At 40.7% G+C, this 57039-nt stretch carries 63 protein-coding genes and 1 pseudogene (2 of these 64 only partly in view); 12 read left to right on the forward strand and 52 right to left on the reverse strand.

Features of this window, described 5'->3' with window-relative positions:
* Positions 1-215: the beginning of an ASCH domain-containing protein gene (locus tag AOQ32_RS01435; protein ID WP_059393257.1), read on the reverse strand. It extends 232 nt beyond the left edge of the window; only the first 215 of its 447 coding nucleotides appear in the window; it begins with the start codon at positions 213-215; its stop codon lies beyond the left edge, outside the window.
* Positions 216-382: 167 nt separating this feature from the next.
* On the opposite strand from AOQ32_RS01435, the gene AOQ32_RS01440 reads away from it, so the two are divergent.
* Together AOQ32_RS01440 and AOQ32_RS01445 are read left to right on the forward strand one after the other, a co-directional pair.
* On the forward strand, positions 383-994 hold the full coding sequence (locus AOQ32_RS01440) for an ImmA/IrrE family metallo-endopeptidase (RefSeq protein WP_059393258.1): 612 nt from the start codon (positions 383-385) through the stop codon (positions 992-994).
* Entirely contained in the window at positions 991-1398 is a 408-nt protein-coding gene (locus AOQ32_RS01445; protein ID WP_059393259.1) for a hypothetical protein, read from the forward strand. The genes AOQ32_RS01440 and AOQ32_RS01445 overlap by 4 nt, the downstream gene beginning before the upstream one ends.
* A 698-nt stretch (positions 1399-2096) precedes the next feature.
* On the opposite strand, the gene AOQ32_RS01450 is transcribed toward AOQ32_RS01445, so the two are convergent.
* From AOQ32_RS01450 to pepV, 14 genes are all read right to left on the reverse strand, one after another.
* A complete protein-coding gene (locus AOQ32_RS01450; protein WP_059393260.1) occupies positions 2097-2372 on the reverse strand; it encodes a hypothetical protein in 276 nt (91 codons plus the stop codon).
* A gap of 216 nt (positions 2373-2588) precedes the next feature.
* Positions 2589-2765, reverse strand: a complete 177-nt coding sequence (locus tag AOQ32_RS08625) for a hypothetical protein (RefSeq protein ID WP_158531853.1) — start codon at positions 2763-2765, stop codon at positions 2589-2591.
* 281 nt (positions 2766-3046) lie between these two features.
* Positions 3047-3838 (reverse strand): PhzF family phenazine biosynthesis protein, encoded by a 792-nt coding sequence (locus tag AOQ32_RS01455; protein ID WP_059393261.1) that lies wholly within the window; start codon positions 3836-3838, stop codon positions 3047-3049.
* Between the two features lie 168 nt (positions 3839-4006).
* Positions 4007-4798, reverse strand: a complete 792-nt coding sequence (locus AOQ32_RS01460) for a PhzF family phenazine biosynthesis protein (protein WP_059393326.1) — start codon at positions 4796-4798, stop codon at positions 4007-4009.
* A gap of 233 nt (positions 4799-5031) precedes the next feature.
* Positions 5032-5466 (reverse strand): helix-turn-helix transcriptional regulator, encoded by a 435-nt coding sequence (locus tag AOQ32_RS01465; protein WP_242976701.1) that lies wholly within the window; start codon positions 5464-5466, stop codon positions 5032-5034.
* A gap of 227 nt (positions 5467-5693) precedes the next feature.
* Positions 5694-6356 carry an ATP-binding cassette domain-containing protein gene (locus tag AOQ32_RS01470; protein ID WP_059393263.1) on the reverse strand — a complete coding sequence of 221 codons (663 nt, stop codon included), beginning with the start codon at positions 6354-6356 and terminating at the stop codon, positions 5694-5696.
* A gap of 10 nt (positions 6357-6366) precedes the next feature.
* A complete protein-coding gene (locus AOQ32_RS01475) occupies positions 6367-7113 on the reverse strand; it encodes a hypothetical protein (RefSeq protein WP_059393264.1) in 747 nt (248 codons plus the stop codon).
* Between the two features lie 143 nt (positions 7114-7256).
* Positions 7257-7694 carry a peptide-methionine (R)-S-oxide reductase MsrB gene (msrB, locus tag AOQ32_RS01480; protein WP_047975548.1) on the reverse strand — a complete coding sequence of 146 codons (438 nt, stop codon included), beginning with the start codon at positions 7692-7694 and terminating at the stop codon, positions 7257-7259.
* 2 nt (positions 7695-7696) lie between these two features.
* Positions 7697-8218: a peptide-methionine (S)-S-oxide reductase MsrA gene (gene msrA / locus AOQ32_RS01485; protein ID WP_059393265.1), complete on the reverse strand. Its 522-nt coding sequence runs from the start codon at positions 8216-8218 to the stop codon at positions 7697-7699.
* Between the two features lie 73 nt (positions 8219-8291).
* Positions 8292-8876, reverse strand: coding sequence for a ribosome biogenesis GTP-binding protein YihA/YsxC (gene yihA, locus AOQ32_RS01490; protein ID WP_059393266.1), 585 nt, complete (start codon positions 8874-8876; stop codon positions 8292-8294).
* 2 nt (positions 8877-8878) lie between these two features.
* Entirely contained in the window at positions 8879-10132 is a 1254-nt protein-coding gene (gene clpX, locus AOQ32_RS01495) for an ATP-dependent Clp protease ATP-binding subunit ClpX (protein WP_059393267.1), read from the reverse strand.
* 125 nt (positions 10133-10257) lie between these two features.
* Positions 10258-11550, reverse strand: coding sequence for a trigger factor (gene tig / locus AOQ32_RS01500; RefSeq protein ID WP_059393268.1), 1293 nt, complete (start codon positions 11548-11550; stop codon positions 10258-10260).
* A 322-nt stretch (positions 11551-11872) separates the two neighbouring features.
* Positions 11873-12571: a hypothetical protein gene (locus AOQ32_RS01505; RefSeq protein ID WP_059393269.1), complete on the reverse strand. Its 699-nt coding sequence runs from the start codon at positions 12569-12571 to the stop codon at positions 11873-11875.
* Between the two features lie 211 nt (positions 12572-12782).
* Positions 12783-14201 carry a dipeptidase PepV gene (gene pepV / locus AOQ32_RS01510; protein ID WP_059393270.1) on the reverse strand — a complete coding sequence of 473 codons (1419 nt, stop codon included), beginning with the start codon at positions 14199-14201 and terminating at the stop codon, positions 12783-12785.
* Positions 14202-14315: 114 nt separating this feature from the next.
* Between pepV and AOQ32_RS01515 the strand changes: the two genes are divergently transcribed.
* Both AOQ32_RS01515 and AOQ32_RS01520 read left to right on the forward strand, forming a co-directional pair.
* Positions 14316-15149: an NAD(P)H-hydrate dehydratase gene (locus tag AOQ32_RS01515; RefSeq protein WP_059393271.1), complete on the forward strand. Its 834-nt coding sequence runs from the start codon at positions 14316-14318 to the stop codon at positions 15147-15149.
* Between the two features lie 60 nt (positions 15150-15209).
* The gene (locus AOQ32_RS01520) at positions 15210-16028 is read left to right on the forward strand and encodes an exodeoxyribonuclease III (RefSeq protein WP_059393272.1); all 819 of its coding nucleotides are present in this window, start codon (positions 15210-15212) and stop codon (positions 16026-16028) included.
* Positions 16029-16196: 168 nt separating this feature from the next.
* On the opposite strand, the gene AOQ32_RS01525 is transcribed toward AOQ32_RS01520, so the two are convergent.
* The 4 genes from AOQ32_RS01525 to AOQ32_RS08950 form a co-directional block, all read right to left on the reverse strand.
* On the reverse strand, positions 16197-16946 hold the full coding sequence (locus AOQ32_RS01525; RefSeq protein WP_059393273.1) for a helix-turn-helix transcriptional regulator: 750 nt from the start codon (positions 16944-16946) through the stop codon (positions 16197-16199).
* A gap of 669 nt (positions 16947-17615) precedes the next feature.
* Complete coding sequence (locus AOQ32_RS01535; RefSeq protein WP_059393275.1) at positions 17616-17969, reverse strand: GNAT family N-acetyltransferase; 354 nt, start codon at positions 17967-17969, stop codon at positions 17616-17618.
* A 230-nt stretch (positions 17970-18199) separates the two neighbouring features.
* Positions 18200-19225, reverse strand: a complete 1026-nt coding sequence (locus tag AOQ32_RS01540; protein WP_242976702.1) for an MFS transporter — start codon at positions 19223-19225, stop codon at positions 18200-18202.
* Positions 19176-19412, reverse strand: coding sequence for an MFS transporter (locus tag AOQ32_RS08950; RefSeq protein ID WP_242976703.1), 237 nt, complete (start codon positions 19410-19412; stop codon positions 19176-19178). The genes AOQ32_RS01540 and AOQ32_RS08950 overlap by 50 nt, the downstream gene beginning before the upstream one ends.
* Positions 19413-19494: 82 nt before the next feature.
* On the opposite strand from AOQ32_RS08950, the gene AOQ32_RS01545 reads away from it, so the two are divergent.
* Positions 19495-20409: a helix-turn-helix domain-containing protein gene (locus AOQ32_RS01545; protein ID WP_059393327.1), complete on the forward strand. Its 915-nt coding sequence runs from the start codon at positions 19495-19497 to the stop codon at positions 20407-20409.
* A 142-nt stretch (positions 20410-20551) separates the two neighbouring features.
* Here the strand turns inward: AOQ32_RS01545 and AOQ32_RS01550 are convergent, their stop codons facing one another.
* The 3 genes and pseudogenes from AOQ32_RS01550 to AOQ32_RS09180 form a co-directional block, all read right to left on the reverse strand.
* On the reverse strand, positions 20552-20992 hold the full coding sequence (locus AOQ32_RS01550; RefSeq protein WP_158531854.1) for a hypothetical protein: 441 nt from the start codon (positions 20990-20992) through the stop codon (positions 20552-20554).
* Between the two features lie 221 nt (positions 20993-21213).
* Positions 21214-21828 (reverse strand): hypothetical protein, encoded by a 615-nt coding sequence (locus tag AOQ32_RS01555; protein ID WP_059393277.1) that lies wholly within the window; start codon positions 21826-21828, stop codon positions 21214-21216.
* A 51-nt stretch (positions 21829-21879) separates the two neighbouring features.
* Positions 21880-21978: pseudogene (locus tag AOQ32_RS09180) on the reverse strand (DMT family transporter); the annotation flags it as partial.
* 296 nt (positions 21979-22274) lie between these two features.
* Between AOQ32_RS09180 and AOQ32_RS01565 the strand changes: the two are divergent.
* Complete coding sequence (locus AOQ32_RS01565) at positions 22275-22802, forward strand: PadR family transcriptional regulator (protein ID WP_059393278.1); 528 nt, start codon at positions 22275-22277, stop codon at positions 22800-22802.
* 158 nt (positions 22803-22960) lie between these two features.
* Entirely contained in the window at positions 22961-24526 is a 1566-nt protein-coding gene (locus tag AOQ32_RS01570; RefSeq protein WP_083994336.1) for a DHA2 family efflux MFS transporter permease subunit, read from the forward strand.
* 313 nt (positions 24527-24839) lie between these two features.
* On the opposite strand, the gene AOQ32_RS01575 is transcribed toward AOQ32_RS01570, so the two are convergent.
* The 8 genes from AOQ32_RS01575 to tsaE form a co-directional block, all read right to left on the reverse strand.
* Positions 24840-25445 (reverse strand): hypothetical protein, encoded by a 606-nt coding sequence (locus AOQ32_RS01575; protein ID WP_059393279.1) that lies wholly within the window; start codon positions 25443-25445, stop codon positions 24840-24842.
* A gap of 56 nt (positions 25446-25501) precedes the next feature.
* Complete coding sequence (locus AOQ32_RS01580) at positions 25502-26089, reverse strand: hypothetical protein (RefSeq protein WP_059393280.1); 588 nt, start codon at positions 26087-26089, stop codon at positions 25502-25504.
* Between the two features lie 59 nt (positions 26090-26148).
* On the reverse strand, positions 26149-26718 hold the full coding sequence (locus AOQ32_RS01585) for a hypothetical protein (protein WP_059393281.1): 570 nt from the start codon (positions 26716-26718) through the stop codon (positions 26149-26151).
* Positions 26719-28041: 1323 nt separating this feature from the next.
* Positions 28042-28590 carry a hypothetical protein gene (locus AOQ32_RS01600; protein ID WP_059393284.1) on the reverse strand — a complete coding sequence of 183 codons (549 nt, stop codon included), beginning with the start codon at positions 28588-28590 and terminating at the stop codon, positions 28042-28044.
* Positions 28591-29493: 903 nt separating this feature from the next.
* Positions 29494-29598 carry a putative holin-like toxin gene (locus AOQ32_RS09185; protein WP_083994338.1) on the reverse strand — a complete coding sequence of 35 codons (105 nt, stop codon included), beginning with the start codon at positions 29596-29598 and terminating at the stop codon, positions 29494-29496.
* A 231-nt stretch (positions 29599-29829) separates the two neighbouring features.
* The gene (locus AOQ32_RS01610; protein ID WP_059393285.1) at positions 29830-30363 is read right to left on the reverse strand and encodes a 3'-5' exonuclease; all 534 of its coding nucleotides are present in this window, start codon (positions 30361-30363) and stop codon (positions 29830-29832) included.
* Complete coding sequence (locus AOQ32_RS01615) at positions 30363-30899, reverse strand: GNAT family N-acetyltransferase (protein ID WP_059393286.1); 537 nt, start codon at positions 30897-30899, stop codon at positions 30363-30365. The genes AOQ32_RS01610 and AOQ32_RS01615 overlap by 1 nt, the downstream gene beginning before the upstream one ends.
* The gene (gene tsaE, locus AOQ32_RS01620) at positions 30896-31354 is read right to left on the reverse strand and encodes a tRNA (adenosine(37)-N6)-threonylcarbamoyltransferase complex ATPase subunit type 1 TsaE (RefSeq protein ID WP_059393287.1); all 459 of its coding nucleotides are present in this window, start codon (positions 31352-31354) and stop codon (positions 30896-30898) included. The genes AOQ32_RS01615 and tsaE overlap by 4 nt, the downstream gene beginning before the upstream one ends.
* Before the next feature lie 143 nt (positions 31355-31497).
* Between tsaE and budA the strand changes: the two genes are divergently transcribed.
* Positions 31498-32208 (forward strand): acetolactate decarboxylase, encoded by a 711-nt coding sequence (gene budA / locus AOQ32_RS01625; protein WP_059393288.1) that lies wholly within the window; start codon positions 31498-31500, stop codon positions 32206-32208.
* 60 nt (positions 32209-32268) lie between these two features.
* Here budA and queA read toward each other — a convergent pair whose 3' ends face one another.
* The 4 genes from queA to murI form a co-directional block, all read right to left on the reverse strand.
* Positions 32269-33330, reverse strand: a complete 1062-nt coding sequence (gene queA / locus AOQ32_RS01630) for a tRNA preQ1(34) S-adenosylmethionine ribosyltransferase-isomerase QueA (protein ID WP_059393289.1) — start codon at positions 33328-33330, stop codon at positions 32269-32271.
* Positions 33331-33478: 148 nt separating this feature from the next.
* Positions 33479-34537, reverse strand: a complete 1059-nt coding sequence (ruvB, locus tag AOQ32_RS01635) for a Holliday junction branch migration DNA helicase RuvB (RefSeq protein ID WP_059393329.1) — start codon at positions 34535-34537, stop codon at positions 33479-33481.
* Between the two features lie 96 nt (positions 34538-34633).
* Complete coding sequence (locus tag AOQ32_RS01640; protein WP_059393290.1) at positions 34634-35239, reverse strand: XTP/dITP diphosphatase; 606 nt, start codon at positions 35237-35239, stop codon at positions 34634-34636.
* Between the two features lie 82 nt (positions 35240-35321).
* Positions 35322-36155 carry a glutamate racemase gene (murI, locus tag AOQ32_RS01645; RefSeq protein WP_059393291.1) on the reverse strand — a complete coding sequence of 278 codons (834 nt, stop codon included), beginning with the start codon at positions 36153-36155 and terminating at the stop codon, positions 35322-35324.
* A gap of 97 nt (positions 36156-36252) precedes the next feature.
* Here murI and AOQ32_RS01650 point away from each other — a divergent pair, with 97 nt between their 5' ends.
* On the forward strand, positions 36253-37380 hold the full coding sequence (locus AOQ32_RS01650; protein ID WP_059393292.1) for a YslB family protein: 1128 nt from the start codon (positions 36253-36255) through the stop codon (positions 37378-37380).
* A gap of 86 nt (positions 37381-37466) precedes the next feature.
* Here AOQ32_RS01650 and AOQ32_RS01655 read toward each other — a convergent pair whose 3' ends face one another.
* The 6 genes from AOQ32_RS01655 to AOQ32_RS01680 form a co-directional block, all read right to left on the reverse strand.
* Positions 37467-38825 (reverse strand): DEAD/DEAH box helicase, encoded by a 1359-nt coding sequence (locus AOQ32_RS01655; RefSeq protein WP_047974887.1) that lies wholly within the window; start codon positions 38823-38825, stop codon positions 37467-37469.
* Between the two features lie 16 nt (positions 38826-38841).
* Positions 38842-39810: a DHH family phosphoesterase gene (locus AOQ32_RS01660; RefSeq protein ID WP_059393293.1), complete on the reverse strand. Its 969-nt coding sequence runs from the start codon at positions 39808-39810 to the stop codon at positions 38842-38844.
* 100 nt (positions 39811-39910) lie between these two features.
* Complete coding sequence (dinB, locus tag AOQ32_RS01665) at positions 39911-41005, reverse strand: DNA polymerase IV (protein ID WP_059393294.1); 1095 nt, start codon at positions 41003-41005, stop codon at positions 39911-39913.
* A gap of 78 nt (positions 41006-41083) precedes the next feature.
* Positions 41084-41446 (reverse strand): 50S ribosomal protein L19, encoded by a 363-nt coding sequence (gene rplS / locus AOQ32_RS01670; RefSeq protein ID WP_047974884.1) that lies wholly within the window; start codon positions 41444-41446, stop codon positions 41084-41086.
* A 236-nt stretch (positions 41447-41682) separates the two neighbouring features.
* The gene (locus tag AOQ32_RS01675; RefSeq protein ID WP_059393295.1) at positions 41683-43386 is read right to left on the reverse strand and encodes a phospho-sugar mutase; all 1704 of its coding nucleotides are present in this window, start codon (positions 43384-43386) and stop codon (positions 41683-41685) included.
* Positions 43387-43390: 4 nt separating this feature from the next.
* Positions 43391-44071, reverse strand: coding sequence for a DedA family protein (locus AOQ32_RS01680; protein ID WP_059393296.1), 681 nt, complete (start codon positions 44069-44071; stop codon positions 43391-43393).
* A 579-nt stretch (positions 44072-44650) separates the two neighbouring features.
* Here AOQ32_RS01680 and AOQ32_RS01685 point away from each other — a divergent pair.
* The 3 genes from AOQ32_RS01685 to AOQ32_RS01695 are packed head-to-tail and all read left to right on the forward strand — an operon-like array spanning position 44651 to position 46808.
* Positions 44651-45667: a zinc-dependent alcohol dehydrogenase family protein gene (locus AOQ32_RS01685; RefSeq protein WP_059393297.1), complete on the forward strand. Its 1017-nt coding sequence runs from the start codon at positions 44651-44653 to the stop codon at positions 45665-45667.
* A 5-nt stretch (positions 45668-45672) separates the two neighbouring features.
* Positions 45673-46383 (forward strand): DUF6198 family protein, encoded by a 711-nt coding sequence (locus tag AOQ32_RS01690; RefSeq protein ID WP_059393298.1) that lies wholly within the window; start codon positions 45673-45675, stop codon positions 46381-46383.
* 35 nt (positions 46384-46418) lie between these two features.
* On the forward strand, positions 46419-46808 hold the full coding sequence (locus AOQ32_RS01695) for a VOC family protein (protein ID WP_059393299.1): 390 nt from the start codon (positions 46419-46421) through the stop codon (positions 46806-46808).
* Positions 46809-47098: 290 nt separating this feature from the next.
* Here AOQ32_RS01695 and trxB read toward each other — a convergent pair whose 3' ends face one another.
* The 12 genes from trxB to recA form a co-directional block, all read right to left on the reverse strand.
* Positions 47099-48040 carry a thioredoxin-disulfide reductase gene (gene trxB, locus AOQ32_RS01700; RefSeq protein WP_059393300.1) on the reverse strand — a complete coding sequence of 314 codons (942 nt, stop codon included), beginning with the start codon at positions 48038-48040 and terminating at the stop codon, positions 47099-47101.
* Between the two features lie 114 nt (positions 48041-48154).
* A complete protein-coding gene (galU, locus tag AOQ32_RS01705; protein WP_059393301.1) occupies positions 48155-49030 on the reverse strand; it encodes a UTP--glucose-1-phosphate uridylyltransferase GalU in 876 nt (291 codons plus the stop codon).
* A 69-nt stretch (positions 49031-49099) separates the two neighbouring features.
* Positions 49100-50110 (reverse strand): NAD(P)H-dependent glycerol-3-phosphate dehydrogenase, encoded by a 1011-nt coding sequence (locus AOQ32_RS01710; RefSeq protein ID WP_059393302.1) that lies wholly within the window; start codon positions 50108-50110, stop codon positions 49100-49102.
* Positions 50103-51068, reverse strand: a complete 966-nt coding sequence (gene hprK, locus AOQ32_RS01715; RefSeq protein ID WP_047974875.1) for an HPr(Ser) kinase/phosphatase — start codon at positions 51066-51068, stop codon at positions 50103-50105. Before hprK ends, AOQ32_RS01710 begins: the two co-directional genes overlap by 8 nt.
* Positions 51069-51071: 3 nt before the next feature.
* Positions 51072-51425 (reverse strand): phage holin family protein, encoded by a 354-nt coding sequence (locus AOQ32_RS01720; RefSeq protein WP_059393303.1) that lies wholly within the window; start codon positions 51423-51425, stop codon positions 51072-51074.
* 96 nt (positions 51426-51521) lie between these two features.
* Positions 51522-52196, reverse strand: coding sequence for a phosphate signaling complex protein PhoU (phoU, locus tag AOQ32_RS01725; protein WP_047974873.1), 675 nt, complete (start codon positions 52194-52196; stop codon positions 51522-51524).
* Between the two features lie 118 nt (positions 52197-52314).
* A complete protein-coding gene (gene pstB / locus AOQ32_RS01730) occupies positions 52315-53082 on the reverse strand; it encodes a phosphate ABC transporter ATP-binding protein PstB (protein ID WP_059393304.1) in 768 nt (255 codons plus the stop codon).
* A complete protein-coding gene (gene pstB / locus AOQ32_RS01735; RefSeq protein WP_373299326.1) occupies positions 53079-53843 on the reverse strand; it encodes a phosphate ABC transporter ATP-binding protein PstB in 765 nt (254 codons plus the stop codon). The genes pstB (AOQ32_RS01730) and pstB (AOQ32_RS01735) overlap by 4 nt, the downstream gene beginning before the upstream one ends.
* Positions 53844-53928: 85 nt before the next feature.
* The gene (gene pstA / locus AOQ32_RS01740; RefSeq protein WP_059393306.1) at positions 53929-54813 is read right to left on the reverse strand and encodes a phosphate ABC transporter permease PstA; all 885 of its coding nucleotides are present in this window, start codon (positions 54811-54813) and stop codon (positions 53929-53931) included.
* Positions 54813-55736: a phosphate ABC transporter permease subunit PstC gene (pstC, locus tag AOQ32_RS01745; RefSeq protein ID WP_059393307.1), complete on the reverse strand. Its 924-nt coding sequence runs from the start codon at positions 55734-55736 to the stop codon at positions 54813-54815. Before pstC ends, pstA begins: the two co-directional genes overlap by 1 nt.
* Before the next feature lie 8 nt (positions 55737-55744).
* The gene (locus AOQ32_RS01750) at positions 55745-56635 is read right to left on the reverse strand and encodes a phosphate ABC transporter substrate-binding protein PstS family protein (RefSeq protein WP_059393308.1); all 891 of its coding nucleotides are present in this window, start codon (positions 56633-56635) and stop codon (positions 55745-55747) included.
* Between the two features lie 177 nt (positions 56636-56812).
* A protein-coding gene (gene recA / locus AOQ32_RS01755; RefSeq protein ID WP_047974867.1) for a recombinase RecA crosses the window boundary here: on the reverse strand, positions 56813-57039 show its 3' portion. Its footprint extends 892 nt past the window's final position; 227 of the gene's 1119 nt are visible here — the last part of the coding sequence; its start codon lies beyond the right edge, outside the window; it ends in the stop codon at positions 56813-56815.

Here is a 57039-nt window from a genome sequence, read left to right on the forward strand (position 1 = left end):
CCATCCAAAATAACATCGTAGGCACCAAAAGCAGGTAATGGCTCCTCTGTTTCGTACAAATCATAAGCGCTCGCAGTGGCAGTCTTAAAGCCTTTAAGGACTAACTGGGCAAGTTCGTCAGCCGCCACACCAAATTGAAAACTGGATTGCAATTGAGCCCCCAATGGAATCACACCCTCGTCTTTAGCCTGTTGAAAAAATGCTGCTGGCATCATTTGCTGTCCCTCTTCTAATCTTAAAATTTAAACACTCTTGTCCTCATTGTACCAGTAAAATACCTGCCAGTTGTCCCCAAAAGATTGATGCTGAAGTCCGTGACTAGCGCAAAAGTATCCCTTCCCTCAATGCTACAATAATGACGAAAAATTAGCGGAGGATACCAATGATCAGTAACAAGCGCCAAATCGAAATCAAAAAACGTGCCGATAAAGCCCATCAAGCAATCATGGGCCAAAACATCGACAACGAAAATCTTGCCACTTACTTTAAATCAGTCGGCTTGGCTGTGGTCAATGCTGATTTATCGGATTTAGCGGCCACTGCTTACACCCTGTATAACATGGACAAAGATCAGCCACAGATTGTCGTTGAAAATGCCTTGAACCATCGCGACTGGATTTACATGCTTGCAAAGAAACTCGGCCAACTCATTTTAGGATGGGATTATCAGGTTAGCCAAAACAATCCCCAGGTGGTCGAACGTCTCTGTCAAGAGGTCAATCAGGTCGACGACATTGCTATTTTAGATTATCCCTTTTCGGATGGTTCCGGCCAATGCCCGACAAACAATCCAATCGAAGCGGAAGCTAATTTATTCGCAGAACAATTTTTAGTTCCCGATGCCACGGCCCGACCAATCTTGCAGGGCCTTGATTGGCAAACTTTATCCACGGCCCAATTAATCCAAAAATTCTCATTAATCTACTTTATCGATGACCAAATTGCTCGCAATCGTCTAACAACTTTAATCCAGGAGGTTTCCCAAAGCAAATGACCCAAAGTAAAAAAAATAAATTGAAGGAACAAATTATTACCCCAGTAGTCGTCCCTTTTGACAACCAGACTCTGCTTGCACAAGATCAAGCGGAATCTTTGCGCAGCCACATTATTAACAATGACACCGCTTCGGCCATCCAGGGCCAGTTAGTGAAGGAACTTAAATCAAAAGCCGCCATTCGTCGTTGGCTAATCATTTCCATTAGTCTTTACTTCGCACTAGTGACGGTCGCCATTTTAGGCATTACCATCTTTTTAGCGGACATCGTCGCCATTAAGGTGCAAAGTTACCTTATTACCGGCCTCTTTACCAACCTCATCGGCCTCCTGGTCATTATTTACCGCTATGCTTTCGCCGATACTTCAAAACTCATTCATGACCTGTGGACATTAACCAGGTAAGCCAATGATAGATCAGAAGCTTTAACGTGGTTAAAAATTGTTGAAACGCTACTTTTACATCTAAATAAAAGACAAGTTCCTTAAAGAATTCCTTACTTCCTATGGGGTGTTGTCGAGTCAAAAAATCAATACTGCATTATTTTCGTCAATTTTTCAAAAGGAAATCAATTAATTGTTTTAAAAGTTAACAAACAAGAACTTACTCAATATCCTGAAATGAATACAGTTAAAAAAATTATTTTAAAAAGTAAAGTAAAGGCAAAAAGATTAGAATTTCCTATTCAAAAACAGCTATATTCATCATTTGGTTTTTACATCAAGTATTAATAGTACCTTTATATTTTTCTAAAATCTAAACCAACAAAAATCCCTCCTGATTTCATCAGTGAGGGATTTTTATTAACTCACATTTTACGTTAGCTATTTTTTATTTTTAAACACATACTGAATAATTAATACCTCAATCGGGATTAATATCAAAACTAAGATGTCATAAACCAATTCTTGCACATCTAAATGATTTAGTATGATGACAGTGAATGCCACCAAGACCGCATATGAAATAACTTGTTTAAATCGAGTACTCATCTTCTCTCCGTTATTTATACTATATTTTTTGAAATGGCATAAGCAATTGGGGAAACATTCAAACCGATCCAAGTTAAAATGTAAATTATCATATTTTTACTAGTCTTTGATTATAAAAATAAATCAGATATTTGTGAATATTCTTTACTAAAATCTTGTTCAGTTAACTCAAGAGGATTATCTGATTCTATAATCAGTTTAAACGTTGACTGAATAATTTTATCTTTAGCCAGAGGATCTTGAATCCCCATTTTCCAAAGATATAGAGATAAAGATACCGGATTATCTTGATCATCCTTCAAGTGGTTAGTAATTTCCTCAATGGCATTGAAAAGGATAATTTCGTTATCAGTTAGTTGAGCATACTGTTTGCTATTGATATCCATTTTTATTATTTTCTCCTTTCTTGGCAGCAGACCATCCGACGGCTAAAAAGTTAATAGCAAATAGAAAAATTTTGGCATTATAAATCCAAGAAAGAGCAAACATGGCTATTTCTAAAACAATGAATAGCAATACAATTATCATTTTTCCATAAGTATATTTTTGAGAAATATTAATATTAACAGATAAACAACGAATAAATTTTTGCTAAAGTGTAATTAATTTTTTTTAATATCTTTAATAAAATAATAAACAATAAAGCCGCCTATCAGTGCAGAAATAAGGTTGATAATATGCCAATATTTTGGAAGAAACATTTCTGCTATGATAGAAATTCCGACAACTACACCACCATTTATTGCACCAATGATGCCCGCTTTTGTTGATTTTTTCATAATTACTACCAATTCTCCCTTTCCCGTATTAAATAATCAAACTAGAAAAAAACTTACTCCTTCTACATTAACAAAGACTTAGGCGATTTTTGAATAGAACGGTCATAACAAAATATTAACTATTGCTTTTTCTTCGGTAACAAATATTTAATTGCATATAAAGCTGTTTGTGAGCCAATAGTTCCTGATATCATACTTTCGACTTAATCATATCCACTAAAAAAGGTGCACAGAATATTTTTCCCGTACACCTAATAAAATTGGCTTCAATGAGCTATTTTTCAAATCGCCAAATTAACTTCATTTTCAGAATAAAGCACAGCTTCACCACTCAATTTGGTACGGCCACCTTCACTATCACAATAAAGAACACCAGTTCGCGGTGAGGCCTGGTAAGCAGTTATTTGCTGCTTGCCTAGACGTTTTGACCAGTATGGTGCAATATGACAGTGACCGCTGCCACAGACAGGATCTTCTGCAATTCCTAGCTTAGGGGCAAATGACCGTGAAATGCAATCATATTGACCGTCGCCAGTGGCCGTAGCATGTTGCAGCGTCCCGTCTAATTTCTTCAGCTCTTCCATATCAGGGGCCATTTCAGCAATTGCCGTGCCCTCTGGAAAGACACAAAGCAAATCACGGCCTAGATAGGCAGCTTCTGGCTGAACGCCATACGCTTTTACCATGGCATCTGTTACGGGAACCTCCTTCAAATCGTAGGCTGGGAAGTCCATTTCATAAAGGTTCCCTTTCTTTGTCACCGTCAAATCACCACTCATCGTATGAAATACAACGGTTTGTCCATTTTTCGGCGTTGCCTTTTGAAAGACCAAGAAACCGGTGGCCAAAGTAGCGTGGCCACAAAGATCAATTTCGCCTGCTGGTGTAAACCACCGCAAATCATAATGATTGTCATCTTTTTCAATGGCAAAGGCCGTTTCAGACAGTTTATTTTCCATGGCAATATTTTGCATCATTTCATCACTGGGAAAGTCGTCAACAAAGAGAACGGCCGCAGGATTCCCCCTAAAAATTTCGTTTGTAAACGCATCAACAACATAACTTTTGACCATGGTCATTTCCTTCCTAAACACAACTATTATCCCTTTTGATTTGAACCATTCTACCATGATTTAAATTGTTTTACTATATATTAAATTAGTGATTCCCAACATTCGAAGCGTTATGCCATACAAAAGGCCATCCAGAAACTGATTTCCGGGTGGCCTTTTTCACTGCTTTTAAATTGCTAAGTTCACTTCATTTTCAGAATAAAGAACTGCCTCGCCGCTTAGCTTAGTCCGCTTACCCTCATAATCACAGTGAAGGACACCTGACCGTGGTGACGCCTGGTAAGCAGTCAATTGGTGCTTACCTAGTCGTTCTGACCAGTATGGGGCGATATGACAGTGACCGCTACCACAGACAGGATCTTCGTTAATCCCTAACTTAGGCGCAAATGACCGTGATACACAATCATATTCATCATCCACGATGGCTGTAGCATGTTGGGCCATCCCATCTAATTTTTTCAGCTTTTCCATATCAGGATCCATCTCAGCAATCGCTGTTCCTTGTGGGAAGACACAGACCAAATCACGGCCAAGATAGGCAGCATCTGGTCGGGCACCGTAGGCTTCCGTCATGGCTTCCGTTACAGGGATTGCCTTCAAATCGTAAGTTGGGAAGTCCATTTCATACAAGTCACCCTTCTTTGTGACCGTCAAATCACCACTCATGGTGTTGAAAACCACTGACTGCCCATCTTTTGGAGCCGCCTTTTGAAAGACTAAGAAACCGGTAGCCAAGGTAGCGTGACCACAAAGGTCAATCTCACCGGCTGGTGAGAACCACCGTAAGTCATAGTGGTTGTCATCTTTTTTGACAGCAAAAGCTGTTTCAGAAAGCTTATTTTCCATTGCAATATTTTGCATCATTTCATCACTTGGGAAATGATCAACGAAGAGGACTGCCGCCGGATTACCCTTAAAAATCTCACTTGCAAACGCGTCGACAACATAACTTTTTACCATGGTTGCTTCCTTTCCAAACACAATTCGAATTTCTTTAATTTGCACCATTCTACCACGGCCAAACTGATTTAACAGACATCACCTCAGCTTTCCTGACATCAATTAATTGTGTGTTCGAACTCCTGACATCCAAGCCTTTCTGTCACTTAACCTAAAAAGTGGACCGCATATTTGATATGCGGTCCACCTTTATTTTGAAAATCATTTTACCTAAAAACAGATATCCATATCTCTTATTTTTTGCTTACAAACCAGCCAATCATCCCAATTAGGGCAAATAAAATCCAATAATAGCGTGCCAAAAACTCCCAACCATTATTAATCGGTCGATATTGCCACTCGCGCCAGCGGTGATTTTCGTGCCAGTCTTTGTCAGCCTCATCTTCCTCAAAAAACTTTTTGGCACGGTCTTTCACTACACCAGTTAACGTTGATGATTGTTGCTGGCCAAATAGAACCTCTTCAACCGGAACCTGAAAGTAATCAGCAACTGATTGAATCTTAGCCAAATCAGGTGTGACCTCGCCAGTTTCCCACTTTGAAATTGTTTGTCTGGTGACATACAATTCGTTTGCTAAGCTTTCTTGAGATAAATTATGTTCTTTTCTTAAAGATAGTAAGTTCTCGTTAAAGGTAAATTCCATTGCGCCTCTCTCTTTCATTTCCATTAACTTCAGTATACTAATTTACCAAGAAAGCACTAGCAAAAGCGATTAGGATTTGCGCAATTTTAACGGGCATTTCGTCAATTACCAAGCGCAACCCTTCATATGAAAGGCTTTTGCCGTTAATTGAGCACAAAAGGTTCTCCATGTTCATCAAAAAAACGCCGCCCCTCAGGGCAGCGTTTTTCTGTCAAACGAGTAAGAACGTTGTGATCAACTTTGATTAATTTTTATGATGCAATTTCTTTCAAAACATTCTGTAGATCGTCTCCATGATGCATCATAAAGTCTGTCATTGTGCCATCAAAGTCAACTTTTTGATGGGCAATATGCGTTATGTGCGTTCGATCCGGAATTAACTCTTCAAATTGATGAGTTGTTAATAAAATCGTTTTCCCAGTTGCTAATTCTGAATAAAATAATTTCATTAATTGAGATACGTGATAGGGGTCTAAATTAGCGAATGGTTCATCAAACAAATAGAGTTTTCGTGGTACCTGTAACGAAGCCCAAATGATAATAAATCGCCGTTCGCCTCCCGACAAATTGCCAAATCGTGCTTCCATATTTTTAGAAATGATTTCAGGTAAATTCAAATGATTTACCAGGTCAACGCCAGCCATTTCTCCAAATAATTTTAACGTTGTTAAAACAGTCACTTCATCAATAAAGCTTGCACCTTGAGTTTGATAGATAATATCTTTTGCATCCGGAAAGCCAATAAATTCCGCCGGTCGATTTCTATCCAAATTAGATATTTTGTCCAGAATAACTGTTTTGCCAACGCCATTATTACCTATTAATAAATTTAACCGATTCGAATCAACTACAAAGGATCCCTGCCTAATTAATAATCGTTCACCCGCATAAATATCACATTTTTCTACTTTCATTATCTCCCCCTTAACCTCGCACATGAATTGAGGATACTGGAACTTTTTTAACCAAAATCAGACCCACAATAGCGATAACAATTATTGGTAACAAAACAGGCATCACAGTAGCCATGGATACATTGCCTTGATGATAAATTAGACTACCAACATCAATTGTTAGTGTGTACATACTAACCATGTTTAATAAGATATGAAGGAGAAAATTGTTGGTCTGCAGGCCTGATAAAGCCAAACCAACAATAATATAAGTTGTTAAAATCATTGGAATACTAGAAAGCTTCATCCGACTAATTAAAATAATTGTTGAAGCTAAAGAAACAATGATATCCATTACGACAGCAGTGGTCAGTAAAATCAGAATAACCAAACTATTAATTGAATGAGTGATTCCTTGATAAATAGCCACAATAGCTAAAACTTGCAAGAGGTTAGAAAATAAATTGACTACAAAATTAGCAGCAAAAATATATAATTTATTACCAACAATTGAAGTAAAAGTTTTTAAGAAATTTCGCTCTCTACTGATGAGCGTATTCATTACCCAACCATTAAGTACTCCGGTAACAACCATATAACCGACAAACGGTAATAAATCAGATAACTGATTTGCCGAACTAATTTGTCGATGGCTGTTCGACATAGTGTTTACTAATAAATACGCCAGTGGCATAAAAAATGAATAAACTAAGTCCATCTTGTTATCAAGCGCAACTTTAATTTGAAAGAAAATCAAAGCCTTTATTTTCTTTATCATCCCTTTTCTCCCAATAATTATAATGATAATCATCTAATATTAATATCATTATATTATCATATAATATTTGAAAGGGAAATTATTAATATTCATTCTAAAAAAAAACGCCGCCCCTAAGGGCAGCGTTTTTCTGTCAAACTGATTTAATTAAACAGGTAAGAATACTTACCATAGCCTTCTTTTTCCAAGTCTTCCTTGGGAACAAAGCGCAAGGCTGCGGAGTTGATGCAGTAACGCAATCCGCCTTGTTCAGCTGGTCCGTCATTAAAGACGTGGCCAAGGTGTGAGTCGGCTTCCCCTGAGCGAACTTCCGTCCTCGTCATGCCCAAGGAATTATCAGTTGATTCTTTCAAATCAACATCATCAATTCCCTTGGTAAAGGATGGCCAACCACAACCAGAATCATACTTGTCAGTTGATGAAAAAAGCGGTTCACCGGAAACGACATCAACAAAGATGCCGTCGTTCCACCATTGGTCATACTTACCAGTAAAAGCACGTTCAGTAGCCGCATTTTGCGTCACATCGTACTGTTCAGGTGTTAAGCGTTGCTTTAATTCTTCTTGATCATACTTTGCCATGACTACTTGTCCCCCCAATACTTTGCTTGATAATCGTGTCGAGGGGCCATCATTGCTGCTTCACGCAATGGGTCCTTCTTATAGAAGTCTTGGTGGTATTCCTCGGCCTCATAAAATGGCTTGGCATCCTCGATTGACGTCAAGATTGGCTTGTCGAATCGACCTGATTCGTTCAATTCCTTCTTTGACTCCTCGGCAATTTGGCGCTGCTCAGGTGAGTTAACAAAAATTACTGGGCGGTATGAATCACCACGATCAGCAAATTGTCCAGTTGCATCGGTTGGGTCAGCTACTTGCCAATAAAGTTCAACCAAATCCTTGTAAGAGAACTTGTCAGGGTCAAACCAAATCTTTACTGCTTCGGTATGTCCGGTAGTATGGGAGCAAACTTCCTCGTAGGTTGGGTTTGCCACGTGGCCACCGGTGTAGCCGGAACGAACCTTTTCGATTCCTGGCAACGAGTCAAATGGCTCGACCATGCACCAAAAACATCCTCCAGCAAAAATTGCTGTATCTTGTGACATTGCAATTACCTCCTACATAACATTGTAAACAGTAACGAAAAATAGTCAATGGTATAGTTGTATTTTTATAAGTTTAAAGCCGGTCTTCAATCCATTGCCAAACTTCATCTTTTCCTGATTTAGTAACGGAAGAGAAAAATTGGAAATCAGAATTTTCAGCATCAAAATCAACTGCCTTTTTGATAATTGATTCAGATTGGTTTAATTTTCCGCGGGCAATCTTATCAGACTTAGTTGCGACCAAGAGGACCGGAATATTGTAATATGCCAGCCAATTGTACATCATGATGTCCTCTTCGCTTGGCTTATGGCGCGCATCAACCAAAGAAATCACACCACGAAGCTGCTTCCGACAACTAATGTAGGTCTCAATCATCTGACCAAAGGCTTCACGCTTCTTTTTGGAAACCTTCGCATAACCATAACCAGGAACATCAACGAAGTAGAGCTTTCCCTCCACATCATAAAAGTTCAATGTTTGAGTTTTTCCAGGCTGACCGGAAGTCCGGGCAAAATTTTTACGATTAATCAGGGTATTCGTCAATGATGACTTGCCAACATTTGACCGACCGACCAAGGCAAATTCCGCCCGACCGTCCGTAGGATATTGGCTTGGTGAGACCGCTGACATCACCATTTCAACGTTATGAACGTCCATACTTAGTCCTTTTTATCTTTCTTCAAAACCAGCTCGGGTTCCTTACCAGACGTTACAGACGCCTTAGTGATTACAACCTTTTCAACATCATCACGACTTGGGATATCAAACATCGTATCCTTCATGACGTTTTCAATGATTGAGCGCAAACCACGGGCACCAGTGCCTCGTTCAATAGCCAAATCAGCCATAGCAGACAAGGCAGCAGGCTGGAATTCCAACTCAACGCCATCCAAGCCAAGCAATGCCTGGTACTGCTTAACCAAGGCGTTCTTTGGTTGCGTCAAAATGTGGGTCAAATCCTCCACGGTTAACTCATCCAAAACCGTGATAATTGGCAAACGCCCAATAAATTCTGGAATCAAACCAAACTTCGTCAAATCTTCCGGTTCAACATTCTTCAAAACATTTGGCTTATCCAAGGCCTTGGCCTGGTCTGATGTGCTTGAACCAAAACCGATTACTCGACTTCCCAAACGTTCCTTAATCAACGTATCGAGGCCAGCAAAGGCACCACCAACGATAAAGAGGATGTTGGTGGTATCAACTTGGATTAACTCCTGTTGTGGGTGCTTACGACCACCTTGTGGTGGCACGGAAGCAATCGTTCCTTCCAACATCTTCAGCAAAGCCTGTTGGACTCCTTCACCCGAAACATCACGGGTAATCGAAACGTTTTCTGATTTTTTAGCAATCTTGTCAATTTCATCGACATAGATAATACCACGTTGAGCAGATTCCACATCAAAATCAGCGGCCTGCAAAAGCTTGAGCAAGATGTTTTCAACGTCTTCACCGACATAGCCAGCTTCTGTCAACGTTGTTGCATCCGCAATGGCGAATGGAACTTGCAAAATCTTTGCTAATGATTGGGCCAAGTAAGTCTTTCCTGATCCAGTTGGCCCTAGCAAAGCGATGTTTGACTTTTGCAATTCAACATCCGTCGTCTTCAAAGCATTTTCATTCACGCGCTTGTAGTGGTTATAGACCGCCACCGCCAAGGTCTTCTTGGCATCTTCTTGGCCAATCACGTAATCGTTCAGATTCTCAACGATTTCCTTTGGCGTTGGCAAAGTCAACTGCTCAGACTGCTGGTCAACTCGCATCTCTTCTTGGATGATTTGATCAGCCAATGCGATACACTCGTTACAAATATATAATCCATCAGGACCAGCGACTAGCTTCTTGACTTCATCAGCATCCTTACCACAAAAAGAGCAGTGGACTGGAGTGGTTTCATTCGGTGTTTGGACCATAATATCCCCCTCTATATCGTCTTTCTCCGGCATTAGCACTCGCCTGCCGGCTTGTTCAACAAGAACAGCTGCCTAAATCAGTAGGCTATGTAAGAAAAAAAGCCCGACCGGGCTTTTTCACTGGCTTACTTCGCCTTGGCAGATGAAACAATCTTGTCAACGACTGCCTTCATAGCAATGTCGTGCTTCAACAAATCATCTGACAATGATTGCTTAACTTGTTCTTCTGAAATATTGTATTGATCAGCCAATGACTTAACTTCGGCAGCAACTTCATCAGCGCTTGGATCAATCTTTTCGGCCTTAACAATCGCTTCCAAAACCAAGTTTGTCTTAACGCGGTTGTCAGCACCTTCTTCAAATTGCTTGTGGAATGATTCCTGAGTTTGACCAGAAATCTGGAAGAACATTTCTGGTGAAATGCCTTGTTGTTGCAATTGAGCCAAGTATTGTTGCATTTGACGATCAACGTCTTCGTGGATCATCTCTTCTGGCAAGTTGCCACCAACAACTTCAGCATTGTCAACTGCGGCTTGCACAGCAGCATCTTCGAAAGCATCCTTAGCTGCTTCGTCACGTGCTTCTTGCAAGTTCTTCTTTGTCTTTTCCTTCAATTCAGCCAAAGTTTCAACGTCTTCATCAACGTCCTTGGCAAATTCATCATCCAAATCAGGCAATGACTTACGCTTGATTTCGTGAAGCTTTACTTCAAACAAAGCTTCCTTACCAGCCAAGTCCTTAGCTTGATATTCTTCAGGGAAAGTAACCTTAACGTCAACATCGTCACCGGCTACATGACCAACCAATTGGTCTTCAAATCCTGGGATAAATGAGCCTGAGCCCAATTCCAAAGAATAATCCTTAGCTTGTCCACCATCGAAGTGGTCGCCGTCAACAGAACCATCAAAGTCAATGACAACCGTGTCGCCATTTTCAGCCTTTGTGCCGTCTTCTTGCAAAACCAATTCAGCTTGGTTTTCTTGTTGGCGCTTGATTTCAGCATCAACTTCTTCGTCTGATACAGTGGCGTCTTGCTTTTCAACAGACAAACCAGTGTAATCACCCAACTTGATTTCAGGGGCAACGGCTACTTCGGCCTTCATTTGCCAGTCAGCACCCTTGTCCATTGAAACTGGAACGATGTCAGGGCGACCAACAACTGTGATGCCTTGTTCAGCAACAGCTGCGTCATAAGCGGCTGGCAAAACGATATCCATGACGTCTTGGTACAATGCTTCTTCACCAAACTTTTGCATGAACAATGACATTGGTACCTTACCCTTACGGAAACCTGGTACGGCAATTTGGTTCTTGTTCTTGTCAAATGCTGGCTTCAAGGCCTTTTGTACATCAGCTTGAGCAATTGAAAATTCTAGTGTACCGCGGTTTGCGTCCGCAGCAGCTGTCCATTTAGACATGTTAAATCCTCCAAAAATAAGTTCTATATAATTTTAGACCAAATGACTGATTTTATCAAGGCCAGCGACCAATATGCTCATGGCGATTAGCAAGTAATAGCAATGATTGATTGCCCTTCAACCAACTTTTGCTCAAAAACTAGACCAAAAAGACTATCCATCCATATTTTTTCATCCCCGTTGAACTAGCAAGCACCTACCCTCTGGCAGATTCTTCTAAATTGTTTCACATAAAAACCGCTATGTCCCTCTCACAAAGTCTAGCATAGCGGTCCTTTCCCATTCTTTACACCTTTCTAACTAGCCATTGATCTTCTGGCCATCATAATTCGACAAATTCACCTTCATCGTCCACACCCGCATCGTCAAATACGTTCAAATCAAAGACACGATTGAATTCTTCCATGTTGTCTGGATAATCGTTGCTACCCTCGATGGTCAAGACCTCCAATCCGTGATTGAAATAAATGCGCACACTCCACTGAGTCGCATCCATGACACTTTCATCCACGTACTTTCTCTCCCAGCTACCAACTCGAAGATCTTTCAAGGCCCGGAAGAAATCAGTCTTAGCCATCAATCGCTCACTTTTAAAGTTTAAATCATCCGTTTCTTCCGTCCCCATTTTGACAAAATAACTAGAAGCGATGAGGTCATCCCCAACTACAGTAAAGGTATTATTCTGCTGTCCCCACATGTAGTCACCAGTTATAACCTCCATCTTGTCGATCGTCTCAATTTTATGATTAAAGCCGGCTTCACGCAGGTCAGTTTCCATTAGAGGATAGGATCCGCCATGAGAAATCAGTTCCGCCTTTTTCTCAATCAATTGTTCATAAACCTGGTCTGATTCCATTATTTGCCCGTCAGTCCGTAATAGCTCCTCTGGTGCAAAGCCCACAAGACTCCGGCGTGATTGGCGCATTTTTTGCCAGTAATCTTGAATTTCTTCAATTTCACCGACCAGGTCATCGTTTTCATGGCGATGGTTATATTCATGAAAAAAGTCTTCTATTCTCATCTCTCTAACTCCCCTAACTCTCGCTAACTCGAATTAGGTTCATTATATGAGAATCAAAAAACGACTCTTTTATTTTTTACATGCAAAGCGGTTACATTTTAAAGACAATTATTATTGGCCAAAATAAAAAGCCAGACAAAAGTCTGACTTTGATGAGTGCACTCCCTAAAAGATGTTTTAGCTTTCAGAGTGTGCATCGCTTTACTGATTTTTATTCGGGCAAATTAGCTAAGTCCACAATGGCTTGACCGTAGATTCCCATTGAACGAACAAGGTCATCAACCAAGGCAAATTCGCCAACCTGGTGCATCGTATCTGGTGAGTCAGGGAATAAAGCCCCAAAGGCAACCCCGCGGTCCATCAAGCGGCCGTAAGTCCCACCACCAATCACTTGGTCATGTGCTTCTAGGCCAGTTTGGTCGTGGTAAATGTTCAACAAAGTCTTAACAACTGGATCCTCAGGTGAAACGTAGTGTGGCACCTGAGCATGGCCACCAATCTTGGCTGAGTAATCCCAGGCTGGCATTGCCTTTGCTAACTTTTCCTCGATAAATGCTGGTTCGATACCCTTTGGATAACGGAAGTTAAAGTTGATGTAAACGCCCTTTTCCAAATCGAACTTTTGGATTCCAACGTTCATTGACAAGGCACCCATCACGTCGTCAACATGGTTGACACCTAATTTTTGACCAGTTGGATCATCGTGTGACAAATCACCCAAGTAAGCTAGGAAGTGAGTAGCTGTGCCACCAAAGTCATATTGCTTCAAGAACTTTGCCAAGTAAGTTCCGGCGTTTTCACCCGTTTCAGGCAAAGAACCGTGGACCTGCTTACCAAAGACTTCAAAGGACAATTGGTCCCCATCTGTTGTCACCGTTCCAGACACCTGAGGGTTATCAGTCAAGAAGGCTGCAAAATCAGCTTCCACCTGGTCAGCGGCAAGGCCCGATACCGCAGCGCGGGCAACACCCGGCACCATGTTCGTCCGAATTCCTGATTCAAATGAAAGCAACTGGGCATCATCCCCGTTCGTTGCTGGTGAAGTGATGTTCACCTGCAAGTTTCCCTTTTCACCGTTAATAATTGGATATTCGGCATCAGGGGAGAAACCAAAGGCTGGTGCTGGTTCAACTTCGAAGTAGCGCGTCATGCCAGTCCAATCGTTTTCTTCATCAGTACCGAAAATCAAGCGGACACGACGCTTCAATGGCAAGTCCAAATCACGAATCATCTTAAAGCCGTAATAGGCAGCCAAACCAGGTCCCTTATCATCAGATGCCCCACGGGCAATCACCTTACCGTCTTCAATGACGGGATCAAACGGATCTGTTTCCCAACCTTCACCAGCGGGCATAACGTCCACGTGAGAAAGCAAGGCGACATATTCATCAGCATCCTTGGGACCAATTTCAATGTAACCAACCAAGTTATCAATGTTCTTAGTTGTAAAGCCATCTCGGTCGGCCAAGGCCAAAATATGAACCAACGCATCCTTAGGACCAGGTCCCAACGGTGCATCCGCCGTCTTCTTGCTATCGTCACGAACAGAAGGGATTTTCAAAAACTCCTTCAAATCAGCCAAGTAAGCCTGTTCTTCTTCCTTAGCTTTTGCCTGCCAATCAATCATCAAAGACCTCCTTGTGGGAAGTGACCAAAGTCGCTCTCACCTTTTTCATTATTTTCTCATTAAGTTATTTTCATTATACACATCTTAGGCGTAAAATGCTTAGCAGAGAGGTGAAAAATGATTAAATTAACTGAGAAAATCGTGCAAGAAGTCATTCAAGTTCGACCACGCCAATCGCATAAGGGCACTTTCGGCAAAATTTTAATCGTCGCGGGTAACCAAAACCTAGGCGGGGCAGCCATCATGAATGCCCAAGCCGCCATTTACGGTGGTGCTGGTTTAGTCACGGTGGCCACCGACCCCGTTAATAAAACCGCCCTCCACGCCCGCTTACCAGAGGCCATGGTCGTTGACTATCATCAAGACCTATCGGATTTAATTGCCGGCGTGGACGTCGTCCTCATTGGTTCTGGTTTAGGAAATGAATTAACCATTTTAAAGCAAGCCCTAAAAGAACTCACCGACAAGCATAAGGTGATTTTGGATGGATCAGCCTTGACCATGATGGCACAGGAAAATCTGCCCCTACCAAAGGGCCAAATTATCTTAACGCCCCATCAAATGGAGTGGCAACGTTTTGGTCAAGTCGCCATCGCTGACCAAGCAAAAGAAGACAATAATTGGGAGGCCCTTGTTGCCATGAATCCTGAACCAATTTTGGTTTTGAAGTCTGACCAGACTCAGGTATACTTGGAAAATGAGCTTTACCAACTGACGGTTGGTGGCCCCTACCAGGCAACTGGCGGCATGGGCGATACGCTAGCTGGCGTCATTGCGGCCTTTGTAGCTCAATTTCAAGACACAAATAGAGCCGTTTTGGCAGCCGTCTACAGTCATTCAGCAATTGCAGAGCGTTTAGCGGACACGGCCTACGTCACCTTACCAACCGAAATTGCTAAGGCCCTCCCGGCCTTCATGAAGGAAATGGCGGACCAAACCCCAACGCTCTAACCAACATTTACCAAAGTGGGTTCACTCTCAACTAAAATCAGCAAAGGATACTGAGACATAATGAAATTTATTTCGTGGAATATTGACTCCATTAACGCCGCTGTCGAACACAGTTCAGATCGTGGCAAGATGACCTGGGGCGTTTTATCTGATTTGGCTGCGCAAAAGCCAGACGTCCTCGCCATCCAGGAAACGAAACTCAAGGACTCTGGCTTAACTAAAAAGCACCTCGCCGCCTTGACTGAACTCTTCCCGGATTATCACTTTTACACCAACTCATCAACAGCCAGAAAGTCTTACGCTGGTACCATGATGATTGCTAAAGAAGAACCAGTTGCCGTTGACTACCCAACGATTGGCGCCCCTGGTGAAATGGATCAAGAAGGACGGATTGTCACCCTTGAATACAAAGATTTCTTTGTTTCCACGGTCTACACCCCCAATGCCGGTTCAAAATTAGACCGGCTTGAGGACCGTCAGGCATGGGATGATTCCTACCGGGCCTATATTGATGGTTTGAATGAAAAAAAGCCCGTCATCTTTTCCGGTGACTTTAACGTTGCCCACGAAGAAATTGACCTGAAGCATCCAAGCACCAACCACCATTCCGCTGGCTTTACAGATGAGGAACGCGAAAAGTTTACCTTGTTGCTGGATGACGGTTACACCGATACCCTGCGCGCCAAGAACCCTGGACAAGCAGATATCTATACATGGTGGGCACAGCGAGTTAAAACTTCTAAGATTAATAACTCTGGTTGGCGGATTGACTATTACTTAGTTTCAAACCGGATTGCCGATCAGGTTCAAGATATCAAGGTTGTTGATACCGGTGCCAGACAGGACCATGCTCCAATTGAATTGACTATCGACCTATAACAAATAAAGCCCTCATCGGTGATTGCTCACTGGTGAGGGCTTTTATCAAAAAATAAGTTATTCTTTTAAAAATGGACAAGATGCACTTTGATGAAGAACAACTGTATCGCTTAGAAAAATTTAAAAGGGGCCGCTACTGGTATTCGAATAACGGCCCCTTTTGTAATGCTAATTGTTATTTATTGTTCGAATTGTATCGGTGAGATGCACTTTCTTTTTCAAATCCTTTTGAAAATTAGAATCATCGCTCGCACCTATTTTGGATGTTTCTTGTTGATATTTTTCAAAAGTCTCCAGGTCTCCTCGAACAAGCGTGCTAACTTCGCTTGCAGGAACAATTCGGCTTGTTTTGACATAACTGCCCTTATGATAAGCCATCACATAGGGTTCTACAACGCCAGGATTTTCACCAGTTGATAGCGTTAACTTTGTCCAAGAGGTGCCCATTTCATTATCAGAATACCAAGCTGTCCATTCACGTTGGCTATCTTTCTTTGTTAAAGCTGGCATTTTTGTATAAGAAACTTGATACGTCAAAAACGGGTTCCAACGATCAATTGTCGCAACACCTTTTGAATAACCAAAAACCAGCACGCTAATCCAAGCACCAAAGAAGACAAAAATCGTTGCCAATATAATCGTTAATTTTTTATAGCGTGTTTTTAATTTCACGTCCCGATCAATTGCCGTCGCCATATCTTGCTTATTTTTCATTGTGTTTTCTTCTCCAAACATAATTTGTTCGAAAGACACATCAAACAAAACACAAATGCTTCTCAAAATTTCCAAACTAGGATAATTCTTCCCATTTTCCCAGGTCGACACAGTTTGACGACTGACGTGTAGAATATCAGCTAATTCTTGCTGGGTCATTTTCTTACTTTGACGAAGCCTTTTAATGTCTTGCTCAAAACTCATGTCTTTCACCTTTAATTTAGAGAATTTACTCTTATAAGACTAGCAAGAAAGACTATCATTCGTAAAGCAAGTTATACTTGCACCATGGCTATTAGTGTCCTTCTGTTATATTCGTCAGCAAATATAGTGACCTCTTTTTTGATATAATTAAAAAAAGAAAATAAGGGAGAAAAGTATTGACTCAACATAAATTCGCTAAAATTATCATGATACTTATACTAATTGCTGAACTCTATTGGCTATTTTTTGATTTCGTATCAGAAGGTTTTTGGGGTGCTGTTATTCCATTTTCAGCAGTCATTTCGAACTGTTTTTTACTTCCAGCGGTCTTTGGAAAAAAATCTAATAATAATTCTCAAAGATAATTTTTATTCAGAAAGTGTAAACTGGAGAGAATTTTGAAACAATATTTGAAGAAAAACTTTTTATTTTATTTGATGAGTACAACTGTGTACTATGTGCTTACTTTTTTTGTGCTTAAGATAATTAATTTTGGATTGATCAAGAGTATTTTAGCGATAGTAGTGTATTTTTTTGTTTCATTATTAATGGGTTATTATTTAGATAAACGCGTTCATAAAGATTCTCATCAAAGATAATTTCACAAAAAGCCCACAATCCTGATATTCACCAGGTTGTGGGCTTTTACTTTTTATAAGACGTGTTATATCAACTAGTTATATTGATTAGGTAACGTTCTTTTACCTGGTCCTCAATAGTGTATCTAGCGTCCAAAACACCATGGTTTTTTAAAATGATTTTTTTAGAATTTTCATTAGAACTATTACAAGTCAATACAGCTTGACGAATACCTTTTTCCCTTAATTTTTCAAGGCCTAATCCCAGTAACTGATTACCATACCCTAACCCTCTAAAATCAGGACTAACTCCGTAGCCAATATGACCACCTTCAATCATTAAATTTTTAGTCAAATCGTATCTAATTTGAACACCACCAACAATTACATCATTAGCAAATAAAAAAAGAGTTTCTGCTGGAACAAACTTACCGTCCTTATTCAACTTGTCTTTTTTTTAGTTTTTGAACAAAGTCGGGGAAAGTTTGATTAGTAAATGAAGATGTTGGCACCATCTTTTCCTTCCAAGAGTTTTTATAATTTTTGTAGGCAATTTCATCACGCATTGTTAATTTTCTCAGCTGCATAAGTCTCCCCTAATTCATGTTTAGCTTATTCTATCAAACAGTCACTGTAAATAAACTAATCTATAACCACTATAAAAAAACATATTATCTATTTATTTAAATATTTTTCATGAGCCAACGGCGATACCGCTGCTCCTACCCCAGCACTTGCCCTTAATACTCCTGCTATTAAGATGACCCAAGCCATCGAAACACCTTGATTTAACAGTAAACCACCAAACCAAGATCCAACCGGAATGGAAGCATAAGAAACCATTCTAGTAACAGAAACAACTCGACCTAGTTGGTCACTCGGAACGGTACGTTGTCGCAGTGTGAAATAAGTGATAACGTTGATTGTGCCAAAGAAACTAACCAATCCTAAAATAACGCCAATATAAATGTAATTGGTATTGATCAACAATAAAAGTGTACTTAATCCCGCTAACACTGTGCTGATGGATAGTAGCACCCCAGATCGAAATCGCTCAACAATTAATGAACTGACTGGTCCAGCTATTAATGCGCCGACGCCACCTATAGATAAGGCAATTGTTGCATCTATCAGCGGGTATCCTAATGCCTTCGTCATATAAAAAATATAGTTGGCCTCAAACATATTAAGAGCAAAATTTGTCATAAAGAACATCAAAGATCCGCTAAAAATAACCTTTTGTTGAAAACTATATTTAACACCATCTAAAATGTCCTTTTTAATAGTGTTAAGCGTCATTTTTTTCGTGTGCCCTTTTTCAGTCTTTGGTAAAGCATATAAAATGCAAGCCGAAAGGATAAAAGAAAAAGTATCAAACCAAAGCGCATTGATACCCCCTATTAGCATGATAACACTGCCACCTGCTAATGGGCCTAAAATGGTTAATGTATTATCAATTGTTTGAATCAATGCATTCGCTTTTACATAATCGTCTCGTTTTATAATTTCTGGAATAATACTTTGAAAGCTTGGGTGAATTAACGGATCAACAGAAGCTAACAAAAATACAACTAGGTATAAAAAGGTAAAATTAATGTTCTTTATACTTAAAGTAAATAAAAGAAAGCAACTAAAAATTGATGCAAAGATATTACCAACAACTAATATTTTTTCTTTTAGAATAGCTATCTGCCAATACACCCCCTATCAATGAGAATAAAACCCAGGGTATAAATGATATGCCAAATGCAGTCGCCGCGTGGTAAGCCGAACCAGTTTTTGACAAAACAATGATTGGTAAGGCAAGGCGATACATCCAATCCCCTAAAGTAGAAACTAAGAAGCTCAACCACAACAGGTGAAAACTTTTTTTCTGAAAACTAAGCATTCATCAACCTCTTTCTAAAAGTATGCCCTAATGATAGAATACGCATATCAGAAAGAGACAAAATGTGCATATAGGTAAAATTATGGCTGAAATCGGTGAAGTTTTTAAGACATTTCGAAAAGGAAAAAATATCACTTTAAAAGAAGCAAGCAGTGGCATTGTTTCATATACTTTTTTGTCTAAATTTGAAAGAGGATTGACCGATATTTCCTTCATGCACTTACTAGAATTGTTGGATAGGATTAATGTTCAACTTTCAGAATTTGAATTCTCTTATCAAAAATCAAATAACTATCTAAATGATTTTCTACCCTCCCTACAAAAAGCCTACCAATCATCCGATATTGATTCCTTAAATGATCACCTACGACGATGGCAAAATAAGTCTGATAAATTCTCCAAGCTACAAGCAATCCAGATCAAAATGATGTTAACGACTCTTGGTAAAGCTACCATTACTGGAGATGAAATTAATACTCTACAAAATTATTTTCAAAGTATCACCAACTGGACATTCTTTGAACTTTATCTTTTTGGGCATGCAATCCCTTTTCTCGAAGAAAGATTCATGTTAAATTTATTTTTAGAACTGCAAAAAAAGGCCATATTATATGACCTTTTCAGATATGACAGTTTCTCAATGCTCTTTTATATTTACAATAATATGATTTTACATATGCTTGAACAGAAAAATGCGGTTGTTGCCCAACAGCTCTTGGATAATCTAATTTCTTACTTTCAAAATCAGGAGAGAGACTATTACCATCGGGCACGGTTATTGAATTTAAAAGGACTGACTCTATACACTGGTGACAATAAAGAAAGCGGATTAATGCTTATTAAAAAGTCCAATGTCATTACTTTTTTAATACATGATGATGCTCAATTTGTGCTGAATGAAAAAAATTATTTATCGAAATTTTTAAGTAAAGATGAATTAGAGGATGTTTTCAAATTTAAAAATGTAGACTTAACTCATTTAAATAGTTTTGATTGAATTAACGTAGAAAAATTAGTTAGATAACTACTTTTGATAATTTGGACATAATAAAACTCCGAAATCTGTCTAAATTTCGAGGTTAATATCAATTCTGGAGACAATTTCTTACTTTTTTGAAATACTTTCTGTGAGCTAATTATTAAAAAAAACGAGAAGAGGTATAGAATTGTTTTCGTATTGGCTTCTGTAATTCCCTAGCCTTTTTTTGAATTGTATCAATTAGGTTTTCAATGGTGTTTTCTTCGTCGTATTGATGGACTTCTGATTTTTGAATAGTCAATATGACCAAGGTATTCTTCTTTGAAAGGTCAATAAAAACAATCTGATAATAGTCGTCTTGATTGATGACACCCCAAGAATAGTAGGAATTTTTTTTAATAAATAAAGTCGACGATAAAATAGAATTAGCGATTAATTTTTTATTTTGAGACAGCCATTCATCTACCTGAGTTTTAGTTGCTATGTCAATGATTTCATTTTCTGTCTTTGTTATCCGATCAATGCGGTGAAAAAAACGAAATATAAAGAAAAAGAAAGCATCTTCCATTAAAATCGCAATCAAAAGTAAATCTACAATCAAAAACAGGTTCGGATTGATAACATCATTTAATTGGAGAGAATTGACTAAATAAATCGAATGAATGAGCCAAATGCTCCCACAAATAAGAGGAATGTATAGTGCAAAACGCCATTTTTTACTATGACGTTGTTTTTTTTCGAAGATCTGATTTAATTGCTAAAAAGCTCTGCATTGCTTGTCTCCTTTATAGTCACCATTCTAATTGTTTATGATTATTGTTATTAGTTTTTGATGTAAAAAATGAACGATACATGCGAATAACTAAATAATGGTTTGTTATACTTTTTTGCTCTGATTTTAGCTTTTGTAATGGTTTTTTCTATTTTATCTTTTTCTGGGCATTGATTTAGTTGTTCTTTATCAATCTCGCAAACAATTAACTGATTATTCTTATAAAAGTCGATAAAGACCATATAGTATGTGGTTTTTAATTCAAGAACACCCCAAAAAAAGTAAGGTTTTTGTGAGGAAGGATAAAAAATGTGCTTCATTATGCGAAGTGCTTTATTTTTAGTCCAGTCATTGATTTGGCTAATCTTGTTAATTTCATTAATATCATGGAGATGAACTATGTTCCTCTGGAATGATAATTTAATGGTTTTTCGAATCCTAAAAATGTTCTTAGTTGAAAATATCAGCAGAATGTATAAAAAGCTAATTAAAACGAGATCCCTAAATATTTCAATGTTCATTTTATTCTGAATAACTAATGATAGATCCAAATATAGAAGTGGCATACACCAAATAATTGCAACCAGAGCAACTAATATTTGCCATTTTAAATTTTTCTTTGCTCTTATCTTGAGTATCTTATTAACTTCTATTAATTCATCCATGAGTAGTTATCCTTCTGTTAATTTTTTAGAGACTTGCCAAAGATCCAACTGAATAAGTAATAATGGCTGAAAAAGAGCGTTTAAAAAACTCGCCTGCAAAGGAGTCAAAGTAGACATAGAAAACTTATTCAGGATAGGAGTTAATGACATAACTGCAACGGAACTTAAATTAAGCCATATCTCATTATTAATAGTTGCTGTCTTGACCACCTTCTCATTTTATACCCCAATAATTTAACTTTTCAAAAGTATCCGAATATATCTATCTTACCAAAAAAGCATTTTTCAAGAAAAGATTATCTTTCATGAGCTAACGGTGAGATTCCAGCTCCCACCCTAACCCCGCTCTGAACATTCTTGCTATTAAAATTGCTCGAATATAAATATAAAAGAATATAATATATACTATGATAATATGATTCAAAATAATATAAGGAGTTCTATGCATGAAGGGACAAGATGTTATTCTAGGTTTGCTGATGAAAAAAAGCTTATCTGGATATGAAATTAGGGATTTTATTGAAAATAGATTAAGCCATTTTTTTGATAGCAGTTTTGGCATGATTTATCCAACATTGAAAAAACTCGAACAAAATAACTTAGTGACAAAGAAAACCATATTGCAAAATGACCGACCTAATAAAAATATTTTTTCAATCACACAAAAAGGAAAAGATAGCTTTTTAGCTTCTCTTCAAAATGAGCCTAAACCCGATCAACTAAAATCAGATTATTTAATTCACTTTTATTTTGGGGAATACCTTGATAAAGAAGCACTATATGTACTTACGCAAAAGCAAATTAAACAAGTGAAGGAAAAGCTGAGTTCGCTAAACTATAATCTAAAGCATTGGCAAGAAAGTGGTATGACTGAAGAACAAAAAATGACATACGACTACGGTATAAAGTTTTACACCGGTTCTTTAGAAATCCTAGAAAATGAGGCAGAAAAATTAGAAAAAAACTTGTCTTGATTTATACAAAAAACAAACAATACAGTGTCGGATTCCATTAAAGTAATGGAATCCGACTTTTTGTTATGAACTTGTAATTCATTTTAGACTAATGGCCACTTCCAATTTATATTAATAATGTTAATATAAACATTATTAATATAAATGGAGAAGTTACTATGTTTAAAAAATATTCCCTTTCACTAGTATTTATCCTAGGTATTTTTATTTGTATGTTAGATACCACAGTGATGAATGTTGCACTCCCTCAAATTAGTAAAACAATTCATACGGATTTAGACACTTTATCTTGGGCGCTAAATGCTTATACAATAATTTTTGCATCTTTCACAATTCCTTTAACGAGAGTTGCTGAGTTTTTTAATAAAAAATATTTTTTCTTTTTTGGAGCTTTATTATTTGGAATTGGATCGTTAGTTTCCGGGTTCTCGACAACTTTTGTGATTTTGTTATTTGGTAGAATCTTGCAAAGTTTTGGTGCCGCAATACTCTTCCCACTATCGATGTCCATGGGAATTGAATTAATACCTGGTAAAAATCGTACGAATGTTATCGCTATTTTAGGTGTGACACAAGGATTAGCATCCGCAATGGGTCCAACTTTTGGAGGCGTAATTACAGAATACTTGAATTGGCATTGGCTTTTTTTCATTAATGTTCCGTTGGCTTTGCTAATTATCTTGTTGGGCGCCCTCACTTTGAACGATGATGACATTATTCAAGAAGATCTACAAAGCATCGATTTTCTTGGTTCATTGTTAGGTATTATCATGTTGTCTTCTTTTACCTCAGTACTAATTGAAGGTAGAACTTGGGGGTGGTCATCAATCACGACACTTGCTGTTATCGGTTTATCAATCGTATCCTTCATCATTTTTATGATTACGGAATCTAAGTCGCGTAACCCAATTGTTCCATTATCGCTATTCAAAGACCGCAATTTTTCAGGAGCATCCTTAGTTATTATTTTAAGCAATCTATTTTTAGTTGCAGTAACGGTTCTTTTGCCCAATTATTTTGTTAATGTGGAAAATCTAAGCACATTAAATGCTTCGTACATGATTACCCCTATCACCTTCAGTATCTTTATTGCCTCCCCTTTTGCTGATTTCTTGTTAAAAAAGGTCGGTACAAGATGGTTAATTTTTAGTGGATTTATGTTTATGGCAATCGGTTATATTTTTTATGCCGACTTCAATGCTTTAAAGAGTGTTTTATTCTCTTGCATTAGTGGTGCCTTTGTAGGTATTGGCTATGGTCTAATTACTGGTCCAATAACTGTTATAGCCGCCTCTGACTTTAAGGGGGCACAATTAAGTAATGCACAAAGTGTAGTCAGTGTCTTACGACAAGTTGGAATTTCAATGTCAGTAGCTATTTTTGTCAGTGGACTTTATGTCAATTTATCATCAGCAGAAAAGAACACTATTAAATACTCCGATAATGCTATTCTAGCAATGAATTTACCAAGTAACATTACTCAGAAAATTCAAGAACAAACGACTCGATCAATTGCTTCTCAAAACCTAAATTCTAAAAGTACTCCTAATCTTCCTGCTAATAGTATGATTAGTACTCAAATAAGCGAAAACAAGAAAAAAATAGAAAAGTATGCGAAAAATGCATATACATTTGCCTTTAGCAACTTATATCAAAAAGCAGTTCCCTTCATCTTCTTAGGAACTACTACCATCCTTTTCTTTTCAAGAAGAAAAAAGTATTGAAATAACATTCAACAAAAAGCTTATGATAGGAGCTCCGCAATTTGGACAAAAAATTCGGGAGTTCTTATCGATTTTAATAGAAGATATAGACTCTATAAAGGTAAAATTGATAGATTATCAATAAACAGACTCTTAACTTGTTTTTTTGCATAAAGAGAAAATATTATGCTAGAAAGTAATTTTAACTAAAACGCTTTATTTTCATCAAACGAATCCATTCTCAAGTCTAAAAAATAAAATTTCGATAAAGACAAAACCGTCTCCAATTTCTGGAGACGGCTTTTTACTCTTATTGAAAGATTTTGTGAGCTAACTATTTAAAAAAACGGACAGATCCATATAGATGCTTAGATATTGGTCTTTCCATTCTCTTAGCCCTTTTTTGAACTGTATAAATTAACTTTTTAATGGTTTCTGCTTCGTCGTATTGATTTATTTCGGATTTTTGAATAGTCAAGATGACTAAGGTATTCTTTTTTGAAAAATCAATAAAAATAATCTGATAATAATCGTCTTGATTGATGACACCCCAAGGATAGTTCGGCCTTTTTTTAGGGGGGAATGGTGGCGATAAAATAAAATTAGCGATTAATTTTTTATTTCTAGAAAGCCACTCATCTACCAGTATGTTAGTTGTTATGTCTATGATTTCATTTTTTGTTTTTGTAATCCAATCAATGCGGTGGAAAAAACTAACTATAAAGAAATTTTGAACATCGAGCATTAAAATTAAAATCAAAAGTAAATCCACAGGAAAAGTCAAATTTTTATCAATAGTAGGCGACGCCTGGAGAGTTCTTACTAAATAAATGGCCCTAATAGTTAAATAAATAGAAGCAGCGTATAGTACGAAACGCCATTTTTTACTATTACGTTGTTTTTTTCGAAGATCAGATTTAATTGCTAAAAAGCTTTGCATTACCTGTTTCCTTCCTGGAGATGGTTTCTTATTTTTGTTGAGATATTTTCTGTGAGCTAATTGTTGAAAAAACGATCAGCTGCCATTAATTGCTTCGCTATTGGCATCTGCGTTATCTTAGCCCATTTTTTAATTTTGTAAATTAGCTTTTCAATGGTGTCTGCTTCATCGTATTGTTTAATTTCTAATTTTTGAACAGTCAATATGACTAAGGCATTCTTTTTGGAAAAATCAATAAAAATAATTTGATAATGATCGTCTTTGTTAATTACGCCCCAAGGATACTTAGTTATTTTTTTAGATACTAGAGTCACCAACAAACTAAAATTAATTAACTTTTTATTTTTAGAAAACCATTCATCCACTTGATTTTTAGTTGCCACTTCTATTATTTCATTTTCTTCTCTTATTATTCGATCAATACGATAAGCAAAAATAAAAACAGAGAGCACTACTAAAACATCTACAATCAAAACCTCACTAATACCAAGAATATCAACTAACTGAATACCCTTAGGTGAATAAAGAATAGGGATAAATGTACTATTCCAAAAAATCATAAATATATATAGTACGATACGCCATTTTTTACTCTTGCGTTGTTTTTTTTGAATATCCTTTTTTATCGCTAAAAAGCTTTGCACGACCTGTTTCCTTCCTGGAGACGGTTTTTATTTTTGTTGAGATATTTTCTGTGAGCTAATTATTTAAGCAAAGAAGTAGATGCATAGAATTGTTTCCGTACTGGTTGTTGTAACCTTTGAACCTTTTTTTGGATTGTATAAATTAAATTTTCAATGGTATTTGCTTCGTCATATTGAGTGATTTCTGATTTTTGAATAGTCAATATTAATAAGACGTTTTTCTTTGAAAAATTGATAAAAATAATATGATAGCAATCATCTTTATTGATGATACCCCAAGGATAGTAGGCCTTTCTTTTGGGAAATAGGATTGGCGATAAAATATAATTAGCGATTAATTTTTTATTTTGAGAAAACCATTCATCTACCTGGATTTTATTTGGTATGTCTATAATTTCATTTTCTTTTTTTATTATCTGATCAATGCGATGAAAAAAAAGAAACATAAAGAAAGCTAAAACATCTTCTACTAAAAGTACAGGGAAAATCCAGTTAATATTGATAATACCATATGAAGGAATGGACAAAATACTCAGAAAAAGAAGAGGAATGTATAGTGAAAAAAACCATTTTTTACTATTCCGTTGTTTTTTTTGAATATCAGATTTAACTTCTAAAAAGCTTTGCATTATCTATTTCCTTTATAATCGCCATTTGACTATTTATTTTCATTCGTATAATAACAATGACGCTGCTTTCATTGCGGCTAAGACTACAGCTACATTTTTATTAGTAGCGTCATCATTTTTTTCAATTCTTTATCGAAAATCCCGAAGGGATAACATTTCATAAAAGAGGAATTTTTTCTGATCGACGTCTATTGTAGCATAACCAGACTTAAGCTCCGTAAAGTTCACAGTAGTCGATTTCACAAAAAAAACACACCCCGTGTCTCTCAATCCATAGGTGTTTGCTTGGCATAATCGAACATTGTGTTAACTTGCTGTTTATCTCTTCTTGTGATAATTATTATCAAAAAAGGTAGTGAAAAGGTTGAAAGCTAACATAGTGCCTCCAGTAAATCTTATGATAGTAGCAGTATCATTATTATATTGCGTTAAAAGATAAAGTGCTAATAGCGTAAATAATAGACGTATTAAGATATCTATTATTAAAAACATAGTTTTCATTATTGGAACCCTACTTTCCTTTTTGCGAATATTGAATAACATACATAAATTCAACACTTCATAGCGTAACAAGCGAATATTGGCCTTTTGATTAATAGTTCCATATATTAGTTGTTTTTTAGTAGATAAATTCCTACTGGTAATATTGTAAAAATCGGATAAAAATCAAAAAAATTATATCTGTTACTAATTATATTATTACCTACAACTAGAACAACAATAATGAGTAGCAACGTGCCATATAAATGATTCATTTTGGCAGAAGGGTTTTCACTATTTTTATATAAAACTTTCTTACCAATTAGATTGATTACTAATGTCAGTAAAACAAAAATAATGAAACTGTATATAATCATGTCTCATCCTTTTCCATCTCAAATATTTATTTTAAACTCCTCCTACGGTAACAAACAAATATTGACTTTGTGAATAACAACGTAATAACAAAATATTAGTTTTCATTTGTCATTTAGTAACAAATATTCGATAATAAGATTTTTTATATTTTTTTCATTATTTTAAAAGGGCTATAATTCTCTAGGCATCACTACTATTATTTTTATAGCTTTTAAATAGTAAAATTAATTGAACTTATTTTTAACAAAAAAGCTTACGATTTTAGATTGTAAGCTTTTTCTGTTGCGTATTAATAATTCTCAGCTCCGTTTTTCACTTTACGTTACAAAAAATGGAGGATATCCCACTATCACCAGTTTTTATCGAAGTCTTACTTATTTATCATCACTATACAAACGGGGTATTCTTTTATTATTAAATAAAAGAAACATGTGAAACCAGGGATACATTTTTATACATGGAATACTAATTAACCAGAGTATAGTGTCCCGAAGGTTCCACACTGTAAGTATCTGCTGTCCCCGAACCTCCATCTGACCGATAAGATTTAACAATCGACTGTACAATAAAATTATTTGGGTGACTATTATCATTAAATACTTCAAATCCAAAAGTATTTAAATCTACTCCAGCAGACTTATAAGCATCTTTAATAACATCAATAGCTTCCTGTCCATTATGAACTGTGTGCCCCTGACCCTCTGTTGGTGTGGTTGGTTCATTGGAGGAATTGGATTTACTAATACTCGTTGTTTGTTCAAAAGCGTTTGAATTAACAGCAGAGGATGTTGAAGATTCACCACTATTGTGTCCCAGATTACTTGTGTTAGTAGTAGAGAATGTTGAATCTGAACTAACACTCATATGCCCAGTATTACTTGAATTAACAGCAGAAGAGACAACTGACTTCTGTTGAGACCCATGATAGTCTTGTGAAGAACTAGCTTTAAAAACTAGGAAGGTTCCTGAAACAAGAACCAAAAAAATGACAACAACTGTAATTAACTTTTTCATCAAATCTCCATCTATCTTAAAATGATACTTATTCTACAAAACATCAATGATAGTCTATCTGATTGAGAATAGATATGCAAAAAAATCAATATCATTGCCTTCCAATCCGAGGTAAAGTCGTCTATCTTTTTCGTAATCATCGCAAATGGGTAATGTTGACTTCTATATTGATCACCATAGTTGATGAAATACATTGAATTAGCATCATATGACTTAACATAAAAAAGCAGATTCCTTTTCGAGAAATTTGCTTTTTTATCTTTTCATAAAGCATGTTATATCAACTAGCTATATTGATTAGATAACGTTCTTTTACTTTATCTTCACCGGTGTATCTAGCATCTAAAATACCATTGTTTTTTAAATTGAATTAGCATTAGCATATTAACTAATCAACCTATTAAAATACGATAAAATTTTTTTATTGTATAGTCTCTACTTATCAGTATGCTAATTCTTTCATGCTGTTTCAGAATAACTTAAAAACTGCTATATCGTAATTTATATCATTTTTTCTATATATCACCGAATGTACTAATAGTTCATTAGCCTTTTTTCTACAAGTGATATAATAGAGGCATAAGAAAAGCGGTGCTGTTTGAGCAACACCGCTTTACTAGCAAACCCGTTAAACGGTGGCTAGCCTTTATGATCATTAAATAACCGTCGGCTCGCGAAAGATTAGATGGTTATTTTTTTGACCTAATTTAATGAGATCAATATTTTTTCTAATTATTCAAACTGCGTTAGTAATTCATTAGTGTTTTTTTATATAAGTGATATAATAAAGACATAAGAAAGGCGGTGTTGTTCGAGCAACACCGCTTCACTAGCAAACCCGTTAAACGGTGGCTAGCCTTTATGATTATTAAATAACCATCAGCCGGTCAAAGCTTAAGATGGTTATTTTTTTTGACCTAATTTAACGAGATCAATAACAATGCCGATGAGCGTTAGAACAAACATTCCAAACGCCCACAACAATGTTAAGACATCCACTACGGACATCAGGCTTCTCCTTTCCTAGGATGCTGGGGGTTATGATTTTAAAACCATAGGCACCACCACCTTTCCAGGATAGCCACCATCTTCACTTGTTTGCATACCGATATTATAGCATAAACACCTCAACCATGCGGTTTACAGCAGTACCGACTAGTTAAACGATTCATTGAAAAATGTATTTAAAGAACAATATTGCGCCGTTAATAATCCCTTAAAAAGCACAATCAACACACTTTATTTATTACGAACATACTCTTTTAAGACCTGATTTCCAAAAAGTTCACTTTGATAAATCAGAATCTCCGCACAGGCCAAAGAATCCTCCAGCGCATTATGGTGGTGATCCAAACGAATGTTCAAAGCGGCAGAAACCGTGTTGAGCTTATGGTTTTGCAAATCAGGCAAGAGCCGGCGCGAGGTTTGCACAGTATCCAACAGTTGGTAATGAGCTTCCGGCAGACCATAATAGTCTAAGCAAGCCCGTAAAACTGAAGCATCAAAATTAGCGTTATGCGCCACCACGAGTTTTTCCTCGGTAAATAATGGCGCAATCGTTGGCCAAATTTCTGCAAATGTGGGCGCATTGACAACGTCCTTTGGATAAATGCCATGAATTTGCGAATTCCGCGCTGAAAACGGTGTTGGTGGCTTAATCAAGGAATAAAATTGATCCACCACCTGGCTGGCACGCACGACAACCAAGGCAAGTGAAACAGCCGAATGACGCTGGTTATTGGCTGTTTCAAAATCAAAAGCGACAAAATTCATTAGAACAGTAACTCCATTTTTACGAGGTTTGCTTGGCGGCCGGACCGTAGTTCAATTGGCTCCGGTTCTTCACCGACTTCCGTGAAACCAAGCTTTTTGTATAGATGACGAGCAACCTGATTTTCCAGGTCAACATCGAGCCAAAGACGATCATAACCGGCTTCTTCGGCCCAAACAACCATTGCTGCCAGCGTTGATTGACCCAGTCCATGGCCCTGAAAGGCGGCCAAAATCGCCAAGCCGACTTCGCCATCGGCAATCGAGGCAATGCCAACAGCAACCGCGTCACTGTCTTCTTCATGCCCCAATGGCTTGGCCCAAATCAACCAAGTCTTGTTGGGCAGGTCATCGTTTTTCAAATCAGCTTCTACAACTGACGATTGGTTAGACGCTGCCAGTGAATCACGGACTTCCGCTAATTCAAAAGTATCCGATTCCTGTTTAAGCTGCGTCAGCAAATCTTGGGCAGCCTGAGCCTGCTGGAGGTCCAAGCCAAGCATTGAGTACTCATAGTGGTCAAATTGTGCTGCAATCATCCGTGTAAGTCCTCCTCAATTTGAGCGGCTTGGCCCAACCCCCGAACCACAATTTCACGGTCAGAGTCTGCGCCCGCCATGCGGGTAAAGGTCATTTCTAAGCGATCATTTGGCAAAAGATCCGCCATGTACTGAGGCCACTCAATCAAAGTGACGCCATCAGTGCCCAGATAGTCTTCGAACCCTTGGTCGGCTGCACCCATATTTTCAAGACGATAAGCGTCGAAATGGTAAAGTGGAATTCGCCCTTCCTCATAAGTGTTCAGGATATTAAAAGTCGGGCTTTTAACCCGACTCGTAATTCCCAAGGCTTTCGCCAATCCCTGAGTAAAGGTCGTCTTACCGGCGCCCAAGTCTCCTTGGAGGGTCACCACCAGGCCGGGGTAAACGAGCTTGGCTAATTGCTCAGCCAACGCCTGGGTTTCTTTTGGATTGTTCGTCTGATAGCTTTTCATATTCCATATTATAACACTGTCATTTGACTGAGCACTGGGCACTTTGGTGGTTTTTTTGTCCTGATTTTAAAAATTTCTTGTCAGTCCCCCAGTCGATAGGAGTACAATAAAAATAATCAAAAGAATTGAGAGGATTTTTACGAATGTCAAAAACAACTTTATTCCAAGTTGGCACGATGCAGCTACTCGCTAACAGCCTCTTAGACGGGACAATGTCCATCCACGACCTCCTGCAACACGGCGATTTTGGAATCGGCACAGGCCAAGGTCTAGATGGCGAACTGATTATCTTAGATGGTAAAGCCTACCATACCTTGGTTTCTGGCGAATCTGAAGTACCGGACGAAAACTTCAGTTCCCCATTTGCCGCTGCTCACCATGGTGATTTTAAAGATTTTGGAACAGCGGAAAATGCTGATTTGGAAGTCGTTTTACAAGACACCATCGACAAGTTACAGGCGCAAAATCAGTTTGCAGCTTTCTTGGTTGAAGGCGAATTCGAAACCATGACTACTCGCTCAGCTGCTGGTAGCCAAAAACCTTATCCTTCCTTAACCGAAGCCGCCGAAAAGCAACAGGTCTTTCACGGTTCAAAAGTTAAGGGCCGTCTCCTTTCCTATTACGCACCAGCTATTTACCAGGGCGTCACCGTAGCCGGCTTCCATTCTCACTTCCTTTCCGATGATCATGACCTTTCTGGTCACGTTTTGACCGGAAAAGTTTTGTCAGCTACTGTTAAGGTGCAAAAGTTCGATACCATCGAACAGGTCTTGCCAACCGAAAACCCTGATTTTAAGGCTGCTGATTTAACTGACTTATCGATGGTCCACAAAGCCATTGAAGCGGCTGAATAAACCTCTCAAAGCAATTAAATCAACAAGAAAAGCAGTTGCCGTGGCAACTGCTTTTTTGTTTTACTTATGAATAAACATTGCATCCCCAAAGGAGAAGAACCGGTACTTGGCTTCAACCGCATGGTGATAAGCATTCAAAATGTTTTCGCGACCGGTAAAGGCTGCGACTAACATGACCAAAGTTGACTTTGGTAAATGGAAGTTAGTGATAAAGGCATCAACAACCTGCCACTTGTAACCGGGCTTAATAAAGATATCCGTCCAACCAGAATCGGCCTGAAGTTGACCATCAAATTTCGAACCAATTGTCTCCAACGTTCGAATGGACGTCGTTCCGGTAGCAACGATTCGACCACCCTGCTCACGGACCTTATTCAATGTGTCCGCTGCTTCTGCACTCAATTGATAAAACTCAGAATGCATCTGGTGGTCTTCAATATTTTCCTCTTCCACTGGTCGGAAAGTTCCCAAGCCAACATGCAAAGTTAATTCCACCAGTTCAACACCCTTATCGGCAACTTTTTGCAGCAATTCTGGTGTCCAATGCAGTCCGGCAGTTGGTGCAGCAGCTGAACCATCCACCTTAGAGTAAACCGTTTGGTACCGCTCTTGGTCCGCCAACTTTTCCTTAATGTATGGTGGCAAAGGCATTTCACCCAACTCGTTCAAGCGTTCCATAAAGATGCCGTCATAAGAAAATTCAACGTAACGACCACCGTGTTCCAATTCACCAACAATCGTCGCCGTCATCACGGGGTTTTCTGGATCATCACCAAAAAGAATCGTTGAACCAATTGGTGACTTCTTAGCTGGCTTCACCAAAGTTTCCCAAACATCCCCGTGGTCTTGGCGCAATAGTAGAACTTCGGCATGGCCGCCAGTCTCTGGACGAATTCCGTGTAACCGGGCTGGCAATACTCGCGAATTATTCATTACCAAGGCATCGCCTGGGTTCAAATAGTCCAAAATGTCATAAAAATGCCGGTCCTCATAGGCCCCAGTTTCGGCATTCAGCACTAAGAGACGAGAAGTATCGCGTTCCTTTAATGGCGTTTGCGCAATTAATTCTTGGGGCAAGTCATAGTCAAAATCTGATAATTGGTAGTGTTTTTCTTCTGTCATAAATCTCTTTTAAATTCTTCTATTCAACAACCAACAGGCTGTTAGTGTTTATGCTTTCGAGCAAATATACTCTAGTCCGGATACTTAGTCCATCAAAGATGAGCAAATACACTCTAGTCCGGACCTTAATTCATCAAAAACGAGCAAATCAGTCCTTTGGTTCAGGCACCGGCCGGCCCAAATGTTGGTAGGCCGCTTCCGTCACCACCCGACCTCTTGGGGTCCGGCGAATAAAGCCTAATTGCAACAGGTAAGGCTCCACCATCGACTCCAACGTATCGGCTTCTTCCCCGATATTAGCAGCAATGGTCGCAAGACCAACCGGTCCACCATGATAAAAATCAATCATAGCGTTTAGCAGCTTATGATCGGTATCATCCAGGCCCTTTTGATCAACGCGCAACTTATCTAAGGCCGTTTCCACCAAGTCGGTATCAATCGCTTCTTTTCCAGCAACTTGGGCAAAGTCGCGCACCCGCTTCAACAGCCGGTTGGCAATTCGCGGTGTTCCTCGTGACCGGGAGGCCACGGCATAGGCGCCGTCCTTTGTGATGGGGGCTTCAAAAATATCGGCAGTCCGGACCACAATCTGCTGTAAGTCTTCCGGCTGATAGTATTCAAGGGAATTAATAATCCCAAAACGGTCACGCAATGGCTTGGACAGCATGCCCGGCCGAGTCGTTGCACCCACTAGGGTAAAGGGTGGCAAAGGAAAATGAACGGCTCTGGCAGTCGGTCCCTGCCCGACCATGATATCGATAAAATAATCTTCCATGGCGGAATACAACATTTCCTCAATCGCCGTTGGCAGGCGGTGAATTTCATCAATAAAAAGTACATCCCCTGGCTCCAGATCATTGAGTAAGGCGACCAAATCGCCACCTTTTTCAATTGCCGGACCAGAGGCTGTCTTCAAATGCACGCCTAGTTCATTAGCAATAATCATCGCTAACGTCGTCTTTCCTAACCCCGGCGGTCCGAAAAGCAAAACGTGGTCAAGGGCTTCTTCACGCATTTTGGCGGCTTGGAGATAAACCGCCAGCTCCTCTTTTAATGGCTGTTGACCAATATATTCGCGCAAGTACTTAGGTCGCAAGGAAAGCTCATCTTGCTGGTCTCTAGCATTTTCAGCTGCATCACGCAGCAATTCATCCGTTTCATTTTGGCCTTCAAACCAAGTATTAAATTGTGGGTTTTCATCAGTCATATCATTACTATTATAGCGCATTTGTCCGCCTCCTTTCCTGCTTGCTTGGCAAAATAAAAGACGACCAATTCCGGTCGTCTTGTGTAGCCAAAATCCTTACTGATTTAACCACGCTGGGAGTGCATCGACTAGCTTTTCTAGAGCCCGTCCCCGGTGTGAAATCAGGTTCTTCTCAGCCACCGTTAATTGGGCAAATGTCTTTTGCAGTGGTTCGTAATAAAAGATTGGGTCGTAGCCAAACTTGTTGTCGCCAATCTCTGTCTCGGTAATTTGCCCGTCGACATGCCCGCTAACAACTAAAGGTTCTTTACCAGGGCCAACTAGTTCAAGTACGGTTGTGAATTGCGCCTGCCGGTCCTGTCCTGATTTTCCAGCTAACTTAGCCAAAACTTTGGCATTATTGGCATCATCATCGTGGTCGCCTGCATAGCGAGCCGAATAAACTCCAGGCTCGCCGTTTAAAGCCGCAATCGTTAGCCCAGAGTCATCAGCCATGATTAAGTCTTCTGAATAAACAGCCGCCAAAGCAGTCGTCTTTTTATGAACATTTTCTGCAAAGGTTGTGCCATCTTCAATAATTTCAGGAACTTCATCCAAGTCTTTTAAAGACAAAATATCCCAGCCCAAATCGAGCTTGGCCAATGCCTCCTTTATTTCTTGAACTTTATGGGCGTTACCAGTTGCGATAATTAAGCGCGTCATCGTTGCTCCTTCTTTTACAAAATCTGAGTTACTTTCTTTAACAGGTGGGGCCACCTGACTGCTGGTCACTAATCCACCGCAATCAATCTGTTGCCGGTAAATTTAGGTGAGTAAAATGCCAATCGTGTTCTATTCCCAGCCATTGCTTTGCAATGGTTGAAAAAGTTGAGACCGGCCCAGTTGTATACAGTTGGTACTGCTTGTTTTCTGGATAAACAGCTCCGTCATCCTCAGCCAACAAGTCCTGTTCCTTCAGGATAGTCGCTAATTTTTGCGCCGTGGCAACTCCCGGATCAACTAGGGTTACCTCTGGCAAGGCCTGTTGAATGACGTCCGCCAACAGCGGAAAGTGCGTGCAACCAAGCACCAACGTATCGATACCTGCCTCTTTAAGGGGCTGCAAATGGTCTTTAACAATTTCAGCCACCTCAGCGTCCTGATAGCGGTTTTGCTCAACGAATTGGACAAAATCAGGCTCTGCTTGTGCAAAAACCTGACTACCCGGCGCCGCCGCCTGAATCTCAGCCTGGTACTGACCTGAATCCACGGTTCCCTCAGTTGCTATGACACCAATTTTCTTCGTCTTACTTGCCAAAACGGCCGATTGGACACCGGAATCAATCACACCGATAACCGGAATGGCCAAGTCTTCTTGTAAGCCAGGTAAGGCGCAGGCAGTTGCCGTATTGCAGGCAATCACCAGCGCCTTAATGTCATGGTTTTCAATTAAATAGTCGGCAATTTGTCTGGTAAAATCAGCGACTTCCTCTGGCTCGCGAGGGCCATAAGGCATTCGTGCTGTATCGCCAACATAAACGATGGCTTCTGCCGGCAATGATTGAACGGCGGCTTTTAAGACGGTCAAACCGCCAATGCCAGAGTCCATCATGCCAATTGTTTTTGTATTTTTCTTCATAATAGTCTTATTATCTTCCCTTCAAAACAAATTGCAAGCCTTTGCCCCCGTTTAATCTCTCTTTTGCTATAATAACGGAAGAAAGGAATCTTTACTTATGTCAAATGCTCATTCTCAATCAAATAACGGTACCAATCAGACCGTTAGTGCCTTTGCACCACTACTCTTACGTGATGCTCTTTTGGCCAATATCTTAACGGATGATTATGCCAACATTACCTACTGGGCCGGAAAAGAGTTGGCTCGCCAGTTCCCTGTGGAAACGAGTGCTGATTTGCCTGCCTTCTTTGAAAAGGCTGCTTTTGGTGATTTAACAATCAAATACCAAAGCGGTGATCAGCAGCAATGGCTTCTTTCTGGTGCCATGGTAGAAGACCGGTTAGCAACAAACCACCAAGCTGATTTTTCATTAGAAACTGGCTTCTTAGCGCAACAGCTGGAATTGCAAGAAGAAGTTGTGGCGGAAGGAACCTTCCAAGTTTCTGCTCGACAACAGACAGTAACGGTAACGATTTTGACTGATATGTCTCATAAGATAAGCTCTTTAACCTCTTCTGAACAGGTTGCGCTTCGTGATCGCTTCTTAGACCAGGGCGAAGAAATCGCCACTGAAGACATTGATAACCCTGAAGCACTCATCGTTAATCGCCAAAGCGTACCGGTTGATGAACCAGCAATCCAAATTAGTGAAGTCGACCAGGCCACATCAGAAGCGCCCGTAGAAGTTGAGCCAGCAGAATCTGCGGCGCCAATTGAGGCGGAACCAACAACATCCGCGGCTTCAGTAGAAACTAACTCAGCAGTATCCACAGCCCCAATTGAGGCGGAACCAACAACATCGGCGGCTTCCTCAAACACCGAACCAACATCTTCCACAGCTTCAACGGAAGCTGAACCAGCAGCATCTACCAGCACGACTGACTCTGAACCGGTCATTAACCAAAGTCAGAGCAAAAAAAGCGCCTTTTCCTTCTTCCGACCAAAGAAGAACCAAGCAGAATCAACTGCCCCTGTTTCAACAGACCAAGAACAGCAAGAAGCAATCGTTCCTGCACCTGAAAGCGAAAGCGCGACAGTGGTCGCAGAACCAACTAGCGAACTAACAGACAGCCAGGTAGCCGATACTCTTTCAATCGAGCAATCGATTACAAATTCGTTGTTAGCCTTTGGCCAAGAGCGACGCCAAAAGTTTAGTCAAAAAGACGATTCAAGCTTGAACGAATAAAGCACTAATCGAGACAAAGAAAAGAACAGCAGCCCCACAATTTTGCGGGTTGCTGTTCTTTTTTAGTAATCAAAAGTCGGTCAGCCTTAGCCTTCCTTATTTTGACGACGCGTGTTACGACGATCCTGACGAAGTTCAATTCGACGATCCATTTGACGCTTACGCTTAATCTTATTCTTAATTTGACGCTTATAGCCAGGCTTGATGTTCTTCTTCTTTTTTTTGACCATCCCAACCATTTCAGGATCCAACTTATTAGTTGTTGCGTGGCGCTGTGTCCGGGCCTTACGATCCTTGACCGCCACGATTTCATCCCCACGAATCTGCTTATGAGCAAATTCGATACCGATTTTTTCCAGTTCAGCAATCCGGTCTTCTTCATCAGGTCCGTAAAGAGTTACGGCCGTTCCAGCCATGCCATTCCGTCCCGTTCGACCAACACGGTGAACGAAAAACTCCAATTCGTCTGGCACACCATCGTTAATGACGTGCGAAACCCCTTCGATATCGATACCACGAGCAGCTAAATCAGTAGCAACTACATATTGGTAATCGAGGTGCAAGACACCCTTCATTGTTCGACGACGTTCACGTGGCGGAATGTCGCCATGAATTTCAGCAACCTTGAGGCCTTGACCACGTAAATGCGCAGCCAATTCCTTAGCTCGTTCCTTGGTATTGGCAAAAATCAGCGCTAAATAAGGATTGAAAATCGTCAACAACTTATCGATGACCTCTTCCTTATCCTTGGACTTCGTTGGTACCAACCAGTTATCAATCGTATCGGCAATCGTCGCTTCCGTTGGAATCGTTTGGAAATCAGGATTGTCCAAATACTTCTTTAAGAACGGCTTCAACTTTTCCGGCATCGTTGCTGAAAAGACCAACGTTTGCAGGTCCTTTGGCATCGCACCAGCCAAGAAATCAACTTCGTTCAAGAAGCCCATGTCAAGCGTCATATCTGCTTCATCGACAACCAAAGTCCGCACTTGGTTAACCACCAAGGCACCACTTTGAACCAAGTCCTTTAATCGTCCTGGCGTTCCAACAACGATTTGTGCTTGGTGCTTCTCTAACTGACGAATCTGGCGGGCCTTATCAGTTCCACCGACATATTCGGCAATCGAAACCTTCACCAATTCCATCTTTTCCGCAAATTCGCGGGCAGCCTTAGCAATCTGAGCAGCCAATTCCCGTGATGGTGTTGTAATCACCACCTGGGTTTGGTTCAATTCTGGTTGCAAAGCGTTAAAAATTGGTACCAAGAAAGTGTGCGTCTTTCCAGACCCTGTCTGTGACTGACCGACAACATCCCCACCACGCAAGATTGTTGGAATCAAGCGCGCCTGGATGGGCGTTGGCTGGTCAAAACCAATCGCCTTTAAAGCTGAAAGTACTTCCGGCTTTAAATTGTATTCACCAAATTGTTGGTTTGTGTTTTTCATGTAAAATCCTTTAAATTTAATCGGCTTGGTTTGCCTTTAAAGCGCTATCCACCCGGTCAATCACCTTTTGGATATCCGCTTCGTTATAAGCCCAGGCACCTGAAGCCAGTGGGTGCCCCCCACCATCAAAGTCTTGGGCAATGGTATTGATGACGACCGACCGTGACCGCAAGCGGACCCGATAATCGCCATTTTCTTGTTCTTCAAAGATTGCCCAGGCCTTGACCTTGTCAATCCGTGATGGAATCGAAACCACAAAAGAAGTGCCCGCATTGCCGAGATCAAAGCTGTCAATCACATCCCGCTTTAAAATCACATAGCCAAAGCCAGATGGCAACAGGTTAATATGTTGCATCACGTAACCTGAGAATTTAACCGCATTTTCCGACAAAGTCGTCATCGCATTATAAATCTTTTGGTAGTCAAAGCCATAAGTAATCAACTCACCGGATACATCAAAAGTTTCTTTATCCAATGAATACATAAAGCGACCGGTATCACCGATGATTCCAATATAAAGGTACCGTGCGGCCTTTTCCGTCATCTTCAAGCCCTTGTCGGCCAAGGCTTGATAGAACTGATAAATCAGAACGGAAGTGGCTGAGGCTTCATCCTCCACCCACTGCCAATCACCGTAAGGTTCCACGTTGGGATGGTGGTCAATTTTGACGATTTCCAAGCCATTCCGCCAGCGTTGGTCATCAATGCGGGGGTCATTGGCTGTATCGCAAACAATGACCAGGGCCTTCTTATAGGCCGAATCAGGAATCTCATCAGCCAAAGTTTGGCCATCCCCAATCCAAGCTAAACCGGGAATTTCCTTCCCAACGGCATAAATCTTCTTTTCAGGAAAAGATGCCTGCAAAATCGCTTGCAATCCCAATTGTGATCCGTAAGCATCCGGATCAGGTCGTTGGTGACGGTGAATAATAATGGTATCGTAACGTTTAATCTGTTCTAAAATATCTTCGTGAATTTTGGCCATATGCGCCCTTTCAACTCTTATTACTATTCTTTATTATACCGTAAATTCGAAATTCGTTGTCAGGGCATTTCGAATCAGTTTAGCTCGCTGATTTGACCAATCAATCATAATCAAAGAGCGATAACGCTTGAAAGGCTTGTGGACTGACATTGGAAAAGGTTAGCCCCAGCAGGCGAATGGCGAAGTCATCTGGATACAGGTCATCAAAGATTGATTGCGCCTTTCTCGCCAAAAAATCAGGGTCAAGCTGAAACGGGTTTGCCTGTGTAATCGACCTGGTCAGCGTATTAAAGTCATCATCACGGACCTTAATATTGAGTGTCCGTCCCACTAGGTGCTTAGTCTCCATATTCGTCACGACCTTTGTCGCCAAATCCTTGAAAGTCGCCAAGACAGCCGACCGGTCGTGGAGGGGAAATTCAAAAGTCCCCTCTTTTCCAACCGACTGCCGAATGCGATGATCTTTCACCTGGCCAAAGTGCGTTGCCCGCGCTTGCCAATAAAGTTGGTCCCCGAAGGAGCCAAAGTGGACCCGCAGTTCGTCTTGGCTCAAAGCCCGTAAATCCGCACCTGTTTTAATCCCTAATTTTTCAAACTTTTCCTGTGATTTCTTACCAACACCACGAAAGTCCTTAATGGGCAATGCCGCCACGAAATCCAGCGCCACGTCGGCACCAATGACCGTTACTCCGTTTGGTTTGTGGTGTTCGGACCCAAGCTTCGCTAACACCTTATTATAGGAAACCCCCACCGAACAAGTTAGTTTCGTTTCCTGCCAGATTCTATGCCGTAACTCGGCTGCCAGCGTTGCCCCCGCCATTGGGCTTTGACTAACGTCTAAGTAAGCCTCATCAAGAGCAACCGGCTCAACCTTATCGGTGAATTCGGCAAAGACTTCATGAATCTGGGCTGACACTGATCGGTATTTATCAAAATCAGGAGCGACAAAAACAGCATTCGGGCAAAGCCTTTTCGCTTCACTTGACCCCATGGCCGAATGAACGCCGGCCTTTCTGGCAATGTAGTTGGCAGTTGCCACGACCCCATGACCATGGTGTAAATCAGGATCACGACCAATGATTAGAGGTACCTTCTTTAAGGCAGGGTTATCGCGCATTTCGACTTGAGCATAAAAAGCATCCAAATCGACGTGCAAAATTTTTCGGTCATCAACCGCTTGCAAAAATTCAGCCATGCCAGGCACCCCCTTCTTTTCAAAACTGATTTTTTTAAAAAGAAAAAGCCTCCACTATGTGGAAGCTTTTTGCCGTAATCACTTGACGTCGAGACGACGTTCCTTGATACGAGCGGCCTTTCCTTGCAATGCACGCAAGTAGTACAACTTTGCGCGACGCACGCGGCCCAAACGAGTTACTTCAATCTTGTCAACCCGTGGTGAGTGCAATGGGAACGTACGTTCCACACCAACACCAGAAGAAATCTTACGAACAGTATAAGTTGCCTGGATACCAGCACCCTTACGCTTAATAACAACTCCTTCAAAGAGCTGAACACGTTCGCGAGTTCCTTCGACAATTCGTGCGTGGACACGAACTGAATCACCAGCGCGGAATTCAGGAATATCTGTCCGCAATTGGGTTGAAGTCAACTTTTCTAAAATGTTATTTTGACGCATAGTCATTCTCCTAATCGCTAATCTTACACTCGTCCTTAGACTAACGCACAGCGGATTACCGTTAATTACGGCTTATAGCCAAAGATTAGTATAACAAAAAAGGAGGGATCCTGTAAAGGGTAATCCGAAAAATTGCCCTAACAGGATTCCTCCATGGCTTAGCCAACCTGATTTAGTCCGATAATCTATAGAAGATAACTTTATCTTTGTTTACCAGCTAAAAATCTCCATTAAAATTAAGCCTTAATCTTTTCTTCCATTACAGCTTCAAAGCTTTGCAACTTTGCATCCGCTTCAGCCTGTGAATCGGCAACAACGCCAATATAAAGCTTCAACTTTGGTTCCGTACCAGATGGACGGAGCGCAATCCATGAACCATCAGCTAACCAGTACTTCAACACATTAGCCTTTGGCTGTGGCAACTTCTTCTCTGCTCCAGCTCGATCAATTTGCGTCTGACTCGCAAAGTCTTGGGTTGCCAGAACTAATTGATCACCAACCATTTCCAACTTTTGGTTGCGGAACTTAGTCATCAAAGCAGCCATTTCTTCATGACCATTGACACCAGGGAAATCAAAGGCAACGGTCTTTTCCTCAAAGTAACCGTGTTGCTCGTACAGTTCCTTCAAACCATCAGCAAAGCTCTGGCCCTTTTCCTTGTAGTAGGCAGCCATTTCGGCAAACAAAACCAAAGCCTGGATAGCGTCCTTATCATGAGCAAATGGCTTTACTAAGTAACCAAATGATTCTTCAAAGCCGAAGAGGTACGTATAATCCTTCTTCTCTTCAAAGCGGTCAATCATGGCCGCAATATACTTAAATCCAGTCAACACGTCTAAGGTAGCAACGCCATAGCTCTTAGCAATCTCGCTAGCAAAGCGCGATGAAACAATCGACGTTACAATGGCACCATTTTCAGGCAATGTCTGATTTTTCTTCTTAGCGGCCAACAAGTAATTGACCATCAAACCGGCGATTTGGTTACCGGATAAGACTTGGTATGAGCCATCGGCCAAACGCACAGCAGCACCCATCCGGTCGGCATCAGGGTCCGTTGCCACGACCAAATCAGCTTCTTCCTTCTTGGCGTATTCAATGGCCAATGACAAAGCGGCTGGATCTTCCGGGTTGGGCTTTTTCACTGTTGGAAAGTCCCCATCGAGTTCCGCCTGTTCCTTCACGATTGTGTAGTTAGTAAAGCCTGCTTGTTGCAACGCTTTTTCACCAATATACTGACCAGTTCCATGCAAAGGAGTGTAGACAAACTTCAAGTCTGCCCCTTCTTTTTGAATCAAATCCTGGTCAACAGAAATTGTTTTAACCTCTGCCAAATAAGCATTATCCAAGTCATCATCGACTACTTGAACGTTAGCTTCTGTTTCGTCTTGTGCAATAGCAAACTCATTTTCCACCGCTGCCATTCCATCGATAACGGCCTGAACGGCTTCAGGAACCATCTGTCCACCATCAGCACCATAAACCTTATAGCCGTTATCCTGCTTAGGATTGTGTGAGGCCGTAATCATAATTCCAGCAAAGGCCTTTAAATGGCGGACTGAAAATGATAGTTCAGGTGTTGGGCGTAATGATGAGAAGCGGTAAACCTTAATCCCGTGTGCTGATAGCACGCGACTAGCCACCTGAGCAAATTCTTTTGAGTGGTGACGAGAGTCAAAGGCGATGACTACTCCCGCTTTTTTAGCAGCATCCCCACTTTGATCAATGTAAGCAGCCAATGCTTCTGTTACTAAGGCCACCATCACGACATTAATGCGGTTAGTTCCAACACCCATTTGGCCACGCATACCAGCGGTTCCAAATGGTAAGTTTTGATAGAAAGTATCTTCTTGTTCAGCTGGACTCAATTGCTTTAATTCAGCTGCTAAATCAGCAGGTAAGTCTGCCTGTTGCCAACGGGCTAAGGTATCTTGATAAGTCATTTTCTTAAAATTCCTCTTCCTTTTCTCGACTAGGTTTTGTAATTAAGCTAATAATAATTTGCCGAAACTTAGGCGACCGAATCACTGCCAGTACAAACACGACAGCAATCACGATCACAGTAATCGTCACTTCTCTTGGCAACTGTAAGTGGCCAAAATAATAACCAATTGTCACCATGGTTATTGCCCAGAGGCAAGACGCCAAAACAGACATCCGGAAGTAAGTCGCAAACCGTAACTTCAAACGGTGAGCAGATAGCGGAACGATTGTCCTGACAAAGGGAACAAAGCGGCCCAAAATAATAAAAAGCAACCAACGCTTCGGATTTAAATTAGCCGAAATCTTTTCGGCAAAATCACCGTTCACGTGGCGGGCAACCCAGGGGATTTTATCAATTTGCTTAATCACCCAAGCACCAAACCAATAATTAATTGAATCACCCATCATGGAGGCAACCGCAAAGATCACCACCAACAAGGCAAATTCAACCAACGAGTGATGACGACCCGCAAAACCCGCAGCCGTCATGACTAAAGCATCAGCCGGAATAAACCCTGTAACAATTCCCCCTGTTTCAATCAAAATCAAAAAAAACAGAATTGACAATTCAATTACGGAAAAATTGGCATTCGCAGAACTAATATGCGTCAACCAATCCGACACAGCAGCAAAAGCTAGAACCATACAGTCAGGGTACTCCTTTAGGAAAAAAGTCTGTCTGAGCATCGCTACTAGTTAACGCTTTGGGGACATGAATCTGCCCTGCCAGCTAGCAAGATACTCATGAGTCAGCAAATAATAATCAGTAGAAGTTAATCCTGATATTATCTCGATAAAATTAAGGCTAGATAAAAAACAGCCTATGTCTATCATACGCTATTTCCCCTGCTAAGTCTGCTTTCAAAGCGTAAAAATGCTAGGAATATCAAGGTAAAAGCAGGCTGATTTTTTAAACGTTCATTCGCTCAATCGCCTACTTTTTCTATCATACACAACTTTTTTAACAAATCTTATGCCAAATCAGCATAAAAATTTTTATCAAGATGTACTACAATGGTGGCGGGAAGTGGCAGAATGCAAAACCAGGCGGCCGACTGGGAGACGTTTTCTTTGCTCACTTCTTATAGTAATTAATTGTCTTTGAAAGGTACTGTTATCAATGTTTTGAAAAAGTTTTCTTTTTCACTTGACAAAAGTTTGTGCAAATATTATTATGTATGTGTAAGTTGTTACAAGGAATTATTCATTGGAGGATAACAGAACATGGAAGCCCTAGTATTAACTGGATTAAAGAAGCTTGAAAAGCAAGACATCGAAAAGCCAACATTGAAGCCTGACGAAGTTTTGATTCACACAGCCTTTGCTGGTGTTTGTGGAACTGACCACGCATTGTATGCTGGTGAACCAGGATCAGCTGATGCTGTCCCACCAATCGTTTTGGGACACGAAAACTCAGGTGTTGTTAAGGAAATCGGTTCAGCCGTTACCAACGTTAAAGTTGGCGACCGTGTTTCAGTAGACCCTAACATCTACTGTGGACAATGCAAGTTCTGCCACACTGGTCGTCCTGAATTGTGCGAACACTTGGATGCCGTTGGTGTTACTCGTGATGGTGGCTTTGAAGAATACTTCACTGCTCCTGCATCAGTTGTTTACCCTATCCCTGACAACGTTGACTTGAAGTCAGCTGCAATTGTTGAACCAATTTCATGTGCTATTCACGGTATGAAGTTGTTGAAGCCATCACCATACCAAAAGGCTTTGGTTATCGGTGACGGATTCATGGGTGAATTGTTCGTTCAAATCTTGCAGGCATACGGTATCCACCAAGTTGACTTGGCCGGAATCGTTGACGAAAAGTTGAAGATGAACAAGGACTTGTTCAACGTTAAGAACACATATAACACTGCTAAGGGTGACAAGATTCCTGCCGGTGAATATGATGTTGTTATCGAAGCTGTTGGTCGTCCAGAAACTCAAGAATCAGCTATCGAAGCTTCAGCCCGTGGTGGTCAAGTTTTGATGTTCGGTGTTGGTGGACCTGACGCTAAGTTTGAAATGAACACTTATGAAGTCTTCCAAAAGCAGTTGACTATCCAAGGTTCATTCATTAACCCTAACGCATTCGAAGACTCATTGGCATTGCTTTCATCTGGTAAGTTGAACGTTAAGCCATTAATGTCACACGAATTGACTCTAGATCAAGTTGACGATTTTGTTAACGGTCGCTTAGGTGTTGTTTCTAAGGCCGTTGTTAAAATCGGTGGTGAAGAGGCCTAAATTTTATGAATAATGCAAAGCGGACAATTTCTTGGACCGCTGCCCTCAGTTACTTTGCCTTCTCATTGGTAATTAACTCAATGGGTAACGTGCTAACAATTGTTACCAGTCAAAAAATTCATCCGTCAATTTTGGGTTCTGCCTATTGGACAGCTGCTCAAAACGGATTAAACCACTCATTGCATGGCAATAGTGCAACGCTATCCATCGTGTTCTTTGTGGTCGGTATGTTAATCGCTGTTTTGAACATGGTTTTGGAGCACCGCATTGATATCAAGCGCTTCCTTGGAAACTTAGCTTTCATGGTTCCTTTCTCGGCCTTGATTTCAGTCTTTGCAAGTGCCTTTTCAAAGCTCTTGCCAGAAGCTCATAGTTGGCCAATGGTTGCCTTCTACATTTTCTTGAACTTCTTTGGTGTTTCCTTAATTGCGATTGCCATTTCAATTTATCAGCGGACCAACATCGTTTTGCACCCTGCTGATGATTTGATGCAGGTTCTTCGATTCAAGTACTTCAAGGGTAATGCCGGTATCGCCATGTGGGTTTCTTATATCCCACCTACCATTATTGGTGTTATCGCCTTGATTATGGTTCCTGATTTTACCAACTATGGTATCGGGACTATCTTCGCCTTCCTCTTCCAGGGAAGTATTACTGGATGGGCAGACACACGTATCTTTAGCAAATTAAAGCACCAGGGAATCGCTATCGACTAAGATAGTCTCCCTCAATTGAAAGGACGGGTTATATTATGGCCTTTACTGATTATTTTGATGACATTCAACACGTTGGAATTCCAACAACCGACTTGGACCGCGCTGAAAAGTTCTGGACAAGCATCGGTTTTGAAAAGACCGGTGACTTTAAGGAAGGTGGCCCAGTTAAGTTCTTTAAGTACGGTCACCTCGTTATTGAAACGTGGTTGTCTGATGAAGGAACTGGCAAGCCCGGTTCAATCAACCACATCTCAATGAACACTTCTGATGCTGATGCAGCCTTTGTAGCAGCAAAGGAACAAGGATTGGATTTGATTGATTCAGAAGTACAATACCTTCCCTTCTGGGATAACGGTATCAAGTTCTTCAATGTTCGCACCCCAGATGGTGTAACCTTGGAATTCTGTGAAATCGTCAAGGGTTAATTCATAATTTATTCGGGAGCCTCAACTACTATTCGGTAGTTGAGGCTTTTTTGTATCTTCTATTTATGATTAACTGGCAGTTGAAAAATATCCCTTACTTTTATCAAGCTTTTAACCCCCTTTCAACGCCTTTACTTTCATACCAAGTAAAAGTACCAGTCCATCATTTATAACGCTATATATAGCGTAAATAGGACTATTAATTGCTGCCATATGAGAGAAGCACCGGGCAAAGAAAAAAGCCTGCTACCATTCGGTAACAGACTTCTTGTCATCATTTTATTTATTATTTATGCTTCTGACTTTAATTCAGCAACGTACTGGTAGGCTTCTTGACCTGCCAAGCCACCATCGCCAACAGCAGTCGTGATTTGACGTAAGTTCTTAGCACGAACGTCTCCAGCAGCAAAGATACCTGGAACGGCGGTTGCCATCTTGTCATCCGTCTTAATCCAACCACGTTCATCAGTAATTCCCAAATTTTCAAATACCTGAGTATTTGGCTTGAGGCCAACGTAGATGAAAATTCCACTTTGATCAACAACCTGATCTTCACCAGTTTGGTTGTTATGCAGCTTCAACTGTGAAACAGCCTCGCCATCACCTTCAATAGCGGTGACTTCAGTATTCCAGACAAAGTGCATGTTTTCCTGCTTCTTTGCGCGCTGCTGCAAGATTGGCTGTGCCTTTAACTTGTTATCGCGAACATAAACCGTGACGTCCTTAACCACATCAGCCAAGTAAAGTCCTTCTTCGACAGCAGAATCACCACCACCGACAACCGCAACGCTTTCACCCTTAAAGAAGGCACCATCGCAGACAGCACAGTATGAGACACCCTTGCCTTGGTATTCTTCCTCACCGTCAACACCCAAGTGGATATGTTCAGATCCAGTCGCAATAATCAAAGCAGGTGCTTGAAAATCACCCATATCAGTGTGGACCAATTTTTCATTTTTAGCTAAAACTTCCACACCAGTAATCATGCCAAATGAGTATTCAGCGCCAAACTGCGTTGACGAAGCATACATTTTTTCGGCCAAATCAGGACCCATAATGCTATTATAACCAGGATAATTTTCAACTTCGGCAGTATTATTCATCTGCCCACCATAAATCCCCTGATCAAGCATTACAGTCTTTAAGTCCGCCCGTGAGGCATAAGTAGCGGCCGTCATTCCGGCTGGGCCAGCACCAATGATGATAACATCATATTGCTTGACTTCTGTCATGATAAACGGAACCTCCTTTTTTATTATGACGTCTATTGTACCGTGAATTTGTTCTTTTGTCTAATTTTAACCAACAAAAAAGAGGTATACCACCTCTTTTGTTTTTGCTGAATTTTACAATTTAGCTGCAAGCTCTTTAATATAAGCGCGGAGCTGATCCTTTGTTTGTGGATGCTTCAAACCAAATTCAATATTGGTTTCCAAGAAACCAATCTTAGAACCAATATCATAACGGTCACCCTTGAATTCATGGGCATAAACGTGTTGACGATTATTTAATGAATCAATGGCATCCGTCAATTGAATTTCGCCACCCTTACCAGGCTTTGTTTGTTCCAATTCTTCGAAAATTTCAGGTGTCAACAAGTAACGACCAATGATTGCCAAATCAGAAGGGGCGTCTTCAGGCTGAGGCTTTTCAACGAATGACTTAACCCGATACAAACCATCTTCTTTCACCTTAGCGGCAGGATCAATCACACCGTATTCAGATACTTGATCGTGGGGAACTTCCAAAACTGCCAAAGTTGATTCACCAGTCTCGTGATAGCGTTCAATCAATTGCTTTGTCAATGGCACTTCATCTTGCATTAAGTCGTCACCCAAGAGCACAACGAATGGTTCGTCACCAATGAAATCCTTGGCTGTTAAGATGGCATCACCCAAGCCCTTTGGATGTGACTGGCGAATGAAGTACATGTTGATATCGGTCGTCTCTTCGACAACCTTCAACAATTCCAACTTGTTCTTTTCGCGCAAGTTGTTTTCCAATTCTGGGTTTGAATCAAAGTGGTCTTCGATTGAACGCTTTGACTTTCCATCGACAACAACAATGTCTTCGATTCCAGAAGCAATGGCTTCACGAACGATATATTCAATCGTTGGTGTGTCAACAATTGGTAGCATTTCCTTAGCCAAGGCCTTTGTGGCTGGCAAGAAACGAGTTCCCAAACCAGCGGCCGGGATAATGGCTTTACGTACAGGTTTCATACTTTCCTACTTTCATTAATGACGCCAAAGGCGTCGAAGTATTCTATTGCTATTATAACAAATATATGATCAATCTTCAGCTTTTAATGGACGAGTCATCAGTAATTTAATTTGCTCTTCAATCTGAGCCCCTTCATACAAGACCTGATACAAAGCAGTTGTAATGGGTAAGTCAAGCTGATGAGCCTGCTGGTATTCATAAATCGCCTTCACGGTATTCACCCCTTCAATTACCATGCCCATCTCTTCTTGGACCTGATTTAACGACTGACCCTGCCCCATGGCAAAACCAGCACGGTAATTACGTGAGTTTGGCGACATACCAGTCACAATTAAATCACCAATGCCGGCTAGTCCTAAGAAGGTCTCGGGCTGAGCCCCCATTTTTTGACCTACCGCACGCATTTCGACCAAGCCACGTGTCAGGAGGGCTGCCTGGGCATTGACGCCGTAGCCTAAACCAACGAGCATTCCAGAACCCAAAGCAATAATATTCTTTAGCGCCCCACCTAACTCTGATCCCAATAAATCATGGTTGGTATATGGTCGGAAGTTTTCACTAGCCAACGCTTCCTGCAAAACAGCCGTAGCGGCTTCGTCAGTGCCGCCAATAGAAACTGCAGTCAAATCACCCTTAATCACATCTTCAGCGTGTGATGGGCCAGAAATAACGGCTAAGGATGAATAATTTTGACTAGGAACGACCTCTTCAATCATTTGAGAAATCCGTAAGTGCGTTCCCTGTTCCAACCCCTTTGTAGCATGAGCCAAAATCACTTGTTGATCCAAATTTTGCAAAACCTCTGCTAGTTGGGTTCCAACGGAACGAATCGCCTTCGTTGGTACCACCATTAAAACAACATCGGCATCCGCTACCGCAACCTGCATATCAGCAACTGCTAATAAGTTCTCTGACAAAGTTGCGCCAGGTAAATAATGGTCATTTTGGTGGTGTTGGTTAATTTCGTCAACCTGGTCTGCACGGTGTGACCAGATATTAACAACTACGTTGTTTTCCGCCATTGTGTTGGCAAGAGCGGTTCCCCAGGAGCCAGCCCCTAAAACAGCGACTTTAGTCATGCTTCTTTGCCTCTTCGTCTTCTTTTTCATTGACTTGCATTGCGGCACTCATCCGCTTCTCAAGTGTTTCTAAGGCATCATAGCCCATGTTTTGTGTCCGGAACTTAACGGCCGCTGCATCGATAACAGAGGCAGTATTTCGTCCTGGTGTCACCGGTACAACCATCTTCTTAATTTTGACTCCGAGAATATCTAGGGTGTCATCCTCATTTCCCAAACGATCAAAATTTTCTTCGCCAATTTTACCGTTTGATAGATGAATATTAAGCATGATTGAAGCATGGGAACGGACGGAAACAGCACCATAAACCTGCTGAACATCAATAATACCAACACCACGAACTTCCATCAAGTTACGCAAAACTTCCGATGGTTGCCCAATCAAGCGTTGCTCATCTTCTTGGTGAATATCAACACGGTCATCAGCAACCAAACGCGCTTTACCCTGTTGAATCAGTTCCAAAGCGGATTCGGTCTTGCCAATTCCAGCATCACCGGTGATTAAGACTCCTAATCCGTGCACATCAATCAAAACGCCATGGACAGACTGCCGTGGTGCTAACTCGCCTCCAAGGTAGTAGGTCATGTTTGACAAAATTTGCGATGAAGTCAGGCGAGTGTTTAAAATTGGAATCTGAGCTTCTTCTGCCGCTTGCTTCAATTCATCAGCAATTGGCAAGTTAGTTGAAACCACAAAGGCCGGTGTTTGCTTGGAAGCCATTTTCCGATAAACCATCAACAACTCGTCATGGCTCATTCGGTCTGAAAAAGAAGTCTCCGTGATTCCCAACAACTGCACCCGCTCAGGAGCATAATATGTAAAGTACCCCGTCATCTCCAAGCCTGGCCTAGAAATATCTGCAGTAGTAATCACTCGATTTAAATAATCGTGACCAGCTACAATTGTTAAACGAGTGTTATCAACTAAGTCTTTAACTGTTACGGTTGCTTGCGCCATTTTTTACCTCCGCACCGAAATCTTCGTTTGACCCATGAATAAGAAATTAGCCACGGTCAACAATATTGCGACCAGCATTGCCCAACCAAAAGAGGCAAAAGCAAAGCCATGAATAATATGTGCTGTTAATTCTAGCAGCACTGTATTAATAATTAATAAAAAGAATCCCAACGAGATGATGACTAATGGTAGTGAAACAAAGACCAAGATGGGCTTGATCAAGCGATTCAATAAGGCGAGCAGCACTGCTGCCACCAAGGCGGTCGTCATATTCGCTAAAACAAAACCGTTTGGAAACAGTAACGCACAGGCCAGAAAGACAGCCATATTAATCGCCGCTTGCATGATAAAACGCATAGGCCCTCCTTTAGTAAATTTATTTCCTACCCCCTATTATAACAAAGTTCCTCATAACAAAAAAAGGAACCCGAAGGGTCCCTTTTGCTTTATCAATTAGATAAAGTAGTTATAACCTGGGTTTAATTCGATAATCTTACCCGTACGCTTATAAACAATCCATTCAGCGATGTCGGTTGTATAGTCACCAATACGCTTGATGTAACCGGCAATCACCAAATAGTCAGCTGCTGAATCAACCAATTCAGAATCTTCCTTCATTCCATTGACAGAATCAGTTCGAATCTGAGCTGCTGCATTCGACAACTGGTGGTTCTTAGTCGCGATGTTTTCAGCACCCAAGGCATCGTTCTTCACGTAGTAGCCCATGACTTCTGAAACCATTGAAGCGACCAATTCGCCCATTTCACCCAACTGCTTTTCAACAGCCTTCATGTGCTTCGTTCCCTTAACACGAATGGTTGACGTAGCAATGTTTCGTGCCTGGTCTCCCATTCGTTCCAAAACGGAAACGGCCTTCAAAATCGTCACGATTTCACGCAAATCAGTTGTTACCGGTTGGTACAAAGCAATCATTTCAAATGACTTCTTTTCCAAAGCGGCTTCCCGTTCATTGATCTTGTAATCATGATCAATAATCTTGTGGGCACCATCACGATCGTGCTTAATAAAGGATTGAACAGATTCCTGAATGGTCTTGGCAACCTGTTCACCCATTTCCGTAAAAGAAGTATCCAAATCAGCTAATTCTTCATCAAATAATCGACGCATGACAAATTCCTTTCATGTAACCTGTTTCTCTCTAATAACAGTAGGGCATTTTAAAAGCAAAGATATTTTTTGAACAGCCTGAACGATGGGCTTCACCAACCAATCATCCAGTCACTTTTTATCCAAAGCGACCAGAAATATAATCGGCAGTTTCCTTTTTCTCGGGCTCCAAGAAAATCTTACGAGTGTCCCCAAATTCGACCAAGTTTCCACTAAGGAAGAAAGCCGTCTTATCAGAAATTCGTGAAGCTTGTGATAAGGAATGAGTCACAATAATCATGGCATATTGGTCACGGAGTGACAGCAGAGTTTCTTCGATGTTATGAGAAGAAACGGGATCCAAAGCTGATGTTGGTTCATCGAGCAACAATACGTCCGGGTTTGTAGCTAAAACACGGGCAATTGAAACACGCTGTTGTTGTCCACCAGAAAGACCAAGAGCTGATTTATTCAATTCATCCTTGACTTCGTCCCAGATAGAAGCAGCCTTTAATGACTCCTCTACGGCCTGGTCCAAAGTCTTCTTATCCTTTACTCCAGCTAAACGTAAGCCAAAGGCAACGTTATCGTAGATAGAGAATGGAAACGGATTTGGCTGTTGGAAAACCATTCCAACGCGCTTACGCAAATCAACGGTATCCGTTGTTGGCGCATAGATATCCTTCCCAAGAAGGTTGAAAGACCCCGTCACAGTGACATTTTCTTCCAAATCATGCATCCGGTTTAAGGCCCGCAAGTAAGTTGTCTTACCCGATCCAGAAGGTCCAATCAAGGCAGTAATACCCTTGTTGGCAAAATCCAAATCAATCCCATGTAAGGCTTCCTTGTCTCCATACCAGAGCTTGACGTTACGAGTTTCTAAGATTGTTTCGCTTTGTTTTGTCATCCAAAATTACCTGAAATATAATCGTTGGTCAATTCCACCTTAGGACGGGTAAAGATTTTACGAGTCAAATCGTATTCAATTACCTTACCTTGGTGCATAAAGGCCGTGTAGTCAGAAATCCGGGCTGCTTGCTGCATATTGTGCGTCACGATAATAATCGTGTAGTTTTTCTTCAATTCCAGCAAAGTATCTTCAAACTGAGCAGAAGAAATTGGATCCAAGGCTGATGACGGCTCATCGAGCAACAAGATATCAGGCTTCAAGGCCAATGCACGAGCAATCACCAATCGTTGGGCTTGCCCACCTGACAATGAAAGCGCTGATTTGTTCAATTCATCTTTAACTTGATCCCACAAAGCAGCTTGCTTTAACGTTGTTTCCACAATCTCATCGAGCTGGGCCTTGGTATACTTACCACGGCGAGTCAATGGGAAGGTAATGTTGTCATAAATTGACTTAGCAAATGGGTTTGGTCGTTGGAAAACCATTCCAATGTGACGACGCATTTCATAAACATCAATATCTTGTGAGTTGATGTCCAATCCACGGTACCATATATGACCGGTAACATTGGCAACGCCATCGTTCATTCGGTTCAATGACCGCAAGAACGTTGACTTACCTGATCCAGATGCTCCAATCAAAGAGGTAATCTTGTAGCGTTCAAAACGCAAGTCCCCTTCGCTTAAGGAAAGGTTATCGCCATAACTCACTTGCAAGTTTTCGGTTGAAAGGGCAATTTCATGCTTATCATCTTCCATTGGAATGATATAGCGTTCCGGTGCCTTTTCAGGAATAAAATCTGATACTGGCTTTAATTCTTGACTCTTATCTGTCATGCTAACCTCACGATTTTGTCAACTTCTTGTAGAGAAGTGTTCCCAAGCGACGTGCACTAAAGTTAAAGAGCAATACCACGATAATCAAAACCGCTGATGCTCCCGCTGACACGAGTGACAAATCCGGCATGATTCCTTCCGAATTAATCTTCCAAATGTGCACGGCCAAAGTTTCGGCTGGTCGAAATGGTGACAATGGTGATGCCAAGTTGAATGGGTTCCAGTCACCAAAGTCCAATGAAGGTGCTGATTGACCAGCTGTAAAGATCAATGCAGCGGCTTCACCGAAGACACGTCCCGCAGAAATTACGACCCCAGTCACAACGGATGGTATCGCTGCTGGCAAGATGATGTGAATAACTGTTTCAAATCGTGAAAGACCCAAAGCCGCTCCAGCTTCACGTTGAAGATTTGGAATTTGGCTCAATGATGTTTCGATTGAACGAGTCAAGATTGGCAAGTTAAAGAATGTCAACGCGATTGCTCCAGAAATAATGGAGAAACCAAGCTTCAACTTCACAACGAAAATCAGGAATCCAAACAATCCAACAACAACAGATGGCAATGATGACATCACTTCGATTGCTGTACGAACCATTGATGTCCAAATCGTTGGCTTGGCATATTCATTCAAGTAAATAGCCGCCCCAAGAGCGATTGGGAATGAAATCAGCATGGCTAAAATCAAGAGGTAGAAGGAATTAAACAATTGAATGCCAATTCCACCACCAGCCTCAAATGACCGAGCTTGTGCAGTTAAGAAGTGCCATGACAAATGAGGCAATCCTCGAACCAAGATAAATGCCAGCATTGCTGCCAGCACCAACGCTACTGCGCCAGCGATTGAGTAAATCACGGCTGTAGCAATTTTATCAGCAGTTTTTGCTTTCATTACTTCAGTTCTCCTTTTCGACCAATCCAGCGAATCAAGAGGTTAAAGACGAGAGACATCAGAAGTAAGATCATTGCTAATGACCACAAGACGTTGTTTTGCAACGTGCCCATGACCGTGTTTCCAATTCCCATCGTCAAAACGGAGGTCAAGGTTGCTGCTGGTGAGACCAGAGAACCTGGCATCTTGGCCGCATTTCCGATTACCATCTGAACAGCCAAAGCTTCACCAAAGGCACGCGCCATTCCGAAGACGATTGCTGTCAAGATTCCTGGTGTTGCTGCCCGCAAAATCACCTTATAAATCATTTGCCAACGTGTGGCACCAATGGCCAAGGCTGATTCACGGTAATAGCGAGGAACACCCTTTAAGGCATCGACAGTCATTGAAGTAATAGTTGGTAGAATCATGACAAACAAAACAATTGTTCCTGACAAGATTCCAAGACCCGTTCCGCCAAAAATTGAACGAACGGCTGGAACCACAACGGCCAAACCAATAACACCGTAAACAACGGAAGGAATTCCAACCAACAATTCGATGACTGGTTGCATGATGCGTGCACCACGCTTCTTAGCGATTTCAGTCATGAAGACCGCTGTTCCAATCGCAAATGGTGTTGCAATAATAGCGGCCAAAATCGTTACCGCCAGAGAACCAGTAATGAGCGGTAATGCTCCAATACCTGGCTGACCCGTCTTAGGGTCAACAACACTCGGATTCCAATTCGTTCCAAAGAGAAATTTACTAACTGAAACTTTATTGGTCGTGAAGGTGGCTAACCCCCGAGTGATAACAAAGCCGAAAATCAAGATAACCACCGCAGTGATTAGAATTAAGGCAAGAGCCGAGATGAACTTTCCAAACCGGTCTTGCTTGGTTGACAACGAAGTTTTTTTAATTTTTTCGGTAATAAGATCCATTGTCTGCCTTACCCCTTCTGCTTAGCGGTAATGTTACCGTGTAGATCACGTTCAATCTTCATATTTGAATTTGAGATGTAACCCAACTTTGGCACGTATGTTTTCTGTACACGATCTGAATTAAAGAAATCCAAGAACTTAGCAACTTCACCTGTTGGCTTGCCATGTGTGTAAATGTGTTCGTATGACCAGATAGGGTAGGCCCCGTCTTCAACATTGGCATCGGTAGGTGCAACGCCATTAATGCTTGCACGAACAACATCGTTTGACTTATAAGCAAAGGCAACGTAAGAGATAGCTCCCGGAGTGCTCTTAACAATTGACAAGACCATTCCTGATGAATCTTGTTCTTGTGCAGAAGCACTCTTTTTGCCACCCATGGCCCACTTTTCAAAAGCGGCCCGAGTTCCGGAACCGGCGGCACGGTTGACAAGCACGATTGGCATGTTCTTTCCGCCCAGTTCACTCCAATTTTTAATTTTACCGGTAAAGATATCGGTTAACTGTGCCAGTGTCAAATTATTAACACCAGCTTGCTTATTAATGATTGGCGCAATTCCAACGACTGCGACTCGATGATCAACTAAATTCTTTGTATCAATCCCCTTCTTTTCTTCAGCAAAGAGATCTGAGTTCCCGAGGGAAACAGCCCCTTGCGCTATTTGCGACAGACCCGTACCACTTCCGCCACCTTGAACGGTAATGGAGACACCAGGGTGAGAACGTTGATAGTCCTCTCCGGCAGCTTCAACCAAAGGCTGCAATGCAGTTGAACCAACTGCAGTAATGGGTGCGGTGTTGGCTTGCTTGTCTCGGTTTTGATAGGCAATTCCTAAGATGATAGCAAGTACAACGACGACAGAGGCCACTATCCATGACCCGCGATGCGATCTTTGCATGATTCCTCTTCTCCCAACTGGGTGCAAAAGATTATCCTACAACAACAAGTATCTATTCCAAACTAATCCGAACAATTTGTGTGAAAATGAATCATTCACTTCAGTTAAGAACAAACACATTATAACAAAAAAAAGCGTTTTACAACGCTTTTTAATATTAATTTATTATTACTATTTCTAAATAATTGGTTCGTCAGTAAGCCCGTCGTTATCGTGATTTTCTGCACTTTTGCTATCACTTTCATCGGGACCAGCATCAACGGCTGGCTCATCGCCAATACCATAAGCATTTCGCACTTGTGTATAGATATCTTCCTTCAAAGCAGCGTGCTCAGGATCATCCAAATATTCCTTGGCCTTCTCACGACCTTGACCAATTCGTTCCCCGTTATAGGCATACCATG

This window comes from Fructobacillus tropaeoli, assembly GCF_001047135.2.
GTDB lineage: Bacteria > Bacillota > Bacilli > Lactobacillales > Lactobacillaceae > Fructobacillus > Fructobacillus tropaeoli.

Excerpts from the sequence above, each read along its gene's own strand:
- AOQ32_RS08625 (WP_158531853.1), bottom strand. The coding sequence starts at position 2,765 with ATGAAAAAATCAACAAAAGCGGGCATCATTGGTGCAATAAATGGTGGT.
- AOQ32_RS01610 (WP_059393285.1), bottom strand. The coding sequence starts at position 30,363 with ATGAATTTTGTCGCTTTTGATTTTGAAACAGCCAATAACCAGCGTCAT.
- phoU (WP_047974873.1), bottom strand. The coding sequence starts at position 52,196 with ATGCGTCGATTATTTGATGAAGAATTAGCTGATTTGGATACTTCTTTT.
- AOQ32_RS01690 (WP_059393298.1), top strand. The coding sequence starts at position 45,673 with ATGAATAATGCAAAGCGGACAATTTCTTGGACCGCTGCCCTCAGTTAC.
- ruvB (WP_059393329.1), bottom strand. The coding sequence starts at position 34,537 with ATGACTGATGAAAACCCACAATTTAATACTTGGTTTGAAGGCCAAAAT.
- clpX (WP_059393267.1), bottom strand. The coding sequence starts at position 10,132 with ATGGTCCAAACACCGAATGAAACCACTCCAGTCCACTGCTCTTTTTGT.
- pstB (WP_373299326.1), bottom strand. The coding sequence starts at position 53,843 with ATGGAAGATGATAAGCATGAAATTGCCCTTTCAACCGAAAACTTGCAA.
- msrB (WP_047975548.1), bottom strand. The coding sequence starts at position 7,694 with ATGGCAAAGTATGATCAAGAAGAATTAAAGCAACGCTTAACACCTGAA.
- AOQ32_RS01575 (WP_059393279.1), bottom strand. The coding sequence starts at position 25,445 with ATGCAAAGCTTTTTAGCAATTAAATCTGATCTTCGAAAAAAACAACGT.
- dinB (WP_059393294.1), bottom strand. The coding sequence starts at position 41,005 with ATGGCTGAATTTTTGCAAGCGGTTGATGACCGAAAAATTTTGCACGTC.
- AOQ32_RS01600 (WP_059393284.1), bottom strand. The coding sequence starts at position 28,590 with ATGAAAAAGTTAATTACAGTTGTTGTCATTTTTTTGGTTCTTGTTTCA.
- msrA (WP_059393265.1), bottom strand. The coding sequence starts at position 8,218 with ATGTCACAAGATACAGCAATTTTTGCTGGAGGATGTTTTTGGTGCATG.
- pstB (WP_059393304.1), bottom strand. The coding sequence starts at position 53,082 with ATGACAAAACAAAGCGAAACAATCTTAGAAACTCGTAACGTCAAGCTC.
- yihA (WP_059393266.1), bottom strand. The coding sequence starts at position 8,876 with ATGGACGTTCATAACGTTGAAATGGTGATGTCAGCGGTCTCACCAAGC.
- pstA (WP_059393306.1), bottom strand. The coding sequence starts at position 54,813 with ATGAAAGCAAAAACTGCTGATAAAATTGCTACAGCCGTGATTTACTCA.
- trxB (WP_059393300.1), bottom strand. The coding sequence starts at position 48,040 with ATGACAGAAGTCAAGCAATATGATGTTATCATCATTGGTGCTGGCCCA.
- AOQ32_RS01465 (WP_242976701.1), bottom strand. The coding sequence starts at position 5,466 with ATGGAAATGAAAGAGAGAGGCGCAATGGAATTTACCTTTAACGAGAAC.
- AOQ32_RS01710 (WP_059393302.1), bottom strand. The coding sequence starts at position 50,110 with ATGACTAAAGTCGCTGTTTTAGGGGCTGGCTCCTGGGGAACCGCTCTT.
- AOQ32_RS01640 (WP_059393290.1), bottom strand. The coding sequence starts at position 35,239 with ATGACGCGCTTAATTATCGCAACTGGTAACGCCCATAAAGTTCAAGAA.
- AOQ32_RS01470 (WP_059393263.1), bottom strand. The coding sequence starts at position 6,356 with ATGAAAGTAGAAAAATGTGATATTTATGCGGGTGAACGATTATTAATT.
- queA (WP_059393289.1), bottom strand. The coding sequence starts at position 33,330 with ATGACAGAAGAAAAACACTACCAATTATCAGATTTTGACTATGACTTG.
- AOQ32_RS01525 (WP_059393273.1), bottom strand. The coding sequence starts at position 16,946 with ATGAGTTTTGAGCAAGACATTAAAAGGCTTCGTCAAAGTAAGAAAATG.
- AOQ32_RS01505 (WP_059393269.1), bottom strand. The coding sequence starts at position 12,571 with ATGAGAATAGAAGACTTTTTTCATGAATATAACCATCGCCATGAAAAC.
- AOQ32_RS01475 (WP_059393264.1), bottom strand. The coding sequence starts at position 7,113 with ATGATAAAGAAAATAAAGGCTTTGATTTTCTTTCAAATTAAAGTTGCG.
- hprK (WP_047974875.1), bottom strand. The coding sequence starts at position 51,068 with ATGGCGCAAGCAACCGTAACAGTTAAAGACTTAGTTGATAACACTCGT.
- AOQ32_RS01615 (WP_059393286.1), bottom strand. The coding sequence starts at position 30,899 with ATGATTGCAGCACAATTTGACCACTATGAGTACTCAATGCTTGGCTTG.
- galU (WP_059393301.1), bottom strand. The coding sequence starts at position 49,030 with ATGAAACCTGTACGTAAAGCCATTATCCCGGCCGCTGGTTTGGGAACT.
- rplS (WP_047974884.1), bottom strand. The coding sequence starts at position 41,446 with ATGCGTCAAAATAACATTTTAGAAAAGTTGACTTCAACCCAATTGCGG.
- AOQ32_RS01660 (WP_059393293.1), bottom strand. The coding sequence starts at position 39,810 with ATGGCCAAAATTCACGAAGATATTTTAGAACAGATTAAACGTTACGAT.
- AOQ32_RS01555 (WP_059393277.1), bottom strand. The coding sequence starts at position 21,828 with ATGGATGAATTAATAGAAGTTAATAAGATACTCAAGATAAGAGCAAAG.
- AOQ32_RS01680 (WP_059393296.1), bottom strand. The coding sequence starts at position 44,071 with ATGGTTCTAGCTTTTGCTGCTGTGTCGGATTGGTTGACGCATATTAGT.
- AOQ32_RS01460 (WP_059393326.1), bottom strand. The coding sequence starts at position 4,798 with ATGGTAAAAAGTTATGTTGTCGACGCGTTTGCAAGTGAGATTTTTAAG.
- AOQ32_RS01695 (WP_059393299.1), top strand. The coding sequence starts at position 46,419 with ATGGCCTTTACTGATTATTTTGATGACATTCAACACGTTGGAATTCCA.
- AOQ32_RS01585 (WP_059393281.1), bottom strand. The coding sequence starts at position 26,718 with ATGCAAAGCTTTTTAGAAGTTAAATCTGATATTCAAAAAAAACAACGG.
- AOQ32_RS01520 (WP_059393272.1), top strand. The coding sequence starts at position 15,210 with ATGAAATTTATTTCGTGGAATATTGACTCCATTAACGCCGCTGTCGAA.
- AOQ32_RS01545 (WP_059393327.1), top strand. The coding sequence starts at position 19,495 with ATGGCTGAAATCGGTGAAGTTTTTAAGACATTTCGAAAAGGAAAAAAT.
- AOQ32_RS01565 (WP_059393278.1), top strand. The coding sequence starts at position 22,275 with ATGAAGGGACAAGATGTTATTCTAGGTTTGCTGATGAAAAAAAGCTTA.
- AOQ32_RS01650 (WP_059393292.1), top strand. The coding sequence starts at position 36,253 with ATGTCAAATGCTCATTCTCAATCAAATAACGGTACCAATCAGACCGTT.
- AOQ32_RS01750 (WP_059393308.1), bottom strand. The coding sequence starts at position 56,635 with ATGCAAAGATCGCATCGCGGGTCATGGATAGTGGCCTCTGTCGTCGTT.
- AOQ32_RS01720 (WP_059393303.1), bottom strand. The coding sequence starts at position 51,425 with ATGCGTTTTATCATGCAAGCGGCGATTAATATGGCTGTCTTTCTGGCC.
- AOQ32_RS01655 (WP_047974887.1), bottom strand. The coding sequence starts at position 38,825 with ATGAAAAACACAAACCAACAATTTGGTGAATACAATTTAAAGCCGGAA.
- AOQ32_RS01685 (WP_059393297.1), top strand. The coding sequence starts at position 44,651 with ATGGAAGCCCTAGTATTAACTGGATTAAAGAAGCTTGAAAAGCAAGAC.
- AOQ32_RS08950 (WP_242976703.1), bottom strand. The coding sequence starts at position 19,412 with ATGCTTAGTTTTCAGAAAAAAAGTTTTCACCTGTTGTGGTTGAGCTTC.
- AOQ32_RS01455 (WP_059393261.1), bottom strand. The coding sequence starts at position 3,838 with ATGGTCAAAAGTTATGTTGTTGATGCGTTTACAAACGAAATTTTTAGG.
- budA (WP_059393288.1), top strand. The coding sequence starts at position 31,498 with ATGTCAAAAACAACTTTATTCCAAGTTGGCACGATGCAGCTACTCGCT.
- AOQ32_RS01445 (WP_059393259.1), top strand. The coding sequence starts at position 991 with ATGACCCAAAGTAAAAAAAATAAATTGAAGGAACAAATTATTACCCCA.
- tsaE (WP_059393287.1), bottom strand. The coding sequence starts at position 31,354 with ATGAAAAGCTATCAGACGAACAATCCAAAAGAAACCCAGGCGTTGGCT.
- AOQ32_RS01515 (WP_059393271.1), top strand. The coding sequence starts at position 14,316 with ATGATTAAATTAACTGAGAAAATCGTGCAAGAAGTCATTCAAGTTCGA.
- AOQ32_RS01570 (WP_083994336.1), top strand. The coding sequence starts at position 22,961 with ATGTTTAAAAAATATTCCCTTTCACTAGTATTTATCCTAGGTATTTTT.
- murI (WP_059393291.1), bottom strand. The coding sequence starts at position 36,155 with ATGAAGAAAAATACAAAAACAATTGGCATGATGGACTCTGGCATTGGC.
- AOQ32_RS01450 (WP_059393260.1), bottom strand. The coding sequence starts at position 2,372 with ATGGATATCAATAGCAAACAGTATGCTCAACTAACTGATAACGAAATT.
- AOQ32_RS01440 (WP_059393258.1), top strand. The coding sequence starts at position 383 with ATGATCAGTAACAAGCGCCAAATCGAAATCAAAAAACGTGCCGATAAA.
- tig (WP_059393268.1), bottom strand. The coding sequence starts at position 11,550 with ATGTCTAAATGGACAGCTGCTGCGGACGCAAACCGCGGTACACTAGAA.
- pstC (WP_059393307.1), bottom strand. The coding sequence starts at position 55,736 with ATGGATCTTATTACCGAAAAAATTAAAAAAACTTCGTTGTCAACCAAG.
- AOQ32_RS01675 (WP_059393295.1), bottom strand. The coding sequence starts at position 43,386 with ATGACTTATCAAGATACCTTAGCCCGTTGGCAACAGGCAGACTTACCT.
- AOQ32_RS09185 (WP_083994338.1), bottom strand. The coding sequence starts at position 29,598 with ATGTCCGTAGTGGATGTCTTAACATTGTTGTGGGCGTTTGGAATGTTT.